At 62.0% G+C, this 56,711-nt stretch carries 52 protein-coding genes and 1 pseudogene (1 of these 53 running past the window's edge); 24 read left to right on the top strand and 29 right to left on the bottom strand.

The annotated features are described in order from the left end of the window. The 10 genes and pseudogenes from traA to pepT all read left to right on the top strand — a co-directional run. On the top strand, positions 1–1,596 hold the 3' end of the coding sequence (gene traA, locus U5G49_RS25170) for a Ti-type conjugative transfer relaxase TraA (RefSeq protein WP_322790943.1). The gene continues 3,042 nt to the left of window position 1, outside the view; 1,596 of the gene's 4,638 nt are visible here — the last part of the coding sequence; its start codon lies off the left edge, out of view; its stop codon occupies positions 1,594–1,596. 392 nt (positions 1,597–1,988) lie between these two features. Further along, a pseudogene (locus U5G49_RS25165) lies at positions 1,989–2,417 on the top strand (LysR family transcriptional regulator); the annotation flags it as partial. Between the two features lie 92 nt (positions 2,418–2,509). Continuing rightward, positions 2,510–3,232, top strand: coding sequence for a FadR/GntR family transcriptional regulator (locus U5G49_RS25160; RefSeq protein ID WP_193446870.1), 723 nt, complete (start codon positions 2,510–2,512; stop codon positions 3,230–3,232). Beyond that, positions 3,229–4,401 carry a PLP-dependent transferase gene (locus tag U5G49_RS25155; protein WP_193446871.1) on the top strand — a complete coding sequence of 391 codons (1,173 nt, stop codon included), beginning with the start codon at positions 3,229–3,231 and terminating at the stop codon, positions 4,399–4,401. Before U5G49_RS25160 ends, U5G49_RS25155 begins: the two co-directional genes overlap by 4 nt. A 35-nt stretch (positions 4,402–4,436) precedes the next feature. Further along, complete coding sequence (locus U5G49_RS25150; RefSeq protein ID WP_193446872.1) at positions 4,437–5,696, top strand: ABC transporter substrate-binding protein; 1,260 nt, start codon at positions 4,437–4,439, stop codon at positions 5,694–5,696. A gap of 99 nt (positions 5,697–5,795) precedes the next feature. Continuing rightward, positions 5,796–6,731 carry a carbohydrate ABC transporter permease gene (locus tag U5G49_RS25145; protein WP_193446873.1) on the top strand — a complete coding sequence of 312 codons (936 nt, stop codon included), beginning with the start codon at positions 5,796–5,798 and terminating at the stop codon, positions 6,729–6,731. Positions 6,732–6,735: 4 nt separating this feature from the next. Next, positions 6,736–7,566 (top strand): carbohydrate ABC transporter permease, encoded by an 831-nt coding sequence (locus tag U5G49_RS25140; protein WP_113544467.1) that lies wholly within the window; start codon positions 6,736–6,738, stop codon positions 7,564–7,566. A 4-nt stretch (positions 7,567–7,570) separates the two neighbouring features. Beyond that, positions 7,571–8,629: an ABC transporter ATP-binding protein gene (locus U5G49_RS25135; RefSeq protein ID WP_193446874.1), complete on the top strand. Its 1,059-nt coding sequence runs from the start codon at positions 7,571–7,573 to the stop codon at positions 8,627–8,629. Between the two features lie 70 nt (positions 8,630–8,699). Then, on the top strand, positions 8,700–9,452 hold the full coding sequence (locus U5G49_RS25130) for a metallophosphoesterase (RefSeq protein ID WP_193446875.1): 753 nt from the start codon (positions 8,700–8,702) through the stop codon (positions 9,450–9,452). Positions 9,453–9,559: 107 nt separating this feature from the next. Further along, positions 9,560–10,792, top strand: a complete 1,233-nt coding sequence (gene pepT / locus U5G49_RS25125) for a peptidase T (RefSeq protein ID WP_193446876.1) — start codon at positions 9,560–9,562, stop codon at positions 10,790–10,792. A gap of 37 nt (positions 10,793–10,829) precedes the next feature. Here the strand turns inward: pepT and U5G49_RS25120 are convergent, their stop codons facing one another. From U5G49_RS25120 to U5G49_RS25100, 5 genes are all read right to left on the bottom strand, one after another. Then, positions 10,830–11,666 (bottom strand): cell wall hydrolase, encoded by an 837-nt coding sequence (locus tag U5G49_RS25120; protein WP_113543521.1) that lies wholly within the window; start codon positions 11,664–11,666, stop codon positions 10,830–10,832. A 263-nt stretch (positions 11,667–11,929) separates the two neighbouring features. After that, positions 11,930–12,970 (bottom strand): sulfate/molybdate ABC transporter ATP-binding protein, encoded by a 1,041-nt coding sequence (locus U5G49_RS25115; RefSeq protein WP_193446877.1) that lies wholly within the window; start codon positions 12,968–12,970, stop codon positions 11,930–11,932. A gap of 10 nt (positions 12,971–12,980) precedes the next feature. After that, the gene (gene cysW / locus U5G49_RS25110; RefSeq protein ID WP_193446878.1) at positions 12,981–13,853 is read right to left on the bottom strand and encodes a sulfate ABC transporter permease subunit CysW; all 873 of its coding nucleotides are present in this window, start codon (positions 13,851–13,853) and stop codon (positions 12,981–12,983) included. Beyond that, positions 13,843–14,700 carry a sulfate ABC transporter permease subunit CysT gene (gene cysT, locus U5G49_RS25105; RefSeq protein WP_193446879.1) on the bottom strand — a complete coding sequence of 286 codons (858 nt, stop codon included), beginning with the start codon at positions 14,698–14,700 and terminating at the stop codon, positions 13,843–13,845. The genes cysW and cysT overlap by 11 nt, the downstream gene beginning before the upstream one ends. Positions 14,701–14,708: 8 nt before the next feature. Continuing rightward, entirely contained in the window at positions 14,709–15,734 is a 1,026-nt protein-coding gene (locus U5G49_RS25100; protein WP_193446880.1) for a sulfate ABC transporter substrate-binding protein, read from the bottom strand. 356 nt (positions 15,735–16,090) lie between these two features. Between U5G49_RS25100 and U5G49_RS25095 the strand changes: the two genes are divergently transcribed. Beyond that, the gene (locus tag U5G49_RS25095) at positions 16,091–17,107 is read left to right on the top strand and encodes a porin (protein WP_193446881.1); all 1,017 of its coding nucleotides are present in this window, start codon (positions 16,091–16,093) and stop codon (positions 17,105–17,107) included. A 58-nt stretch (positions 17,108–17,165) separates the two neighbouring features. Here U5G49_RS25095 and U5G49_RS25090 read toward each other — a convergent pair whose 3' ends face one another. From U5G49_RS25090 to U5G49_RS25060, 7 genes are all read right to left on the bottom strand, one after another. Beyond that, a complete protein-coding gene (locus U5G49_RS25090; RefSeq protein WP_193446882.1) occupies positions 17,166–17,621 on the bottom strand; it encodes a PTS sugar transporter subunit IIA in 456 nt (151 codons plus the stop codon). Between the two features lie 41 nt (positions 17,622–17,662). Further along, entirely contained in the window at positions 17,663–18,355 is a 693-nt protein-coding gene (locus tag U5G49_RS25085; RefSeq protein ID WP_193446883.1) for a response regulator transcription factor, read from the bottom strand. Further along, positions 18,352–21,060, bottom strand: coding sequence for a sensor histidine kinase (locus U5G49_RS25080; RefSeq protein WP_193446884.1), 2,709 nt, complete (start codon positions 21,058–21,060; stop codon positions 18,352–18,354). The genes U5G49_RS25085 and U5G49_RS25080 overlap by 4 nt, the downstream gene beginning before the upstream one ends. Before the next feature lie 112 nt (positions 21,061–21,172). Further along, on the bottom strand, positions 21,173–21,742 hold the full coding sequence (kdpC, locus tag U5G49_RS25075) for a potassium-transporting ATPase subunit KdpC (RefSeq protein WP_115156788.1): 570 nt from the start codon (positions 21,740–21,742) through the stop codon (positions 21,173–21,175). 36 nt (positions 21,743–21,778) lie between these two features. Continuing rightward, positions 21,779–23,839 (bottom strand): potassium-transporting ATPase subunit KdpB, encoded by a 2,061-nt coding sequence (kdpB, locus tag U5G49_RS25070; protein WP_193446885.1) that lies wholly within the window; start codon positions 23,837–23,839, stop codon positions 21,779–21,781. Between the two features lie 209 nt (positions 23,840–24,048). After that, positions 24,049–25,752 (bottom strand): potassium-transporting ATPase subunit KdpA, encoded by a 1,704-nt coding sequence (gene kdpA, locus U5G49_RS25065; RefSeq protein WP_193446886.1) that lies wholly within the window; start codon positions 25,750–25,752, stop codon positions 24,049–24,051. Positions 25,753–25,821: 69 nt separating this feature from the next. Beyond that, positions 25,822–25,911, bottom strand: coding sequence for a K(+)-transporting ATPase subunit F (locus U5G49_RS25060; protein ID WP_003547774.1), 90 nt, complete (start codon positions 25,909–25,911; stop codon positions 25,822–25,824). A 491-nt stretch (positions 25,912–26,402) separates the two neighbouring features. Here U5G49_RS25060 and U5G49_RS25055 point away from each other — a divergent pair, with 491 nt between their 5' ends. Further along, positions 26,403–27,446 carry an NAD(P)-dependent alcohol dehydrogenase gene (locus U5G49_RS25055; protein ID WP_193446887.1) on the top strand — a complete coding sequence of 348 codons (1,044 nt, stop codon included), beginning with the start codon at positions 26,403–26,405 and terminating at the stop codon, positions 27,444–27,446. Between the two features lie 15 nt (positions 27,447–27,461). On the opposite strand, the gene U5G49_RS25050 is transcribed toward U5G49_RS25055, so the two are convergent. The 4 genes from U5G49_RS25050 to U5G49_RS25035 form a co-directional block, all read right to left on the bottom strand. After that, positions 27,462–28,031: a DedA family protein gene (locus U5G49_RS25050; RefSeq protein ID WP_193446888.1), complete on the bottom strand. Its 570-nt coding sequence runs from the start codon at positions 28,029–28,031 to the stop codon at positions 27,462–27,464. Between the two features lie 31 nt (positions 28,032–28,062). Further along, positions 28,063–29,424, bottom strand: coding sequence for an FAD-containing oxidoreductase (locus U5G49_RS25045; protein ID WP_018246512.1), 1,362 nt, complete (start codon positions 29,422–29,424; stop codon positions 28,063–28,065). Further along, positions 29,421–29,879 (bottom strand): DUF4126 domain-containing protein, encoded by a 459-nt coding sequence (locus U5G49_RS25040; protein WP_193446889.1) that lies wholly within the window; start codon positions 29,877–29,879, stop codon positions 29,421–29,423. Before U5G49_RS25040 ends, U5G49_RS25045 begins: the two co-directional genes overlap by 4 nt. Before the next feature lie 90 nt (positions 29,880–29,969). Then, positions 29,970–31,157 (bottom strand): acyl-CoA dehydrogenase, encoded by a 1,188-nt coding sequence (locus U5G49_RS25035; protein WP_193446890.1) that lies wholly within the window; start codon positions 31,155–31,157, stop codon positions 29,970–29,972. A 174-nt stretch (positions 31,158–31,331) separates the two neighbouring features. Between U5G49_RS25035 and U5G49_RS25030 the strand changes: the two genes are divergently transcribed. Then, entirely contained in the window at positions 31,332–31,670 is a 339-nt protein-coding gene (locus U5G49_RS25030) for a cupin domain-containing protein (protein ID WP_138331347.1), read from the top strand. 54 nt (positions 31,671–31,724) lie between these two features. On the opposite strand, the gene U5G49_RS25025 is transcribed toward U5G49_RS25030, so the two are convergent. Further along, positions 31,725–32,678, bottom strand: coding sequence for a LysR family transcriptional regulator (locus tag U5G49_RS25025; RefSeq protein WP_018448538.1), 954 nt, complete (start codon positions 32,676–32,678; stop codon positions 31,725–31,727). Positions 32,679–32,852: 174 nt separating this feature from the next. On the opposite strand from U5G49_RS25025, the gene U5G49_RS25020 reads away from it, so the two are divergent. The 7 genes from U5G49_RS25020 to mmsB all read left to right on the top strand — a co-directional run bounded on the left by U5G49_RS25020 (position 32,853) and on the right by mmsB (position 40,051). Next, the gene (locus tag U5G49_RS25020; RefSeq protein WP_018246520.1) at positions 32,853–34,058 is read left to right on the top strand and encodes an ABC transporter substrate-binding protein; all 1,206 of its coding nucleotides are present in this window, start codon (positions 32,853–32,855) and stop codon (positions 34,056–34,058) included. Between the two features lie 5 nt (positions 34,059–34,063). Beyond that, positions 34,064–34,846: an ABC transporter ATP-binding protein gene (locus U5G49_RS25015; protein ID WP_018448539.1), complete on the top strand. Its 783-nt coding sequence runs from the start codon at positions 34,064–34,066 to the stop codon at positions 34,844–34,846. Further along, on the top strand, positions 34,846–35,547 hold the full coding sequence (locus U5G49_RS25010) for an ABC transporter ATP-binding protein (RefSeq protein ID WP_018448540.1): 702 nt from the start codon (positions 34,846–34,848) through the stop codon (positions 35,545–35,547). The genes U5G49_RS25015 and U5G49_RS25010 overlap by 1 nt, the downstream gene beginning before the upstream one ends. Before the next feature lie 4 nt (positions 35,548–35,551). Continuing rightward, on the top strand, positions 35,552–36,439 hold the full coding sequence (locus U5G49_RS25005; protein ID WP_003547797.1) for a branched-chain amino acid ABC transporter permease: 888 nt from the start codon (positions 35,552–35,554) through the stop codon (positions 36,437–36,439). Between the two features lies 1 nt (position 36,440). Next, positions 36,441–37,430, top strand: a complete 990-nt coding sequence (locus tag U5G49_RS25000) for a branched-chain amino acid ABC transporter permease (protein ID WP_018246524.1) — start codon at positions 36,441–36,443, stop codon at positions 37,428–37,430. Positions 37,431–37,564: 134 nt separating this feature from the next. Continuing rightward, on the top strand, positions 37,565–39,160 hold the full coding sequence (locus tag U5G49_RS24995) for a GMC family oxidoreductase (protein ID WP_193446891.1): 1,596 nt from the start codon (positions 37,565–37,567) through the stop codon (positions 39,158–39,160). Positions 39,161–39,169: 9 nt separating this feature from the next. Next, positions 39,170–40,051 carry a 3-hydroxyisobutyrate dehydrogenase gene (gene mmsB, locus U5G49_RS24990; RefSeq protein ID WP_193446892.1) on the top strand — a complete coding sequence of 294 codons (882 nt, stop codon included), beginning with the start codon at positions 39,170–39,172 and terminating at the stop codon, positions 40,049–40,051. Between the two features lie 16 nt (positions 40,052–40,067). Here the strand turns inward: mmsB and U5G49_RS24985 are convergent, their stop codons facing one another. The 8 genes from U5G49_RS24985 to U5G49_RS24950 form a co-directional block, all read right to left on the bottom strand. Then, complete coding sequence (locus U5G49_RS24985) at positions 40,068–40,823, bottom strand: fumarylacetoacetate hydrolase family protein (protein ID WP_193446893.1); 756 nt, start codon at positions 40,821–40,823, stop codon at positions 40,068–40,070. A 192-nt stretch (positions 40,824–41,015) separates the two neighbouring features. Continuing rightward, positions 41,016–42,395, bottom strand: a complete 1,380-nt coding sequence (locus U5G49_RS24980; RefSeq protein ID WP_193446894.1) for an FGGY-family carbohydrate kinase — start codon at positions 42,393–42,395, stop codon at positions 41,016–41,018. Next, positions 42,392–42,712: an L-rhamnose mutarotase gene (gene rhaM / locus U5G49_RS24975; RefSeq protein ID WP_193446895.1), complete on the bottom strand. Its 321-nt coding sequence runs from the start codon at positions 42,710–42,712 to the stop codon at positions 42,392–42,394. Before rhaM ends, U5G49_RS24980 begins: the two co-directional genes overlap by 4 nt. Further along, entirely contained in the window at positions 42,709–43,716 is a 1,008-nt protein-coding gene (locus tag U5G49_RS24970) for an ABC transporter permease (RefSeq protein ID WP_018246530.1), read from the bottom strand. The genes rhaM and U5G49_RS24970 overlap by 4 nt, the downstream gene beginning before the upstream one ends. Further along, positions 43,713–44,714: an ABC transporter permease gene (locus U5G49_RS24965; RefSeq protein ID WP_193446896.1), complete on the bottom strand. Its 1,002-nt coding sequence runs from the start codon at positions 44,712–44,714 to the stop codon at positions 43,713–43,715. The genes U5G49_RS24970 and U5G49_RS24965 overlap by 4 nt, the downstream gene beginning before the upstream one ends. Before the next feature lie 42 nt (positions 44,715–44,756). After that, complete coding sequence (locus tag U5G49_RS24960) at positions 44,757–46,292, bottom strand: sugar ABC transporter ATP-binding protein (RefSeq protein ID WP_130719059.1); 1,536 nt, start codon at positions 46,290–46,292, stop codon at positions 44,757–44,759. 72 nt (positions 46,293–46,364) lie between these two features. Then, a complete protein-coding gene (gene rhaS, locus U5G49_RS24955; protein ID WP_018448549.1) occupies positions 46,365–47,360 on the bottom strand; it encodes a rhamnose ABC transporter substrate-binding protein in 996 nt (331 codons plus the stop codon). Positions 47,361–47,408: 48 nt separating this feature from the next. Further along, positions 47,409–48,221 carry a DeoR/GlpR family DNA-binding transcription regulator gene (locus tag U5G49_RS24950; RefSeq protein ID WP_018246533.1) on the bottom strand — a complete coding sequence of 271 codons (813 nt, stop codon included), beginning with the start codon at positions 48,219–48,221 and terminating at the stop codon, positions 47,409–47,411. A 198-nt stretch (positions 48,222–48,419) separates the two neighbouring features. Here U5G49_RS24950 and U5G49_RS24945 point away from each other — a divergent pair, with 198 nt between their 5' ends. Beyond that, on the top strand, positions 48,420–50,516 hold the full coding sequence (locus U5G49_RS24945; RefSeq protein WP_193446897.1) for a bifunctional rhamnulose-1-phosphate aldolase/short-chain dehydrogenase: 2,097 nt from the start codon (positions 48,420–48,422) through the stop codon (positions 50,514–50,516). 196 nt (positions 50,517–50,712) lie between these two features. Beyond that, positions 50,713–52,005, top strand: a complete 1,293-nt coding sequence (gene rhaI, locus U5G49_RS24940; RefSeq protein WP_047617897.1) for an L-rhamnose catabolism isomerase — start codon at positions 50,713–50,715, stop codon at positions 52,003–52,005. A gap of 93 nt (positions 52,006–52,098) precedes the next feature. On the opposite strand, the gene U5G49_RS24935 is transcribed toward rhaI, so the two are convergent. Continuing rightward, positions 52,099–52,557 carry a carboxymuconolactone decarboxylase family protein gene (locus U5G49_RS24935; protein ID WP_018246536.1) on the bottom strand — a complete coding sequence of 153 codons (459 nt, stop codon included), beginning with the start codon at positions 52,555–52,557 and terminating at the stop codon, positions 52,099–52,101. Between the two features lie 111 nt (positions 52,558–52,668). Here U5G49_RS24935 and U5G49_RS24930 point away from each other — a divergent pair, with 111 nt between their 5' ends. Beyond that, positions 52,669–53,538 (top strand): sigma-70 family RNA polymerase sigma factor, encoded by an 870-nt coding sequence (locus U5G49_RS24930; protein ID WP_047617899.1) that lies wholly within the window; start codon positions 52,669–52,671, stop codon positions 53,536–53,538. A 276-nt stretch (positions 53,539–53,814) separates the two neighbouring features. Next, positions 53,815–55,023, top strand: a complete 1,209-nt coding sequence (locus U5G49_RS24925) for an amidohydrolase/deacetylase family metallohydrolase (protein WP_193446898.1) — start codon at positions 53,815–53,817, stop codon at positions 55,021–55,023. A 22-nt stretch (positions 55,024–55,045) separates the two neighbouring features. Here U5G49_RS24925 and U5G49_RS24920 read toward each other — a convergent pair whose 3' ends face one another. From U5G49_RS24920 to U5G49_RS24910, 3 genes are all read right to left on the bottom strand, one after another. After that, entirely contained in the window at positions 55,046–55,894 is an 849-nt protein-coding gene (locus U5G49_RS24920) for an IclR family transcriptional regulator (RefSeq protein WP_115156888.1), read from the bottom strand. A gap of 112 nt (positions 55,895–56,006) precedes the next feature. Next, positions 56,007–56,429 (bottom strand): type II toxin-antitoxin system VapC family toxin, encoded by a 423-nt coding sequence (locus tag U5G49_RS24915; RefSeq protein WP_193446899.1) that lies wholly within the window; start codon positions 56,427–56,429, stop codon positions 56,007–56,009. After that, on the bottom strand, positions 56,429–56,677 hold the full coding sequence (locus U5G49_RS24910; protein ID WP_018246541.1) for a type II toxin-antitoxin system Phd/YefM family antitoxin: 249 nt from the start codon (positions 56,675–56,677) through the stop codon (positions 56,429–56,431). The genes U5G49_RS24915 and U5G49_RS24910 overlap by 1 nt, the downstream gene beginning before the upstream one ends. Positions 56,678–56,711: the final 34 nt, after the last annotated feature.

Here is a 56,711-nt window from a genome sequence, read left to right as displayed (position 1 = left end):
CCGGATGTTGCTCGCGGCCGATATCTGATCCCACCCACCACGGGCTCTGCCAGGAGTGCCGAGGAAGATGCGCGGCTGGCACAACTTTCGTCACCTGCCTGGAAGGAACGGGAAGCCATCCTCCGGCCGCTGCTGGAGACGATCTATCGTGACCCGGATGCAGCTCTTGTCGCCCTGAACGCGCTTTCATCGGATACAAGCGTCGATCCGCGCAGGCTTGCCGATGATCTTGCCAAAGCACCCGAGCGGCTCGGCCGCCTGCGGGGTTCCGACCTGATCGTCGATGGTCGTGCGGCACGCGACGAACGAAATGCCGCGATCACTGCCTTGACGGACTTGCTGCCGCTCGTCCGCGCCCATGCCACCCAGTTCCGCCGGAATGCCGAACGCTTCGAAAGCCACGAGCAGCAACGCCGCGCCCAAATGGCATTGTCGATCCCGGCGCTCTCCGAAAAGGCGATGGCACGTCTTACCGAGATCGAGGCGGTGCGCAGGCAAGGTGGTGACGACGCCTACAAGGCCGCCTTTGCGCTTGCCACCGAAGACCGCACGATCGTCCAGGAGGTCAAGGCGGTCAGCGAGGCGCTGACCGCCCGCTTCGGCTGGAGCGCGTTTACCTCGAAGGCCGACGCGGTTGGCGAACGCAACATGGTCGAGCGTATGCCGGAGGACCTCGCCAGTATCAGAGGCGAGAAGCTGACCCGGCTGTTCGAGGCCGTGAAGCGCTTTGCCGACGAGCAGCATCTCGCCGAGCGACGGGATCGTTCGAAGAGTGTTGCCGGCGCCAGTGCCGATCAGGGGATGGAGACAGACAAGGAGAATGCCGCCGTGCTGCCCATGCTTGCCGCCGTCACCGAGTTCAAGACCCCGATCGACGAGGAGGCGAGGTCTCGTGCTCTGGCCACACCACTGTATCGCCACCAGCGCGCCGCGCTGGCGGCGGTGGCAATCGCGATCTGGCGCGATCCGGTCGGCGCCGTCGGCAAGATCGAAGATCTGCTTCAGAAAGGTTTTGCTGGCGAGCGCATCGCGGCCGCGGTGACCAACGATCCGGCCGCCTACGGCGCATTGCGCGGTTCCGATCGCCTGATGGACCGGATGCTGGCCGCCGGACGGGAGCGGAAACAGGCGGTGCAGGCCGTGCCTGAAGCCGCCGCCCGTTTGCGATCGCTCGGTTCGGCCTACGTCAATGTGCTCGATGCCGAACGCCAGGCTATTGCCGAAGAGCGACGGCGCATGGCGGTTGCCATTCCTGCTCTGTCGACGGCGGCGGAAGACGTGCTCCTGCGACTGACTGCCGAGGCGAAGAACAACGACCGCAAGCTGACGGCTTCCGCTGCCCCTCTCGATCCCAGCATTCGCCGGGAGTTCGCCGCCGTCAGCCGGGCACTCGACGAGCGCTTTGGTCGCAATGCCATCATTCGCGGCGAAAAGGATCTCATCAACCGTGTGCCACCAGCGCAGCGCAATGCTTTCGAGGCGATGCAGGACAGGTTGAAGGTCCTGCAGCGGACGGTGCGCATGGAAAGCAGCGAACTGATCATCTCGGAACGGCGCCAGCGGGCTGTCAGTCGTGGCCGTGGCATCGAACTCTGAGACCAACCGAGGAGGGCTCCATAAGCTTAGTCTTGCTTCTATTGCCTGTTCTTCTGAGGGCGCGACGGCAGTCAGGTTGCGTCGCGCCCTCAGAAGGGCATTCGCTCCTGAACTACAAGCGCAGGTTGTCTGATTGATGAGTAAATCTGGACGCGCGGCAGTAAACAGCTTGATCTGCTACCTCGGTTGTGGATTTCGCAGGAAATCACGGAGAAGGACGGGTCGTCAATCGTCGGCACTCGGCGGCTGAAACGTCACCAGCCGGATAACCGCCAATATGATCTCGAATATCCGCTTACGCATCGATATCGCTCCTTTGCGATCATATGCCGCCTCTCGCCTGGCGCCTTCAAATGAGCTTATCGTCGATCTCGAATGACTTGAGGTTATGGATGAAACGCGGACGCCTGCCATTGACGGCTTTGCGCACATTCGAGGTCGCCGGCCGTCTCGAAAGCTTCACGCTGGCGGCGCAGGAGCTGTTCATCTCGCAGGCGGCGGTCAGCCGGCAGATCCGCGAGCTGGAGACGTTGCTGGGCGAGGCGCTCTTCGAGCGCCGCCATCGCGGTGTCCATCTGACCGCTTCCGGCAACAAGTTGCTGGCGATCTTGACGTTATCCTTCGACCGGATCGACCAATGCCTGGAAGAAATCCGCAGCCGACCGGCGACGGCGGCGGTGACGATCAGCGTGGAACCTTCCTTCGCGGCGTGCTGGCTCGTTTCCCGCCTGCCGGAGTTTCGGGAACTGCATCCCGAGATCGACGTAACGATCGACTCCGATCCGCGCCTCGTCGAGTTTCGCAGCGGCCAGGCCGAGATATAAAGGCGACTTGACGTCTTTCGCTCATTGAGAAATGCTAAGATGTCAGACCAATTCCAAGGTCGGCTGCCTGAGAAGAAAAATAGGGAACCATGAAGGCAAATAGCAGCGACAGGCCGGTGATCCGGCCGCTTCCGGCCATGGACCGCGCGCGTCAGGTGACTGATGCGCTGGCGGATTATGTCGAGGAAGCCAGGTTGAGGGCGGGTGACCGGCTGCCGGCCGAGCGCGAGCTGATGGTAGCCCTTGCCGTTGGCCGCTCGACCATTCGCGAAGCGATCCGCCACTTCCAGGCGCTCGGCGTCATCGAGACGCGCAAGGGCAGCGGCACCTATCTGCTGAAGCCGGTTTCCAGGGCGACGATCCACATGCCGCTGTCGTTCGACACGGTTCATCTGCGCGACGTGCTGCTGCAGACGCTGGAGGTTCGCCGCGGCATCGAATGCGAAGCGGGCATGGTTGCGGCGCGGCGGCGCACGAACACGGATCTCGTCGTTATCGAGGAAAAGTTGAACGAGATGGAGCGGGTGCATATCGAGAAAGGCACCTCCGGGCCGGAGGATCTGGCCTTTCATCTCGCTGTCTACGATGCCACCCACAATCCGCTGTTTCGCCAGCTTCTCGAGCAGATGCGCGAGACCTTCGAGCGCTTCTGGGAGCATCCGTTCGACCGACAGGATTTCGCGCGCCGGTCCTTTCCCTTTCACCGCACCCTTTTCAACGCGATCGCTGCCGGGGATCCCGAGGCGGCGCGCGCGGAAACATTGAAAATTCTCGATATCGTCGAGGAAGACATCAAGGAAATGTCCAAATGAGCAACGGCGCAGAACCGTTCGATCTTGCTTCCCTCATCACGGCTCATGACGAAGGCAACTTCGCAGACGCCGTCGTGCCGCCGATTTTCCAGACCTCGCTTTTCACCTTTTCCGATTACGAAGACATGATCGCCTCCTATCGCGGCGAGAAGGTGCGGCCGATCTATACGCGCGGCCTGAACCCGACGGTGCGCGCTTTCGAGGAAATGCTGGCCAAGCTCGAAGGTGCCGAGGATGCACTGGGTTTTGCAAGCGGCATGGCGGCGATCTCGTCGGCGGTGCTGAGCTTCGTCGAGCCGGGCGACCGCATCGTCGCCGTCAAACATGTCTATCCCGATGCTTTCCGTCTGTTCGGCACGATCCTGAAGCGGATGAAGATCGAGGTGACCTATGTCGACGGGCGCGACGAGGAAGCGATTGCCCAGGCGTTGCCCGGCGCCAAGCTCTTCTACATGGAAAGCCCGACGAGCTGGGTGATGGAAGCGCATGATGTCGGTGCGCTCGCAGCGCTTGCCAGACAACACGGCGTCGTCTCGATGATCGACAACAGCTGGGCAAGCCCGTTCTTCCAGCGGCCGCTGACGCTCGGCGTCGACCTCGTCATCCATTCGGCCTCGAAATATCTCGGTGGCCACAGCGATGTGGTGGCCGGCGTCATCGCCGGCTCGAAGGTGATGATCGCGCGCGTCAAAGCCGAAGCCTATCCCTATCTCGGCGGCAAGCTTTCGCCGTTCGACGCCTGGCTCCTGATCCGCGGCCTGCGCACGCTGCCGCTGCGCATGAAAGCCCACGAGGCATCGGCGCTTGAAATCGCCAGGCGCCTGCAGAAGCTCGACGTGGTGGAGACGGTCTGCCATCCGGGGCTCGCCAACCGTCTGCCCGCCGGCCTCAACGGCACCTCGGGCCTGTTTTCCTTCATATTCCGCGACGGCGTCGATATCCGCGCCTTCGCCGATCACCTCAAGCTCTTCAAACTGGGCGTAAGCTGGGGTGGACATGAAAGCCTGATCGTACCGGGCGAGGTGGTGCTTCAGCAGAAGGCACAGCCGAATTCCGCACATGCCTTCGGCATCCATGCGCGATCCGTACGTCTCCATGTCGGCCTCGAAGGAACCGAGGCTCTGTGGAGAGACATCGAGGAGGCGCTCGCCGCCGCCTCACAATCCTGAAACCCGAGAGAAACCTAATAAGGGGGAACTGAGCCATGAAAAAACTAATAATCTCAACGCTCTTTGCTTCGATGATGGCGGGCACGGCCTTTGCCGATACGACGCTGAAGCTTGTCGAAGTCATCACCAGCCCGGAGCGCACCGAAACGCTGAAATCGATCGTCGGCAAGTTCGAAGCCGCCAATCCCGGCACCAAGGTCGACATCATCTCGCTGCCCTGGAACGAAGCGTTCCAGAAGTTCGCGACCATGGTATCGGCCGGCGACGTACCCGATGTGATGGAAATGCCCGATACCTGGCTGTCGCTCTATGCCAATAACGGCATGCTCGAGAGCTTAGAGCCCTACCTTGAAAAGTGGGAACACACCAAGGAACTGACGCCGCGCGCGCTCGAACTCGGCCGCGACGTCAAGAATACCGCCTATATGCTGCCCTACGGCTTCTATCTCAGGGCGATGTTCTACAACAAGAAGCTGCTTGCCGAAGCCGGCGTCGCCGCGCCGCCGAAGACGATGGAAGAGTTCACCGCCGCTTCGGAAAAGGTTTCCAAACTGTCCGGCAAATACGGCTACTGCATGCGCGGCGGACCGGGCGGCCTCAACGGCTGGATGATCTTTGCCGCCTCGATGGCCGGCTCGAACAAATACTTCAACGACGACGGCACCTCGACGATGAACAGCCCCGGCTGGGCCAAGGGCATCGAATGGATGGTCGATCTCTACAAGAAGGGCTATGCGCCGAAGGACAGCGTCAACTGGGGCTTCAACGAAGTCGTCGCCGGCTTTTATTCCGGCACCTGCGCTTTCCTCGACCAGGATCCGGATGCGCTGATCGCCATCGCCGAACGCATGAACAAGGACGATTTCGGCGTCATGCCGCTGCCGAAGGGTCCCGACGGCAAGTCCTTCCCGACAATCGGCTATGGTGGCTGGTCGATGTTCACGACCAGCGGCAACAAGGATCTCTCCTGGAAGCTGATCGCCACCCTCGAAGGGCCGGAAGGCAATATCGAGTGGAACAAGCGTATCGGCGCCCTGCCGGCCTATACGGCGGCCGAGAAGGATCCCTTCTATGCCGGTGACCAGTTCAAGGGCTGGTTCGAGGAGCTGGCGGACCCGAACACCGTACCAACAGTCATGCCGACCTATCTCGAGGAATTCGCCTTCTTCAAGGATTCGCTGGCGATCAAGACCTCGCAGCAGGCATTGCTCGGCGATATCTCGGCAAAGGATCTGGCCGACCAGTGGGCGGAATATCTCACCAAGGCACAGCAAAAGTTCCTCGCCAAGAAATAAGCAACGGACTGACGGCGGCGGCCTTTTGAGACGGGGCCGCCGCCGCTTTTTTGATGACACAGACGGCGCATGAACGCCGCCAATGGGAACTTCTGGCTGATGACAATTTCCGCCGATACGCTCGACATGCGTCGCGACCGCAGGCCATGGCTGCGTCGCGTTGCCGATGCTTCGGAGCCCTATCTCTACAGCGCGCCGTCGCTGATCCTGATCATTGCGGTGATGCTGGTGCCCCTGACGGTCGGCATTTCCTACGCCTTCCGCGATATCCAGCTGCTCAATCCGTTTTCCGGCGGCTTCATCGGCCTCGATCATTTCCGCGAGCTTGCCGGCGATGCCGCCTTCTACGGGGCGCTGAAGAACACGCTCTGGTGGACCGGCGCCTCCGTTGTCCTGCAGTTCGTCTTCGGGCTGATCCTGGCGCTGCTGCTTGACAAGCCGTTCAAGGGCAGGGCAATCGCGCAGGCGCTGGTTTTCCTGCCTTGGGCCGTGCCGTCCTTTCTCGCCGGCCTCAACTGGGCCTGGCTGTTCAACCCGGTCATCGGGCCGATCCCGCACTGGCTCTTCGCCCTCGGGCTGATGCATGAGCCGGGCAATATCCTTTCTGATCCCAATTATGCGATGTGGGGGCCGATTGTCGCCAATGTCTGGTGGGGCATTCCGTTCTTCGCCATTACGCTGCTTGCCGCCTTGCAGGCGATCCCGCGCGATCTCTATGAGGCGGCATCGATCGACGGCGCCGGTTGGTTCCAGCGCTTCCGCTCGATCACGCTGCCGTTTCTGGCGCCAACGATCGCCATCACCGTGCTGCTGCGTACCGTGTGGATTTCCAATTTCGCCGATCTCATCGTCGTCATGACCAATGGCGGGCCGGCGGACCGGACGCAGATCGTCGCCAGCTACATCTTCACGACAGCCTTCAGGCGGCTCGACTTCGGCTATGCCTCGGCGATCGCGCTGGTGCTGCTCGTGCTGCTGCTTGCCTATTCGATGCTGATCATCCTGCTCCGGCAGACGCTGCTGAACAAGGATTGAGGCCATGAGACGATCCGTCATTCCTACCATTGCACACCGTGCGGCGATCCTCTGCTACATCGCCTTTGCACTCTTTCCGCTGTTCTGGCTGCTCAAGGTCTCGGTGACGCCGAACGACCTGCTCTATAGCGAAGGCGTGCGGATGTGGCCGTCGCGCACGACATGGGATCACTATGCCTTCGTGCTGCGCCACAGCGCCTTTCCGACCTTCTTCAAGAACAGCCTGATCGTCTCGGCGTCGACGGCAGTGACTGTGACGATCTGCGCCTCGCTGTCCGGCTACGCGCTGTCGCGTTTCAATTTCCGGGCAAAATACTGGATCGTCGCTCTGATGCTGCTGACCCAGATGTTTCCGCTGGTCATGCTGGTCGCGCCGATCTTCAAGATCCTGTCGCCTTTGCATCTGACCAACAGCCTGACCGGGCTCGTCATCGTCTACACCGCCTTCAACGTGCCTTTCGCCACCTTCCTGATGCAGTCCTTCTTCGACGGCATCCCGAGGGATCTCGAAGAGGCGGCGAAGATCGACGGGGCGACGCAGTTCACAGCGTTTCGTCAGATCATCCTGCCGCTGACGCTGCCGGGGATCGCCGCCACCCTCGGCTTCGTCTTCACCGCCGCCTGGAGCGAGTTGCTCTTCGCGCTGATGCTGATCAACGGCAATGACGCGGCGACCTTCCCCGTCGGCCTTCTCACCTTCGTTTCGAAATTCTCGGTGGATTTCGGGCAGATGATGGCGGCGGGCGTCATGGCGCTCATTCCGGCCGGCCTCTTCTTCCTGCTTATCCAGCGCTATCTCGTTCAGGGCCTGACGGCCGGCGCGGTCAAGGGTTAAACACATGGCATCGATCGATATCCAGAATATCCGCAAAGCCTATGGCCATGTGCAGGTGCTGCACGGCGTCGACCTCGAAATCCATGACGGCGAATTCGTCGTGCTCGTTGGCCCGTCCGGCTGCGGCAAGTCCACACTGCTGCGCATGATCGCTGGGCTGGAGGAGGTCACATCAGGTGAGATCCGCATCGCCGGGGTCAGGGTGAACGAGCTGCATCCCAAGGACCGCGATATCGCCATGGTGTTCCAGTCCTATGCGCTTTACCCGCATATGAACGTCGCAGGCAATATGAGCTACAGCCTCAGGCTCCGGAAGGTGGCGAAGGAGAAGATTGCAAGCGCGGTCGCCGCGGCCGCCGCCAAGCTCGGCCTCGATCCACTGCTCGAACGAAGGCCGAAGGCACTTTCCGGCGGCCAGCGACAGCGCGTCGCCATGGGCCGCGCCATCGTGCGCCAGCCGAAGGCCTTCCTGTTCGACGAACCGCTTTCGAACCTAGATGCGCGCCTGCGCGAACAGATGCGCGCCGAAATCAAGAAACTGCATGGCGACCTGAAGGCGACCTCCATCTACGTGACCCACGACCAGATCGAGGCAATGACGCTGGCGGACCGGATCGTCGCCATGCATGGTGGGGTGGTCCAGCAGGTCGGCAGTCCCCTGGAACTCTATGACCGCCCCGCAAATCTCTTCGTTGCCGGCTTCATCGGCTCGCCGGGGATGAATTTCCTCGAGGCCAGCTATGATGCCGGCGGCGTGAGGCTGAAGGACGGCACGATCGTGCTGCTTGCAAAGCCTTTGCCGCTTGTCGACGGCTCAAAGGTGACGCTCGGCATCCGGCCGGAGCATGTGTTGATGAGTGACGGCGGGGCGGGGCTTGCCGCGGACGTGGAACTCGTCGAACCGACAGGCTTCGGCATCATCCTGCACCTTGCCCTGCATGGGCTGCCGTTCAAGATCTTCACGCTGAACCGCGACGCGCTGAAGGCAGGTCCGAAGGTCAATGTGGCCTTCCCGGCCCAGTATCTGCATGTGTTCGACGCCGAGGGAAAACGCGTCGATTGAACAGCAGAGCCGGTGGCCCGTTGCTGTCGGTTTTGGCATACTCTCTTCGGCGGGGGCGGGGAGGCATAACATGCTCGTTGCGCAGATATCCGATATCCATGCCGGGCCGGACCTTTCGTCGCTCCAGACGCTGGAGCTGGCGATAGGCTGGCTGAAGACGTTCCGCCCGGATACGCTTGTTCTCACGGGAGATCTGGTGGACGACGGATGGCGGCAAGGCTATCGCCTGGTCGCCGAAAGCCTGCAGTCGCTGGACTGCCCTGTCCACCTGTTGCCGGGCAACGGTGACGATGTGCAATTGATGCGCTCCGAACTTGCCGCCGTCGGCACATGGATCAATGCGACGGGACCGATGCATTTCCGGACAGCCGTCGATGGGCTGACCCTCCTCGGTGTCGATGTGACCGTCGCCGGTCAGAGCTACGGTGACGTCCTGCCGCATCTGCCGTGGCTGATGAGCGCGCTTGGCGACCTGACGACGCCCGCCCTTCTGTTCATGCATCAGCCGCCATTCAGGATCGGCATCGAGGCGCTGGACCAGGTCGGATGCCGGAACGACAGTGCGCTTCTGAGCACCCTAGAGACGATGCATAGGCTGCCGTTGGCGATTCTCTGCGGCCATGTCCACCGACCTGCATTTGGTCGGCTGGGAATGATCCCTGTCCAGACCTGCGGCTCCCTCTGCCCACCCAATCCGCTTCTGTTGGAAGGACGGGCCGATCTTCCGGTGATCGACGCTCCGTCCTTCCTCGTGCACCAAGTTAGCGACGGCGGTCTGGTTTCCCATGTGGTATCGATTCCGGCATCCGATGGCGGCGCATGAAATGGATTGAATGGGAAACCCTCCCGAACTGCGAGCGGAAAAATCTTTTGTCGCATCGCCCATGAGGGCTATATCCTCTGCGTGATCTTGCTGCTGGAATGGATGCTATGACCGACACTGTTCTCGACCGCTTTCTCCGTTATGTCGTTATCGATACGCAATCCGACCCTGCCTCGTCGACGCAGCCGACCACCGGCAAGCAGAAGGATCTCGGACGGGTTCTGGTCGATGAACTGCTGAAGATCGGTCTTGCGGACGCGCATCTCGATGAACACGGCTATGTCTACGCGACCATTCCGGCCAATAGCGACAAGACGGTGCCGGTCATCTGTTTCTGCTCGCACATGGATACGGCGCCCGATTTCAGCGGCACGAATGTCAAGCCGCAGATCGTCGGGAATTATGCCGGCGGGGATATCAAGCTTGCCGGCGACACGGGCCGGGTGATCCGCATCAGCGATCATCCTGAACTGCAGAACCAGATCGGCAACGATATCGTCACGACCGATGGAACGACATTGCTCGGCGCCGACGACAAGGCGGGACTGGCTGAGATCATGACCGCGGCCCAAATCCTCGTCGACAATCCTGATATCAGGCATGGGACGATCAAGATCCTGTTCACGCCCGATGAGGAAGTCGGGCGCGGCGTCAACAAGGTCGACCTGAAGAAACTCGGTGCCGACTTCGCCTATACAATGGACGGCGAGACGGCCGGCCATATCGAGGACGAGACTTTCTCGGCCGACGGCGTCGAGATCAGCATTTCAGGTGTGGCAATCCATCCTGGCTTCGCCAAGGACCGCATGGAAAACGCCGTCAAGATCGCAGGCGCCATCATCGACCGGCTGCCGAGGGATATTGCCCCCGAGACCACGGAAGGCCAGCAGGGTTTCATCCATCCCACCGGCGTGACAAGCTCGATGGAGAAGGCGTCGCTGAGCTTCATCATCCGTGACTTCACCGAAAAGGGGCTCACGGAAAAGGAGATCATGCTCGAAGCCATCGTCAAGGACGTGATATCTGCCTATCCCGGCTCGACCTATCATTTCCAGGTGAAGGAACAGTATCGCAACATGAAGGTGGTGCTCGATCGTCACCCGGAGATCGTCGAGAACGCTATCGAGGCGGTGCGCCGGGCCGGCATGACGCCGGTGCGCGGCAGCATTCGCGGCGGCACGGATGGCTCGCGCCTTTCCTTCATGGGACTGCCGTGCCCGAACATCTTCGCAGGCGGCCATGCCTTCCACTCGCCGCTCGAATGGGTGAGCCGCCAGGACATGGAAAAGGCGGTCAAAACGATCGTGGAACTGGCAAAGGTCTGGGAAGAGCGCGCCTAGGCGCGCTCCCACCTAACTCTTAAACCGAAAGGGCGGTTTAACCGCCGTTCGCCGGAAGGCTTTCACGCAGCATCACGCTGTCATAGGCGGGGCGGGGAATAGGGATCGCAATGGGCATTCCCGGCTCGGGCTCGACCGATGTTACCGGCAATGTTTCCGGCGCGGTCACCGGCGCAGTTATCCGCATCTGCCCCGTGCTCGCCGTCGCCATGGGGTCCGGCGCCGGCAGAGGAACGGGAACCGCCGAGGGAATCAGTGCCTCGAATTGCGGCGGCAGCATGCTTTCGCCGGGCACATAGTTCATCGCCACTTCGTAGGAGGGCAGCGGCGGCGGCGTTTCAAGCGTGCCGTTGGCGTCGCGCTTCTCGTAGAAGGCGTTGCCGCCCGCGACCGTCACATAGTGCATGTTGTCGTAAGGGAATTTCAGCCCATCGGTGTGGAAGAACATCGCGTCCTTCACCGCGGGATGGCGTGCGCCCTTGATAAGGATGGCATCGGCCGCGCTAGCTAGCTCAGTTTCCGCCTGCGGCTTTACTTCGCGCGTCATCACGCCGGGCGCGAACTGCCTTTTCTGGGCCACAACGCCGCAGATCGACGGGGGATAGGCGCCGGAGGTGAGCCGGTTCATGACAACGGTCCCGACCGCCATGTAACCGTCCTCGTCCGAATGCTGCGATTCGAAATACATCGCGCGCTGCAGGCATTCGCGATCCTTGGCGGTATAATTGAACGTGACTTTCGTCGCTTGGCCCTGCTTCGTCTTGGTGTTTGCCGCCGTTGCCGCCGGTTTCGATGTCGTCGTGCAGCTTGCCGCTGCCAGTCCTACGAACAAAATCCCGATCAGGGATTTTCCAAAGGAAATCTCCGCCCTCAACGCCAGGTGCCTCCTATGGGATTAGTCCAGCCCTTAATGATTAAGCGAAAACGTTTTACTCGTCATATGACTGAAATACAAACAACCTTAGATAACAAAAACCTTAACGGACTCTCGCCAAATACGATTCCGGCGATGAGCTATTGCGTTATTCCTGAGGTCGGAATCGATTCCAGCATAAAATTATGAAGAAATTCAATGTGTTGCAGGGTCGCGCTTTTGAAAAGACGCGCGACTCTACGGGCGGCAGACCTCAATCTCCATCAGCTGCGGAACAGTTTCCAGCGGGTCGGCTTGAAGGCTACCCGGTTGCGGTCAAGCCTGTCGGCCTCGCTCGGCGGCAATTCGATCTCGATATTCGGGCGATCATTGCCGATATCCAACTCGATATGGCGGGTGCCGGCCACGCGGCGGCTTGAGACCGGCTGGCCGGCAATGCAGTTTTCGGCTGATTCGCAGAGCCTGACGTCGTGCGGGCGGAAATAGAGCTGCGCCGTGCCATCTGGCTCGCCCTCGGCATTGAGGCCGAGCGAGCGCCCTTCGAAGCGAATGTCGCCGTCAGTAATCTCGACCTGCAGGCAGTTCGACTGGCCGATGAAGCCGAAGACGAAGGGAGAATTCGGATTGTCGTAGACCTGGTCCGGCGTGCCGACCTGTTCGATCGCGCCCTGGCTCATGACCACGACGCGGTCGGCAAGCTCCAGCGCCTCGTCCTGGTCGTGGGTGACGAAGACGGTGGTATGTCCGGTGCGATCGTGGATATCGCGCAGCCATTTGCGCAGGTCCTTGCGCACCTGGGCGTCGAGCGCGCCGAAGGGTTCGTCGAGCAACAGCACGTTCGGCTCGACGGCCATCGCACGGGCGAGCGCCACACGCTGGCGCTGGCCGCCCGAAAGCTGGGCCGGGTAGCGTTTTTCGAGACCGGAAAGCTGGACGAGCTCGAGCAGTTCGAGCGCCCGCCTGCGGATGTCGGCCTTAGGCGGCCGCCGCGCGCTGTTTCTGACCTTGAGGCCGAAGGAGACGTTTTCGAGCACCGTCATGTAGCGGAAGAGAGCATAGTGCTGGAAGACGAAGCCGATATTGCGCTGCTGCACTGATTTCTTCGAGGCATCCTCGTCGCCGAAGAAGATCAGCCCCTCCGTCGGGCTTTCGAGGCCGGCGATCAGTCGCAGCAATGTCGTCTTGCCGGAGCCCGAAGGGCCGAGCAGTGCGATCAGCTCGCCGGAGCGGATGTCGAGCGAGACATCGTGCAGTGCCGGAAAACGATCGAATTCCTTGCGAATGTTTTGAACGCGTACTTCCATTCCAAATCCTTCAGTGCCGCCGGCTGGCGGCGATTTCCGCGCTATAGCGCATTTCCAGCAGCGTCTTCAAAACAAGAGTCAGGAGCGCAAGCAAGGCCAAAAGCGTGGCGACGGCAAAAGCGCCGGTGAAATTATACTCGTTATAGAGAATTTCCACCTGCAGGGGCATGGTGTTCGTTTGGCCGCGGATGTGGCCAGAGACCACCGAGACGGCGCCGAATTCACCCATGGCGCGAGCGTTGCAGAGCAGCACACCGTAGAGCAGACCCCATTTGATGTTCGGCAGCGTCACGTACCAGAAGGTCTGCCAGCCGCTGGCGCCGAGCGAAAGGGCTGCCTCCTCGTCGGCGGTTCCCTGTTCCTGCATCAGCGGGATCAGCTCGCGGGCGACGAAGGGGAAGGTGACGAACATGGTGGCGAGGATCAACCCCGGCACGGCGAACAGGATCTTGATGTCGTGAGCGCTGAACCACTGGCCGAGCCAGGTACTGGAGCCGAACAGCAGAACGAAGACCAGGCCCGATATGACGGGTGAGACCGAGAAGGGCAGGTCGATCAGTGTCGTCAGGAAGGCCTTGCCCTTGAACTCGAACTTGGCGATCGCCCAGGCGGCGGTGACCCCAAAGACGAGGTTGAGAGGCACGCTGACGCCGGCGACGATCAGCGTCAGGCGGATCGCCGACAAGGTCTCGGCGTCGGCGAGCGCCGCGAGGAAGGGGGCAGGCCCTTTGCGGAAGGCCTCGACGAAAACGGCTGCAAGCGGCAGAAGCAGGATCAGCAGCAGGAAGACGAGCGAAAGAATGATCAGCGTGAAGCGCGCGATCCTGTTTTCGGTGGTCACCGAACGCAGCTTCACCGGTTGAACGGTCGCATCAAGCGCCATAGCCGTACCTCCGCCTGCTCCAGCTCTGGATGAGATTGATAACGAGCAGCATGGCGAACGAGATGACCAGCATGATCGCCGCAATACCGGTCGCTGCCGCATAATTATACTCTTCGAGTTTAATGATGATCAGCAGCGGCGCGATCTCCGATTTGAACGGCAGGTTGCCGGCGATGAAGATGACCGAGCCGTATTCGCCGACGCCGCGGGCAAAGGCGAGCGCAAAGCCGGTGAGCACGGCGGGCGCCAGCCCTGGCAGCAGCACGCGGAAAATCGTCTGGAAGCGATTGGCGCCGAGCGTTGCCGCAGCCTCCTCCACTTCCTTGTCGATTTCTTCCATGACGGGCTGCACGGTGCGCACCACGAAGGGTAGGCCGACGAAGATCAGCGCAACGACGATACCGGCTGGCGTAAAGGCGATCTTGATGCCGAGCGGCGTCAGGAACTGGCCGATCCAGCCGTTCGGCGCATAGAGCGTCGTCAGCGCGATGCCGGCAACGGCAGTCGGCAGCGCGAAAGGCAGGTCGACCATGGCATCGATGACACGCTTGCCGGGAAAGCGGTAACGCACCAGCACCCAGGCGAGGATGATGCCGAAGACAGCATTGACGATCGCAGCGATGAAGGCGCTGCCGAAGCTGATGCGCAGCGCGTTCAGCGTGCGCGGATCGAGTGCGATCGACCAGAATGTTTCCCAGCCAAGCGCGCTCGACCGGACGGCGAGGCCCGAGAGCGGGATGAGGATCAGAAGGGTGAGCCAGGTCAAGGTAAGGCCGAGCGTCATTCCGAAACCCGGAATGACACTCGGCCGCTTGAACCGCCACCGCGTGGGGCTATGTGCTTTCATGAAGTCTATTATTGGGCCGGCTTGTAGATTTGGTCAAATACCCCGCCGTCACCGAAGAATTTCGGCTGTGCGTCCTTCCAGCCGCCGAAGTCGTCGATGGTCGCGAGCGTCAGCTTCGGGAAGCGGGCGATGTCAGCCGGATCGGCGACTTCCGGCTTGATCGGCCGATAGTAGTGCTTGGCGGCGATCTTCTGGCCCTCGTCCGAATAGAGGTAGTTGAGATAGGCTTCGGCGACCTTGCGCGTGCCCTTCTTGTCGACATTGCCGTCGACGACGGCGACCGGCGGGTCGGCGCGGATGGAGAAGGCCGGCGTTACGATCTCGAACTGATCGGGACCGAGCTCTTCAAGCGAAAGATAGGCTTCGTTTTCCCAGGCAAGCAACACGTCGCCGAGGCCGCGCTGGACGAAGGTGGTCGTGGCGCCGCGCGCGCCTGTATCGAGAACCGGAACGTGCTGCAGCAGTTTCGTCACGTAATCCTGCGCCTTGGCTTCGTCGCCGCCATTCGCCTGCTTGGCCCATGCCCAGGCGGCCAGGAAGTTCCAGCGGGCACCGCCCGAGGTCTTCGGGTTCGGCGTGATGACCTGCACGTCGTCCTTGACCAGGTCGCCCCAATCCTTGATGCCCTTCGGGTTGCCCTTACGGACCAGGAAGACGATCGTCGACGTATAGGGTGTCGAATTGTTGGGGAACTTGGTCTTCCAGTCGGCCGGGATCTTGCCGGTCTTCTTGGCGATGGCGTCGATATCACCTTCGAGCGCTAGCGTGACGACGTCGGCGTCAAGACCGTCGATGACGGAGCGGGCCTGCGCACCGGAGCCGCCATGCGACGCCTGGATCGTTACGGTTTCACCGGTGTCCTTCTGCCACTTGGCGGCAAAAGCAGCGTTGAAATCCTTATACAATTCGCGAGTCGGATCGTAGGAAACGTTAAGAAGCGTCTGATCCGCGAATGCAGGAGCGATGCCCCCGATTGCGAAGCTGCCTGCCATGACCGCGGCTGCGATGAGCCGGGTGAGCCGTTGTGTCTGCATTGGGGAACCCTCCGTGTTTGTGCCTAAACACTATCAAGTTAGTCGTATAATGAAACAAAGGTTCTTCCGGTTCCGGCGCTACCCTTAGAATGTCATTCCATTTAAGGGGTAATTTGGAAATCGAAGTTGGCCGCGGCCAATTGGTCGCATGGGCGCTGCTGCCGTAGGGCCGTGTTTTTTCGGCCACAGTTCCTCCACGAAAACGACATGGTGATGCAGATTTTTGCCAAGATTTTGCCGCGATGGCGCTTGCGGATTCCTATATGGCCTCCGTTGCGGCCGTATTCGCCGACCGCAACGCGGGGGCAACCCTTGAAGTGCGCCTCGCATTCCAAACCTGTTTAGGGCCATTCAAAATGAATATCAGAACTATCCTTTTTGCCTCCGTTGCCGCCCTTGCCGCGGCCTCCGGAGCCCGCGCAGCCGACGCCATCGTGGCGGCGGAACCCGAGCCCGTAGAATATGTTCGCGTTTGCGACGCCTACGGTACCGGCTATTTTTATATTCCGGGGACGGAAACATGCCTTTCGATCGGCGGTTACATCCGTACCGAAGTGCGTTTCGGTGACCATATTTCGGGCGACTCCGACGTAAACTTCTGGACTCGCGGTCAGGTCACCTTCCAGGCCAAGAATGACACCGAGTACGGCACGCTCACCGGCGTCATCACGCTGCGTTACAATGTCGACAATGCTTCCGACCAGGAAGCATTGCTCGATGAAGGCTACATCGATATCGCCGGTTTCCGCGTCGGTAAGCTGTATAGCTGGTGGGATGACGACATGAGCGGCGAGACCGATACCCTTGCCAGCAACGAGACGACCCACAACTCGATCCGTTATCAGTACGAGAATGGCGCTTTCGCAGCCGGCATTTCGGTCGACGAGCTTGAAGAAGACTACGCCACCAAGCCGGGCGACGGCCCGAACAACTTTGGTGTCGCAGGCCAGGTCTCCTACAAGGCCGGCGCCATCAGCGCTTACCTGCTTGCCGGTTATGACACCGACACCAGCGAAGTCGCTGTCCGCGGCATCGTCTATGCCGACATCGGCCCGGGCACGCTCGGCATTGCCGGCGTATGGGCAAGCGGCGCCAACTACTACTACGAAGAGTCCGAATGGACGATCGCAGCAGAGTACGCCTTGAAGATCAACGACAAGTGGTCGGTCACCCCCGGCTTCCAGTACTTCGAAAACATCGCTCTCGAGGCTGACGGTAACGGCTTCACCGGCGGCAGCGCCTACACGACCGGTGTCACCATCGACTACCGTATCGTCGAGGATCTGCGTACGAAGCTCAGCGTGCAATATCACGATGAGGACGAAGGCGACGACGAAGTGTTCGGCTTCCTGCGCTTCCAGCGCGATTTCTAAGATCGTCTCTTTGCAGACGAATGGGGCGCGACCTTCGGGCCGCGCCTTTTTCATGCGATCATACCCGTGAATCGGCGATGAAATCGGAATAAAACTCGTCAACCGTCCTTGCCTTGCGCATGGCGGCGAGCGCGCCATCCGTTTGCAGCCGCCTGGCAATGGCAGAAAGCACGTTCAGATATTCGCCACGATTATTTTCTCCGAAGAGCAGCACGAAGGCTATGTCGGTCGGGATATCGTCGATCGCCTCGAAATCCAGCGGCTGGGCGAAGCGGATGAGAAGGCCGCGCGGGCTGGTCATGCCGTCGATCGCCGCATGCGGGATGGCGATACCATTGCCGATGCCGGTCGAGCCGAGCTTCTCACGCGCTTCGAGCGCCTTCAGGATGGTCTGGCCATCGACGGAGAAAGCCTTCGCGGCCTTGTCGGCTATGGTCTGCAGCGCGCGCCATTTGGTCGGCGCCGACACGCCGATGAAGGTGTGTTCCGGCCGGATGATGTTGGTAAGGTCCATGTCATTCTCGATACTGTTCGGGCAGCGGGAGGGAAGGGATGTCAATCCGGTTCCCTGAGCCGGTAGCCAACGCCGGTCTCGGTGGTGATATAGTGCGGCTGGTCCGGAATCTGCTCAACCTTTTGCCGCAGTTGCCGGACGTAGACGCGCAGATACTGCACATCCGCCGCCGGCCCCCATACCTGCTTTAGAAGAAACTGGTGTGTCAGCACCTTGCCGGCATGCTGGGCGAGCACGCGCAGGATGTCATATTCCTTCGGCGACAGTTTTATTTCCTGGCCGTCGACCTTGACGATGCGCTTGACGAGATCGATCGACAGCCCGCCGGTCTGGAAGATTGCCTTTTCGCCGTGTTGCTGCAGGCGGTGGCGCAGCGCCACGCGGATGCGGGCGCCGAGCTCGTTGATGCCGAAGGGCTTGGTGACGTAATCGTCGGCGCCGCTTTCCAGCGCCTTGACGATACCGGCCTCGTCGGTGCGGCTGGACAGAATGACGACCGGCATGGAAAGCCCTTCGTCGCGCCACGCCTGTAGCAGGTCATGGCCGGGGGTGTCGGGGAGGCCGAGGTCGAGCACGATGAGATCGGGCATGTCATCGGCGACCGACTGCCGGGCGGCGCTGGCGTTTGGCGCCTCACGCACCTCGTAGCCCTGCGCGGTCAGGCCGACGCGGAGCAGCTTGCGGATCGGAGGCTCGTCGTCGACGACGAGGATTTTAACGGCTGAACCGGTCATCGGAGTTCATCCAGTTTCGGAATGTCGTTGGGTTTCGGCAGGCGGATGGTGAAGACTGCGCCCGGACGGCCCGTCCGGTTGCCGGCGGTGATCGTGCCACCCATCGCCTCAATGAAGCCGCGGCAGATGGAAAGGCCAAGCCCGGTGCCGGCGCGCACCTGATCGCCCTTGCGCACGCGGTAGAAGGTATCGAAGACGCGGTTAAGATCGGCCGGCGGAATGCCTGGGCCTTCGTCCGAAATCTGCACGACGACGTTGTCGGCATCGGCCCAGCCCTCGATATGGATCACCGATCCCTCGGGCGCGTATTTCGCGGCATTGTCGAGCAGGTTGAAGATCACCTGCTCGAACAGGACAGGATCGACGCGCACCATCGGCAGGTCGGCGGGAATGTTCATCTCGGTCTTGTGGCCGTCGAGGATCTTGGCGGCACGGCGCAGCGCGCTGCCGACGATATCGCCGGCATAATGCAGCGCATAGTTCGGCTCCATCGCACCGGATTCGATCTTGGTCATGTCGAGCAGGTTGGCGATGAAGCGGTTGAGGCGTTCGGATTCGTCGACGACGGTCGACAGCAGGTCGCTGCGGTCCTCCTCCGGCATCGAGGCGAAATAGTCGCGCAGCGTGCCGGCGGCGCCGAGGATGGCGGCAAGCGGTGTCTTCAGGTCGTGGGAAATCGAGGTCAGTAGGGCCGAGCGCAGCCGGTCTGCTTCGGCCCCAAGTCTTGCCCGGTCGACATCAGCGACGAGCTGGACGCGTTCGATGGCAAGGGCCGCCTGGTCGGCCAGCGCATCGAGCAGCCGCTGCTGTTCGGGCGTCAGCAACGGTCCGTCGCGGCGATCACTGTCGAGGCCGATGACACCGACGGCAGTGCGCCCGGTTCTCAGCGGCACATAGAGGCGCTTGGCGCCGGGCAGGGTATCGGCTCCGCGGCCGGCGGCGTGATTGTGCTCCCAGGCCCAGCGGGCGGCGGCGATATCGGCGTCGTCGAGCGTGTCGTCGGGCGGATAACCGGCCTTGACGGCGATGGTACCGTCTTCCGGCAGCAGCAGCACGACGCGGACCTTCAGCATCGAGGCGAGCTGGAAGGCGGTCGCCCAGAGCACGTCGTCGAGCGTGCCGGTGCCGGCGAGCTTTTTCGAGAAGAGATAGAGATCTTCCGTCGTCCGCGCCCGCTGTCGGGCAGCGGCGGCTTGGCGCTGCACGGTCGCGGTCAGATTGCTGGCGATGATGGCGACGCCCAGGAAGAAGAAGAGCGCAAGCACGCTTTCCGGATCGTTGATCGTCAGCGTGTAGCGCGGCGGCAGGAAGAAGAAATTGAAGGACAGCGCGCTGAGGATGCAGCTGTAAAGGGCCGGCCGCAGGCCGTGGAGGACGGCTGAGGTCAGCACCGCCATCAGAAAGACGAGGGCGAGGTTGCGTACGTCGAGCACCTGGTCGAGTACGACGCTGACGCCGAGCGCGATGGCAACATAAAAGGTTGCCAGCAGGTAGGCCCTGAAATCCAGTTGCGGCGGGGTGGCCGCCGCCCTGACGCCCCGCGCGGTGGTGCCGTCCTTCTCACTGCCTGAAATCACATGGACGCTGATCTCGCCGGTCTTGCGGATCAGCTCGTCGGTGATCGAGCGGCTCCACCAGTCGCGCCATGTCGGCTTCTTCGGGGCGCCGATGACGATATGGGTGACGTTGTTGGCGGTGGCGTGGCGGACAAGCTCTTCGGCGACTTCGCGGCCGGGAAGGGTGATCGCTTCGCCGCCGAGCTGCTCGGCAAGTCGCAGCGTGGCGGCGACGGTATCGCGCTCGGCTTCGTTCAGATTGATCGATCGGTTGGTCTCGATATAGACGGCAGCCCAGGGCGCGCGCAGCCGCGAGGCCATACGGGCAGCATAACGCACCAGCGAGGCGGAGCGCGGATGGTGGTCGACCGAGACGAGAACGCGTTCGCCCGCCGCCCAGGGGCCTGAGATGGCATGGGCCTGCATATGCGTGAGCAACTGGTCGTCGACGCGCTGTGCGGTCTTACGCAGCGCAAGTTCTCTGAGCGCCGTCAGGTTGCCCGGGGTGAAATAGTTGGTCAGCGCCCGCTCGGCCGTGCGCGGCATGTAGACCTTGCCGTCATGGAGGCGCTTGATCAGATCATCCGGCGTCAGGTCGATGATCTCGATGTCGTCGGCGAGGTCGATGATCGAGTCCGGCACTGTCTCGCGCACACGGATGCGGGTGATCTGCGAGACGACGTCGTTCAGGCTCTCGACATGCTGGATGTTCAGCGTTGTATAGACATCGATGCCGCGATCGAGCAATTCCTTGACGTCGAGATAGCGCTTCGGATGACGGCTGCCCTCGGCGTTGGTGTGGGCGAGTTCGTCGACCAGCACCAGATCAGGCCGGCGGGCGAGGATGCCGTCGAGATCCATTTCCTCGAGCGGCCGGCCCTTGTAGCTGATTTCGACGCGGGGGATGATCTCGAAGCCGGCAAGGAGCGCCTCGGTCTCCTTGCGGCCGTGGGTCTCGACGACGCCGATGACGACATCGAGACCGTCGGCGATCTTGGCACGGCCGGAGACGAGCATCTCGTAGGTCTTGCCGACGCCGGGCGCGGCACCCAGAAAGATCTTCAGACGGCCGCGTGTCTCCGCCCGGGCTTTTTCGAGAAGCGCATCGGGCGAGGGCCTGCCGGCCTGATCGCGATTGTCGTCTGGCATGCGTATGGTCTTTCTGCAGATGGCTGGCGAGGACGGGCTACATCACCCTATCCCTCGCCCCTGTGACGAGCGCAGGGATGAGGGAAGGAAAAGGGCGCCCAGCCTGCCAGGGTCACTGAGTCATAGAAGCATCAAGGCTCTGGTTCAACGCCAGAACATTGACTGTGGGTTCGCCGAGAATGCCGAGTTCGCGGCCTTGAACGGCACCGTCGACCAGCGCCTTGACCTTGGCCTCGTCGATAGCACGCGCTTTGGCGACGCGCTGCACCTGGAAGTAAGCGGCCTCCGGGGAGATATGGGGATCGAGGCCGCTGCCCGAAGCGGTGACGAGGTCGGCGGGCACCTCCGCATTCGGGTTAGCCGCCTTGGCCGCGTCGTAGTCGCCCTTGACGCGGTCGATCAGCTTCTGGCTGGTCGGGCCGAGGTTTGAGCCGCTGGAGGCGGCCGCATTGTAGCCGTCGCCGGCGGCCGAGGGACGGCCGTGGAAATACTTGTCGCTGGTGAAGGCCTGGCCGATCAGCGTCGAGCCGATCACCTGGCCGTTCTTCTCGATCAGGCTGCCGTTCGCCTGGGTCGGGAAGAGGGCCTGGGCGGCACCCGTCATGGCGAGCGGGTAGAGTAGGCCGGTGATGGCGGTGGTGGCGACGATCATGACGACCGCTGGACGAAGTTCTTTCAACATTGTTCTTACTCCTTGGAGCGTTTCAGGCCAATTTTGTTAGGCCAGGCCGAGGGCTGCGACGGCCATGTCGATCGCCTTGATGCCGATGAAGGGGACGATGATGCCGCCGGCGCCGTAGATCAGCAGGTTGCGCGACAGCAGCGCGCCGGCGCCGATCGGACGGTAGCGGACACCCTTCAGCGATAGCGGGATCAGCGCGATGATGATCAGCGCGTTGAAGATGATTGCCGAGAGGATGGCGCTCTGCGGCGTCGAAAGCCCCATGATGTTCAGGATGCCGAGCTGCGGGTAAAAGGTCAGGAACATCGCCGGGATGATGGCGAAGTACTTGGCGATGTCATTGGCGATCGAGAAGGTCGTCAGCGCGCCGCGCGTCATCAACAGCTGCTTGCCGATTTCGACGATCTCGATGAGCTTCGTCGGGTCGCTGTCGAGGTCGACCATGTTGCCGGCCTCGCGGGCGGCGACCGTGCCGGTGTTCATGGCGACGCCGACATCGGCCTGGGCGAGCGCCGGCGCATCGTTGGTGCCGTCGCCGCACATGGCGACGAGCTTGCCCTTCGACTGTTCCTCGCGCATCAGCGCCAGCTTCATCTCCGGCGTTGCCTGGGCGAGGAAGTCGTCGACGCCGGCTTCCGCTGCGATGGCGGCTGCCGTCAGCGGGTTGTCGCCGGTGATCATCACGGTACGGATGCCCATGCGGCGAAGCTCGGTGAAGCGCTCGCGGATGCCGCCCTTGACGATATCCTTCAGCTGGATGACGCCGAGCAGCTTGCCGTCGCGGGCAACGGCCAGCGGCGTGCCGCCAGCCTTGGCGACCTCGTCTGATATCGACTGCAGTTCGCGCACGACCTCGCTGCCGTTCTTCGAGGATGCGTCGCCGTTGACATAGGCCAGCACGGCATCGACTGCGCCTTTGCGGATCGAAGCGCCTTCGAGATCGACGCCGCTCATGCGGGTCTGGGCCGTGAAGGGCACGAAGGTCGCCTTGAGGCTTGCCATATCGCGGCCGCGGATCGCATATTTTTCCTTGGCGAGCACGACGATGGAGCGGCCTTCCGGGGTTTCGTCGGCAAGCGAGGCGAGCTGGGCGGCGTCGGCGAGATCCTGTTCGGAAACGTCGCGAACCGGGCGGAAGGTCGTCGCCTGGCGATTGCCGAGGGTGATCGTGCCGGTCTTGTCGAGCAGCAGCGTATCGACGTCGCCGGCGGCTTCGACCGCACGGCCGGACATGGCGAGCACGTTGAAGCGGACGAGGCGGTCCATGCCGGCAATGCCGATCGCCGACAGCAGCGCACCGATCGTCGTCGGGATCAGCGTCACGAAGAGGGCGACGAGCACGATGATCGGGATCGAGCCGCCGGCATAGATGGCAAAGCTCGGGATCGTCGCGGTGGCGAGCACGAAGATCAGCGTCATACCGGCAAGCAGGATGTTGAGCGCAATCTCGTTCGGAGTCTTCTGGCGTTCGGCACCTTCGACGAGCGCAATCATCCGGTCGAGGAAGGTTGAGCCGGCAGCGGCGGTGATGCGGACGCGGATCCAGTCGGACAGCACCTGCGTGCCGCCTGTTACCGCGGAGCGGTCGCCGCCGGATTCGCGGATGACCGGCGCGGATTCGCCTGTGATCGCCGCTTCGTTGACGGAGGCCACACCTTCGATGACTTCGCCGTCCGACGGGATGATGTCGCCGGCCTCGACGAGCACGAGGTCGCCGACCTTGAGGCTGGTGCCCGGCACCATGCGGTAGCCGCTGCCATTATTGGCGGTCAGCAGCTTCGCCTGGGTTTCGGTGCGCGCCTTGCGCAGCGAATCCGCCTGCGCCTTGCCGCGACCTTCGGCAACGGCCTCGGCGAAATTGGCAAACAGCACGGTGAACCAGAGCCAAAGATTGATCTGGAACGAGAAGCCGAGGTCGCCGTTGCCCGCCACGAGATCGCGCAGGAAGAGGATGGTGGTCAGCACCGAGACCGTGGCCACGACGAACATGACCGGGTTTCTGGCGAGTGCCCGGGGGTTGAGCTTCTTGAAAGCGGCACCCACGGCCGGAATGAGGATGCGAGAATCCATGATGCTCGCGGATTTTGCCTGGCTCATAAGAGACTCCAGCTTTGAAACGAGGATGGCGAACCGGAAGCCGGTCAGCCCTGTAAGATTTTGAATATGGCGGCGATGACGAGGAGGCCTGCCATCATCACCAGGATGATGTCGGAGGCTTGGGGTCTCGGGACATTCCCACGTCCCGGCGCACCGGGACGTGAGTGGAAGGCGTTGCGAAGCCTGTTACGGAGGATCATGGCATGACCTCAAAAGGTCTGGCCGGCGATCATGACCAGGTGCTCGACGACGGGGCCAAGGGCCAACGCCGGGAAGAAGGTCAGGCCGCCGACGATCAGGATCGTGCCGACGAGCAGGCCGGCGAAGAGCGGACCGTCCGTCGGGAAGGTGCCCGCCGAGGCCGGAACCGACTTCTTGGCGATCAGCGAACCGGCGATTGCAAGCGCCGGAATGATGACCAGGAAGCGGCCCATCAGCATACCGAGGCCAAGGGTTATGTTGTACCAGGGCGTATTGCCCGTCAGACCGCCGAAAGCCGAGCCGTTGTTCGCTGCCGCCGATGTATAGGCATAGAGGATTTCCGAGAAGCCGTGCGGCCCGGCGGTCCCGACCGATGCAACCGCACTCGGAAGGACGCTTGCGATTGCGGTGAAGACCAGCATGGCGAGCGGCAGGCAGAGAATGGCGAGAACGGCCATCTTCATTTCCTTCGCCTCGATCTTCTTGCCGAGATATTCCGGCGTGCGGCCGACCATCAGGCCGGCGACGAAGACGGCGACGATGATAAAGAGCAGGATGCCGTAAAAGCCAGCGCCGACACCGCCGACAATGACTTCGCCGAGCTGCATGTTGATCAGTGGAACGAGGCCACCGAGTGCCGTGAAGCTGCCATGCATGGCATTGACCGCGCCGCAGGAGGCCGCCGTGGTGATGACCGCAAAGAGCGAGGATAGGGCGACGCCGAAGCGGACTTCCTTGCCTTCCATGTTGCCGCCGCCAAGACCGAAGGCATGCATCAGCGGATTGCCGGCGGCTTCCGCCCAATAGGTGACGATGACGCCGGCGACGAACAGGACGCCCATCGTGGCGAGGATCGCCCAGCCCTGGCGCTGATTGCCGACCATGCGGCCGAACACGTTGGTCAGAGCCGCGCCGATCGCGAAGATCGACACCATCTGGATGAGGTTGGAGATCGCATCGGGGTTTTCGAACGGATGGGCGGAGTTGGCGTTGAAGAAGCCGCCGCCGTTGGTGCCAAGCATCTTGATGGCAAGCTGCGAGGCGACGGGGCCGACGGCGATCGTCTGCTGTGCGCCTTCGAGCGTCGTCGCATTGACGTAGGAGCCGAGCGTCTGCGGCACGCCGAGATAGACAAAGACCAGCGTCAGCACGATGCAGATCGGCAAGAGCACATAGAAAGTGGCCCTCGTCATATCGACCCAGAAATTGCCAATCGCCTTGCCCGAGGCGCGCGAGAAGGCGCGGATGAAGGCGAGCGCGATGGCAATGCCGGTCGCCGCCGAGACGAAGTTCTGGACGGTGAAACCGGCCATCTGCGTCAGATACGACATCGTGCTTTCGCCGCCGTAGTTCTGCCAGTTGGTGTTGCTGACGAAGCTGACGGCCGTGTTGAAGGAAAGCTCCGGCGGGATGGCTGCCATGCCGGTCGGATTATAGGGAAGACCGGCCTGCAGGCGCTGCAGCGCGTAAAGCACGATGACGCCGAGCAGGTTGAACATTAGCATGGCGAAGGCATAGGAGGTCCAATGCTGTTCCTCGCGTTCGCTGGTGCCGGCAATGCGGTAAAGTCCCCGTTCGATCGGAACGAGGACCGGTGACAGGAAAGTGCGCTCGCCGCTGAAGACACGCGTCATATAGCCGCCGAGCGGTTTGACGAGCACGAGGACGATCCCGCAGTAAAGCAGGATCTGAAGCCATCCGTTGAGGGTCATGGAGGTAAACTTTCAATACCCGGCTGCTTCTGGGCCGCGCATGCGCGACCTCAGAAGCGCCAGTTCTCTTTAAAAGCGTTCTGGGCGAAGGAGCGCGTAGGTGAGGTAAACGGTGAGAAACACGGTTACGGCACCGCTCAAGACATAATCGAGGGTCATCGTCGCTTCTCCTGTCAAAGCCTGTCGCAGGCTCGGGTGTAGGCAAAGCACAGCGCGAAGAATATGATCGCTGCGCCGAGTAGAATGATATCCATCATGATCGTGACTCCTGTTGTTCTTCTCGGAGTCAGACAAGACAAAGGGCGCTGGGAGGCCGCCTTTCATGCTTTCTGGCGTGGAGATGATCTTTTCGATCTCTCGGACATCGATATGGAGCCGAAGCGCATAAAGGTTCGAGACGGACGACAGGCCATCTATATAAAAATCTTATAAATGCCCTTCCGAGGCCGCTCGCCATCGGACCAGGCTGGCGCAGTTTTCCGACGGGCCGCAGCCGGTACTGAGCCTCGGAAGGTCCGAGTGAGCATTTTTTCATTTGTTGAGCAAAAGCCTTCGCAATCTGGTTGAATTGGGAAGGCTTCGGGCCTTATAGTCGCCTTCGACGCTGCCCGATGGAGCCATGGGCAAGCCATTAGGGAAGGAAACCGACGATGACCAAAGTCCGCGCGCTTGTCCTCGAACGCCAGCATGAGCTTGCGCTTCGCGATATCGATCTGCCGCTTGAAACTCGCCCCGGCGAGGTGAAGATCAGGATCCACACCGTCGGCGTCTGCGGTTCGGACGTGCATTATTACACCCATGGCAAGATCGGCCCCTTCGTCGTCAACGCGCCGATGGTGCTCGGCCATGAGGCGGCGGGCACGGTGGTCGAGGTCGGCGCTGGCGTCACGCATCTGAAAGTCGGCGACCGCGTCTGCATGGAGCCCGGCATCCCCGATCCGAATTCCAAGGCAAGCCGGCTTGGCCTGTACAATATCGACCCGGCCGTGACCTTCTGGGCGACCCCGCCGATCCACGGTGTGCTGACGCCAGAGGTCGTGCATCCCGCCAATTACACCTTCAAGCTACCCGACAATGTCAGCTTTGCCGAAGGCGCCATGGTCGAGCCCTTCGCCGTCGGCATGCAGGCGGCCGCCAAGGCGAAGATTACGCCGGGCGACACTGCCGTCGTCCTCGGCGCCGGGCCGATCGGCACGATGGTGGCGATCGCGGCCCTTGCCGGCGGCTGCGCCCGCGCCATCGTCGCCGATCTCGCCCAGCCGAAGCTCGATATCGCCGCGCAGTACCAGGGTGTCATTCCGGTCAATATTCGCGAGAAGAACCTGGTCGAAGAGGTCGGCCGGCTGACCGACGGCTGGGGCGCCGATGTCGTCTTCGAATGCTCCGGTTCGCCGAAGGCCTGGGAGACGATCATGGCGCTGCCGCGCCCGGGTGGCGTCATTGTCGTCGTCGGCCTACCGGTCAACCCGATCGGCTTCGACGTCTCGACGGCATCCACCAAGGAAATCCGCATCGAGACGGTGTTCCGCTACGCGCACCAGTATGAGCGGTCGATCGCGCTGCTCGGCTCGGGACGAGTGGATCTGAAGCCGCTGATATCAGAGACCTTCACATTCGAAGAATCGATCAAGGCGTTTGATCGCGCCGTCGAGGCGCGGCCCAGCGACGTGAAGCTGCAAATCGTGATGGAATAGGGCGCAACAACGCTTCTATGAGTGCCTGGCGCTCAGTTTCATCTTGCGAAAGGCAAGAGCCGCGCCTGCAACGACAGCCGCGGCTCCGACTGCGATCAGCAGATGGCGATGAAGCGGAAGGTGGCCCAACGTCTGTTGGATGCCGTGCCCGAACACGTAACCGAGCGCCGTGAAAAGCTGCCCCCACACCAGCGCGGCCACAGCATTCAGGATGATGAATTTACCGGTCGCTATGCGTGTTGTCCCGATGACGATCGGGCTGATCGTCCGCAACCCCACCAGAAAACGAAACGCAAGGATGAAGCCGGTGGGATATCTTTCCAGAAGCCGGGTTGCGCGCGCCAGCGCCGGTCTTTCCATCAGCCGGCGGACGAGACCCCATCGAGCCGCATAACGGCCGGCGAAGAACCAGAACTGATCGCCGGCGAAGGATCCTGCCGTTGCGGCAAGCGACGCCGACCAATAGGTCAGCAGCCCGCGGTGGGAAATCACGCCGCCTAGGAAGGCGGCTGTTTCGCCTTCGAAGGCTGCACCCAGAAATATCGCCAATAGGCCGTAGTGCTCGATCAGCAGTTCGATAGACACGTAGCTGTCCTCGGCCCCAGGGTTTCTACAGCTAAACCGGCTTCAAATCCCCAAGCACCGTCGGGATCAGCTCCGACACCGTCGGATGGATCGGCACCGACCATTGCAATGCGGGATAGGTCGTTCCTGCATTCATCGCGTCTATGATGCCGTGGATCACCTCGTCACCTTCGATGCCCAGGATCGCCGCGCCGAGGATTTTTTTAGTCTCGGCGTCGGCGATCACCTTCATGAAGCCCTTGGTCTCGCCGCGCTCGTTGGCGCGGCCGACGCGGCTCATCGGCCGGGTCGAGATCATGATCTTGCGTCCCGAGGCGCGTGCCTGCTTCTCCGTCATGCCGACACGGCCAAGCGGCGGGTCGATATAAAGAGCATAGGCCAGGATGCGGCTCGAGAGCTTGCGATCGGCGCCGTCGAGAAGATTGGCGGCGGCGATCTCGAAATCATTGTAGGACGTGTGGGTGAAGGCGCCGTGGCCGTTGCAATCGCCGAGCGCCCAGATGCCGTCGACATTGGTGGCAAGCCTGTCGTCGACGGTGATGTAGCCGTGCTTGTCGCTGATGACGCCGGCGGCATCGAGGCCGAGATCGTCTGTGTTCGGCTTGCGGCCGGTGGCGATCAGCACATGGCTCGCATCGATCCTCGCTGAATCGGTGGCGACCGTTATTCCGTCGCTGCTCCTGGCGAAGGCGATGTCGCTGACACCGGTATGAATGTCGATGCCCTCCGAGCGCAGGACATCGGCGATCGCGTCGGATATATCCTCGTCCTCGCGCGACGCGAGCTTCGGGCCATGCTCGATGACGCTGACTTCGGCGCCGAAGCGGCGATACATCTGCGCGAATTCCAGCCCGATATAACTGCCGCCGATCACGGCCAGATGCCGTGGCAGCGTGTCGAGATGGATGATCGAGGTGCTGGTGAGATAGTCGATATCGTTGATGCCGGGCAGGTCGGGGATCACCGGCCGCGCGCCGACATTGAGGAAGATGCGCGGTGCGGTCAGCGTCTCGCCGTTGACGCTGACGGTCTTTGGGTCCTCGAAACGGGCATGGCCGTAGATCACGGTCATGCCGTCCATCCCGGCGAACCAGCCGATCAGGCCGTTGCGGGCATTCATGGTCACGGTTTCGGCACGGGCCCTGACCACCTTCATGTCGATGGCGATCTCGCCCGGAATATTGACGCCGTAAACGGCGCTATTTCTCGCGACATAGGCGGCGCGGGCGCTAGCGACCAGCGTCTTCGTCGGCATGCAGCCGGCATTGACGCAGGTGCCGCCGAGGAATTTGCGCTCGATCAGCGCCACCTTCATGCCCTTTTCGACCATGCGGGCGGCGAGGAAGGGGCCGGCCTGGCCGCCCCCGATAACGATGGCGTCGAAGCTCTTCATGACACGGCCACGATCAGCAGCGCGCCGATGACGGCGACGGCATCTTCAATGAGAGCGGCCGGCAGATCCTTACCGAAGGAGGCGGCAAGCCTGCCGCGGACGGCGGCGCCACTATATGTGCCGATGACGGCGCCGATCACCCCGGCAATCAGCCCGCCGAAGAGCAGGCCGCTGGCGGCACCGATCGTGGCGCCGGCCAGCGCGCCCATGACGATGCGGGCGCCGAACTGCACGGGCACCTTGCGCGACGGCGTGGACGGCAGCTGATCGGTGATCAGTTCGACGACGGCGAGAAGCGTGAAGATCCAGGGCGTCCACTTGTAACCCATGAAGGCAAGCGGTGTCTGCGAGACATCGAACCCGCCGAGTGCCGCGCCCCAGGCGACGGCGGCCGGCGCGGTCATGGCGCGAAGCCCTGATATGACACCAATCAGCAATGCAAGAAGCAGAAACATGCATGATCCCCCTTTTTGCCGGCTCTTGCCGTCGTCAGGAAGGTTGCACATTGTCAGGCGCGTGGCAATTCGCCTTCCCCGGCAGCCGGCCTAGTTTGCAAAGGCGGCAATGCCGGTAATCGCCCGGCCGATGATCAGCGCGTGGATGTCGTGTGTGCCTTCATAGGTGTTGACCACTTCGAGGTTGACGAGGTGACGGGCGATGCCGAATTCGTCGGAGATGCCGTTGCCGCCGAGCATGTCGCGGGCCGCCCGCGCAATCTCCAGCGCCTTGCCGCAGCTGTTGCGCTTGAGGATCGAGGTCAGCTCCACCGGCGGATGGCCTTCCTCCTTCATGCGGCCAAGTCGCAGGCAACCCTGAAGACCGAGCGAGATTTCCGCCGTCATGTCGGCGAGCTTCTTCTGGATCAACTGGTTGGCGGCGAGCGGCCGGCTGAACTGCTTGCGCTCGAGCGTATATTGCCGTGCTCTCGCATAACAATCCTCGGCGGCACCGAGCGCGCCCCAGGCGATGCCGAAACGGGCCGAGTTGAGGCAGGTGAACGGTCCCTTGAGGCCGGTCACATCAGGCAGAAGGTTTTCCTCAGGCACGAAGACCCCGTCCATCACCACTTCGCCGGTGATCGAGGCGCGCAGTCCCACCTTGCCGTGGATGGCGGGAGCCGAAAGCCCTTTCCAGCCCTTTTCGAGGATGAAGCCGCGGATGAGGCCATCCTCGGTCTTTGCCCAGACGACGAAGACATCGGCGATCGGCGCGTTGGAGATCCAGGTCTTCGAGCCGGTCAGGCTGTAGCCGCCGTCGACCTTCTTGGCGCGTGTCGCCATCGAGCCGGGGTCGGAGCCGTGATCGGGTTCGGTCAGGCCGAAGCAGCCGATCCATTCGCCGGTGGCGAGTTTCGGCAGGTATTTCAGCTTCTGCGCCTCGGAGCCGAAGGTTTCGATCGGCACCATCACGAGTGAGGACTGCACGCTCATCATCGAGCGGTAACCGCTGTCGACCCGTTCGACCTCGCGGGCGATCAGCCCGTAGGCGACATAACCGAGGCCGGCGCCGCCATAATCCGGCGAGATCGTCGGGCCGAGCAGGCCGAGTTCGCCCATTTCGCGGAAGATCTCAGGATCGGTCTTTTCATTGCGGAAGGCGTCGAGAACGCGAGGCGCAAGCTTTTCCTGCGCATAGGCGTGGGCGGTGTCCTGCACCATGCGCTCTTCGCTGGTCAGCTGCTCCACCAGCCGGAACGGATCGGCCCAGTCGAAAACTTCGCGCGTATGCTGCATGGCCGCGTCTCCTCATCCCGGTTCTGGCTTGCCTCGCTTAAGTTGGCCATAGACCCGCCAGCCGACCACGTCAACAGAAGGCGGCAGTCTCGAAAAGACCGGCCGCGCCATCTTTTCAAAAGCGGCGGCATGATCCACTTTGCCCGCGATCGATTCTGGAATGAGGAGGCGGAAATGTCGTCAAGCGATCTGTTCGTATCGGCCGAAGGCGCCGAATGGGTCAATCCCGAGCCCGGCGTCGTCAGGCGCATCATGACCTATCTGCCCGAGATGATGCTGGTGGAAGTGGCCTTCGAAAGCGGTGCCGTGGGTGCTGCCCATTCGCATCCGCATATCCAGGCAAGTTATGTCGCCGAAGGCAGTTTCGAAGTGACGATCGATGGCCGGACCGAGGTGCTCAAGCAGGGCGGCAGTTTCATCGTGCCCCCCAACCTCGTCCACGGCGTCAAGGCGCTGGAAAAGGGCCGGCTGATCGATGCATTCACCCCCCACCGGGCCGAATTCCTGAAGTAACCAGAGCATGATGCCGAAAACTGGCAGCGGTTTTCGGACGACATCATGCTCTAATTAGACATCGGCTCTTGTCCGGCGCGCCGGGCCGGCGGCGGTGACATAGGGTGGCACGAAGCGCGCATCCTCGCCGCGCACCGCCTCGCGCAGGAAATCGATAACGGCGCGCACGCGCGGCGCCTGTTTCAGGTCGCGATGACAGGTGATCCAGTAATGGCGCTTGAGGTCGATCTCCTCGGGCAGTACGCGGACCAGTTCGGGATAACGGCTGGCGAAGAAATAGGGCAGGATGCAGAGGCCGAGGCCGTTTCTCGTGGCGGTCAGCTGCGCGAAGATGCTGGAGCTCTGGAACTGCGGCTTGATGCGCGGGTGCACATCGCCCAGATAGTCCAAGCCCGGCGCGAAGATCATTTCCTCGATATAGCTGACGAAGGGATGCTCAAGCAGGTCTTCACGGCAGGTGATGGCAGGCGCCTTTGCCAGATAGTCACGCGAGCCGTAGATCTGCAGATGATAGTCGGTCAGCTTCTCAGCGAAATAGGGGCCGCCCTTCGGTTCATCGAGCACGACGGAGAGATCGGCCTCTTTGCGCGACAGCGACATGATCTGCTGGATCGTCACCAGTTCGAGCGCCAGATGCGGATGCTGGGCGGCAAACTGCGGCAAGACGGTTGCGAAGAAGAAATTGGCAAAACCCTCCGGCGCGCTGAGCCGCACCAGGCCGCGTTGCGCCATCGAGCCGTCAGCGAGGTCGGCGCGCAGCCGCTCGGTCTCCTGCTCCATCCTTTCGGCGGTCTCGACGAAGCGCGTGCCCATGGCAGTCAGCACGTAGCCGCGCGGATTGCGCTCGAACAGCTTGACCTTGAGGGTGAACTCCAGCCGGTCGATGCGGCGCGAGACGGTGGCATGGCTGGAGCGCAGCTGGCGCGCTGCCGTCGATAGCTGTCCAGTGCGGGCGACGGCTAGAAAAAACTGCAGATCGTCCCAAGTAAACTGCGGTGGATTGTTCATCGCGATCCCCTCTGTTCAAAAACGAACAGATACTGTTTGGAATTAGTTGTAAATCACCCGTTGCCTCAGGGCGGAATTTCCGTGATCGTAAGGTGAGGGTCCGTCGTTCTGAGGAGTGCGGCTGGCCAAATTTGAACAGATCCGCAATCTGGCCAATCTCTGGGAGGAGATCATATGCGAAAGAATCTCATTGCATCAGTTGCATTTCTGCTTGCAAGCAGCACAGCGGTGCTCGCGCAGAGCGCGACCGACGGCAAGGTCAAGATCGGCATCCTGAACGACCAGTCGGGTGTCTATGCCGATTTTGGCGGCAAGTCCTCCGTCGAAGCCGCCAAGATGGCGGTCGAGGATTTCGGCGGTAAGGTCCTGGGTGTTCCAGTCGAGATCGTCGATGCCGACCACCAGAACAAGCCTGATATCGCCTCCAACATCGCTCGCCAGTGGTACGACACCGAGCAGGTGGATGCGATCATGGAACTGACGACCTCGTCGGTGGCGCTCGCCGTACAGGCGATCGGCAAGGAAAAGAAGAAGATCGACATCGTCACCGGTGCGGCGACGACGGATCTCACCGGCAAGGCCTGCTCGCCTTATGGCTTCCATTGGGCCTACGATACGCATGCATTGGCCGTCGGTACCGGCGGCGCGCTCGTCAAGCAGGGCGGCGACAGCTGGTTCTTCCTGACCGCCGACTATGCCTTCGGCTATTCGCTGGAGCAGCAGACCAGCGATTATGTCAAGGCAAGCGGCGGCAAGGTTGTCGGCGCTGTCCGCCATCCGCTGTCGACCCAGGACTTCTCGTCCTTCCTGCTGCAGGCGCAATCGTCCGGCGCCAAGGTGATCGGCCTTGCCAATGCCGGCCTCGACACCTCGAACGCCATCAAGCAGGCGGCCGAATTCGGTATCACCCAGGGCGGCCAGCATCTGGCGGCGCTGCTCTTCACGCTCGCCGAAGTCCACGGCCTCGGCCTCGAAGCGGCTCAAGGGTTGACCCTGACGGAAGGTTTTTACTGGAATCGCGACGACGAAAGCCGCGCCTTCGCCAAGAAGTTCTTCGCCCGCACCGGCAAGATGCCGAACATGATCCACACCGGCACCTATTCGGCAGTGACGCAATATTTGAAGGCGGTGGAGAAGGCCGGCACCGACGAGACGGAAGCCGTCGCCAAGCAGCTGCATGAAATGCCGGTCGATGACGTCTTCGGCCGCGGCGGCACGGTCGGCGCCAATGGCCGCATGATCCATGACATGTACCTGCTGCAGGTCAAGAAGCCTTCCGAAAGCAAGGAGCCGTGGGATTATTTCAACGTGCTCGCCACCATTCCCGGCAAGGAAGCCTATATCGACCCCGCCAAGAGCGGCTGCGATCTGGTGAAGTAAGCACGATGGCGGTTTCCGCAATTGAAACTCAGGAAAAACCGCGGGTGGTCTTGTCCGCCCGCGGCCTGCGCCGCGATTTCGGCGGCTTCACCGCCGTCAAGAACGTCGATCTCGACGTGCATGACGCAAGCGTGCATGCGCTGATAGGCCCGAACGGCGCCGGCAAGACGACGGTCTTCAACCTGCTGACCAAGTTCCTGCAGCCGACATCAGGCACGATCACCCTGATGGGCGTTGACATCACGAAGACGCCACCCGACAAGGTGGCGCGCATGGGACTGGTACGCTCTTTCCAAATCTCCGCGGTCTTCCCGCACCTGAGCGTTCTCGACAATGTGCGTGTGGCGCTGCAGCGGCCGAACAATCTTTCCACGCAGTTCTGGCGGCCGATTTCGGCGCTCGACCGGCTGAACGAGCGCGCCGAGCAACTGCTGGCCAGCGTCGGGCTTTCCAAGGAGCGCGATCATATCGCCGCCGATCTTTCGTATGGCCGCAAGCGGGTGCTGGAGATCGCCACCACGCTGGCGCTTGATCCCAAGGTGCTGCTGCTCGACGAGCCGATGGCCGGCATGGGGCAGGAGGATGTCGGCGTCGTCTCATCCATCATCCGCGAGGTCGCCCGCGAGCGGGCGGTGCTCATGGTCGAGCACAATCTCTCCGTCGTCGCCAATATCTGCCAGCATGTCACGGTGCTGCAGCGTGGCGAGATCCTCGCCGAGGGCGATTATGCGACCGTCAGCCAGGACGAGCGCGTACGCGTCGCCTATATGGGTACGGAGGAGCATTGATGGCCGCTCTCCTCGAGGTCCAGGGGCTCAATGCCTGGTACGGCGAAAGCCATGTCCTGCACGGCGTCGATATGCGCGTCGGAGAAGGCGAGACGATCACCATTCTCGGACGTAATGGGGTCGGCAAGACGACGACGCTGCGCACCATCACCGGCATCGTGCGGTCCCGGAAGGGCAAGATCAGCTTTGCCGGCAGCGACATGATGCAGGTGCCGCTGCACAAGACGGCGCATCGGGGCATCGGCTTCGTGCCGGAGGAGCGCGGCATCTTCTCGACGCTAACCGTTTCGGAAAACCTGCTGCTGCCGCCTGTCGTGGCAGCAGGTGGGATGACACTCGACGAGATCTACGAGCTCTTTCCCAATCTCTACGAGCGCCGCGGTAGCCCGGGCACCAAGCTTTCCGGCGGCGAACAGCAGATGTTGGCGATCGCTCGAATCCTACGCACCGGCGTCAGGCTGCTCATTCTCGACGAACCGACGGAAGGGCTTGCCCCCGTGATCGTCCAGCGCATCGGGGAGGTGCTGAAGACGCTGAAGGAGCGCGGCATGACGATCCTGCTCGTCGAGCAGAATTTCCGTTTCGCCAGCCGTATTGCCGATCGCTTCTATCTGATGGATCATGGGCAGATGGTGTCGGAATTCCCGGTCGGTGAACTGCCGCAGCGCATGGACACGCTGCACAAAGTTCTGGGAGTGTGACCAGATGACAATGATCTTCGGCATTCCCCTGCAGGCGCTGTTCGGCCAGCTGCTGATCGGCCTGATCAACGGTTCGTTCTATGCGCTGCTCAGCCTCGGCCTCGCCATCATCTTCGGCCTGCTCCGGGTGATCAACTTCGCCCATGGCGCGCAATATATGCTCGGCGCCTTCGTCGCCTACCTGCTGCTGACCTATGCCGGCATCGGCTACTGGCCGTCGCTGATCCTGGCGCCCGTGATCGTCGGCCTTGCCGGCGCTATCATCGAGCGGCTGTTCCTGCGCCGGCTCTACGATCTCGATCCGCTCTACGGCCTGCTCTTCACCTTCGGCCTGGCGCTCGCGGTCGAGGGCACCTTCCGCTATCTCTACGGCTCTTCCGGCCAGCCCTATGCGACGCCGGCTGCGCTTGCCGGCGGCGCCAACCTCGGCTTCATGTTCCTGCCGATCTATCGCGGCTGGGTGGTCGTCGTCTCGCTCGTCGTCTGCCTTGGCACATGGCTGCTGATCGAGAAGACCAAGCTCGGCGCTTATCTGCGCGCCGCCACGGAAAACGCCGTGCTGGTGCAGGTCTTCGGCGTCAACGTGCCGGTGCTCTTGACGCTCACTTACGCGCTCGGGGCGGGTCTCGCCGCCTTTGCCGGCGTGCTGGCGGCGCCGATCTACCAGGTCTCGCCGCTGATGGGCTCGAACATGATCATCGTCGTCTTCGCCGTGGTCGTCGTCGGCGGCATGGGATCGATCATGGGCGCGATCATCACTGGTTATGTGCTCGGCATCGCCGAGGGCCTGACCAAGGTCTTCTATCCCGAGGCTTCCAACATCGTGATCTTCGTCATCATGGCGATCGTGCTTCTTATCAGGCCCGCGGGCCTCTTCGGACGGGATGCGTGACATGGCTGACATCACCGAAACCATCCAAACGGAAAAAAGCCGAACCGCCCTTTCGGTACAGGCGGGTTTTCTGCTGGCGGGGCTGCTGCTCCTGCTGCTGGCGCCGTTTTTCTTCTATCCGATCTTCCTGATGAAGCTGCTTTGCTTCGCGCTCTTTGCCTGCGCCTTCAACCTGCTGCTCGGCTATACCGGCTTGCTGTCCTTCGGTCATGCCACCTTCTTCGGGGGAGCGGCCTATTTCACCGCCTATACGGTGAAGGCATGGGGCCTGCCGCCGGAACTCGGCATCCTGATTGGGGTGGTGGGCGCGGCGTTTCTCGGCCTCGTCATGGGATTCTTCGCGATCCGCCGTCAGGGCATCTATTTCGCGATGATCACGCTGGCGCTGTCGCAGATGTTCTTCTTCTTCTGCCTGCAGGCGGAGTTCACCGAAGGCGAGGACGGCATCCAGTCGGTGCCGCGCGGCCATCTCTTCGGCTTTATCGATCTGAACAGCTCGACCAATATGTATTATTTCGTGCTGGCTGTTTTCATCATCGGCGTGCTGATCATCTGGCGCTTCATCAATTCGCCCTTCGGCATGATCCTGAAATCGATCCGCGAAAACGAGCAACGGGCGATTTCGCTCGGCTATTCCGTGGCACGCTATAAGCTCGGCGCCTTCGTCATGTCGGCCGCGCTTGCCGGGCTCGCGGGTGCTGTGAAATCGATCGTCTTCCAGTTTGCGACGCTGACCGACGTCGCCTGGCAGATGTCGGGCGAAGTGATCCTGATGACGCTGCTCGGCGGCATCGGCACGCTGATCGGCCCGCTCTTCGGAGCCGGGCTGGTGGTGGCGCTGGAAAACTACCTCGCCACCTCGGAATTCCCGGTGACGATCATCACCGGCATCGTCTTCATGGTCTGCGTACTGATCTTCCGCCGGGGCATCATCGGCGAATTCTACGCCTCGCGGCTGGGGCGGAAACTGGGCTTCGTCTATCGCCGCTGAACGGGCGGACCTCTCTCTTTCCGGAAAGAATCCCTCTTTCCCGGGAAAAGAGACGGGCGGCGGCGCTGCGACTCTTCCTCTCCCCGTGCTGCGGGGAGAGGGAAGCGGCAAGCATCTGGAGTCTCGTGCGGGGCATGGATCGTTACGACTACATCATCATCGGGGCAGGCAGCGCCGGCTGCGTGCTTGCCAACCGGCTGTCCGCCGATGGCAGGAGCCGCGTGCTGCTGCTCGAGGCTGGCGGCAGCGACAATTATCACTGGATCCATATTCCGGTCGGTTATCTCTATTGCATCAACAATCCGCGCACCGACTGGTGCTTCACCACGGCGCCGGAAGCGGGATTGAACGGCCGGGCGTTGAGCTATCCGCGCGGCAAGGTGCTTGGCGGCTGTTCGTCGATCAACGGCATGATCTACATGCGCGGCCAGGCGCGCGATTACGACCTCTGGCGGCAGATGGGCTGCACCGGCTGGGGTTGGGACGATGTTCTGCCCTTCTTCCGCAAGTCCGAGGATTTTTATCGCGGCGAAGACGAGATGCATGGTGCCGGCGGCGAATGGCGCATCGAGAAGGCGCGTGTGCGCTGGGCCGTGCTCGATGCCTTTCAGCAGGCGGCCAGGGAAGCAGGCATCCCTGAGACCGCGGATTTCAACCGCGGCAGCAACGAAGGTTCCGGCTATTTCGACGTCAACCAGCGTTCCGGCATTCGCTGGAACACCTCGAAGGCCTTCCTGCGCCCGGCGATGAAGCGCTCCAACATGACCGTCCTGACCAAAGCGCAGGTCCGGCGGCTGCTGGTGGAGGAGGGCGCCGTTGCCGGCGTCGAATTCCAGCATGGTGGCGTGGCGAAACGCGCCTATGCTGCGAAAGAAACCATCCTTTCGGCCGGTTCGATCGGCTCGCCGCATATCCTGGAACTGTCAGGCATCGGCAGGGGCGAGGTTCTCCAGCGGGCGGGTGTCGATGTCGTCACCGAGGTGAAGGGTGTCGGCGAGAACCTGCAGGACCATCTGCAGCTGCGTCTGGCCTATAAGGTCACAGGCGTTCCGACGCTGAACGAGAAGGCGACGAAGCTGATCGGCAAGGCGGCGATCGGGCTCGAATATCTCGTCCGCCGCTCCGGGCCGATGGCAATGGCGCCGAGCCAGCTCGGCATCTTCACCCGCTCAGGCCCGGACCGGGAAACGCCTGATCTGCAATATCACGTGCAGCCGGTATCGCTGGAGAAGTTCGGCGATCCCGTCCATCCTTTCCCGGCGATCACGGCGAGCGTCTGCAATCTCAGGCCGGAAAGCCGGGGTTCGGTGCACCTTTCGAGCCCGGATTTTGCCGCCCAGCCGACGATCAGCCCGAAATACCTCTCGACGCAGCGCGATCGTGACATAGCTGTCCGTTCAATACGATTGACGCGCAAGATCGTCGCGCAGCCTTCCTTTGCCCGTTTCAAGCCGGAGGAATTCAAGCCGGGACCCGCCTATCAGACGGAGGCCGATCTGGAGCGGGTGGCGGGCGATATCGGCACGACGATCTTCCATCCCGTCGGCACCTGCCGCATGGGCGCCGACAGGGACAGCGTCGTCGATCCCAGGCTGAGATTCCGGGCGCTCGGCAAGCTGAGGATCGCCGACGCCTCGGTGATGCCGTTGATCACCTCGGGCAACACCAATTCGCCGACGATCATGATCGCCGAAAAGGCGGCAGCAATGATCCTCGAAGACAATCGATAGGAGAAGACCATGGCAAGGATCGCATTCATCGGGCTTGGCAACATGGGCGGGCCGATGGCAGCCAATCTGGTCAAATCAGGTCATGAAGTCTTTGGCTTCGATCTCGCGGCTTCGGTGCTGAAGGCGGCCGAGGAGAGCGGCGTCAAACCGGCAAGCCATGCCAGCCAGGCGGTCAAGGACGCGGAGATCATCATCACCATGCTGCCGCAGGGCAGGCACGTGCTGACGGCCTGGACCGATATCCTGCAGTCGGCCGCGCAAGGCACGCTGGTCATCGATTGTTCGACCATCGATGTCGACAGCAGCCGCAAGGCGCATGAGATGGCCAAGGCAGCGAGCTGCCTGTCGCTCGACGCCCCCGTCTCCGGCGGCACGGGCGGGGCGACCGCGGGCACGCTGACCTTCATGGCCGGCGGCTCGGAAGAGGCCTTCGTCAAGGCAAAACCGATCCTCGAGGCGATGGGAAAGAAGATCGTCCATTGCGGCGAGGCCGGCGCCGGCCAGGCGGCGAAGATCTGCAACAACATGATCCTCGGCATTTCGATGATCGGCGTCTGCGAGGCCTTCGTACTCGCCGAGAAACTTGGGCTCTCGCATCAGGCACTGTTCGACGTTGCCTCGACCTCGTCGGGCCAGTGCTGGTCGATCAATACCTATTGCCCGGTGCCCGGACCGGTGCCGACTTCGCCTGCGAATAATGACTACAGGCCGGGCTTTGCCGCAGCCCTGATGCTGAAGGATCTCAGGCTTTCGCAGGAGGCGGCGCTGGCGAGTGGCGCGTCCACGCCGCTCGGCGCGGAAGCAGCGCAGCTTTTCGCGCTCTTCGAGAAGCAGGGTAATGGCGGAAGGGACTTTTCCGCCATCATCGAGATGTTCCGCGAGAAGGCTTAAGCGCCACGGGGTCAAGTCAACCCTTCGATACCGAGAAGCTGAGCCTGCTATTGCCGAGTTCGATGTCGATCTCGCCGGGTTCGGTCAGTTCGATCGCGCCGCTCAACGTGCCTGTGGTGATGAGCGCACCCGTCTTCAGCGATGTCTCGGGGCGCAAGCCATCATTGGCGTAATCGACGAGCCAGGTGAGAACGTCGCCCTTCGGATGCTGTGCCGGACCATCAAAGATCGTGCGGCCGGCATGAGTGACCTTGAGCGGCGTTCCCCCGACGGTGTCGACAACGCTTTTTTCGAGCTTCGGACCGAGCACATAGCCGCTATTGCCGAGGCGGTCGGCGACGAACAGCAGAAAGGAAACGCTGCCGCTTTCCCTAACCGCGCTCACCAGCAGCTCGGCGCCGAGATGGACAGCGGAGATCGCCTCGACCACGTCGGCGCGGCTATATGGAACGGTGCGGACCGGCAGGTCCCTGCCGAGCCGCACGGCGATCTCGGTTTCGAATTTCAGGCCCGGATACCAGGGAATGTCAGCGCCCGAGACGGCTTCGGCATAGGGATGCAGCGGAGCGGTGACCGCCTGGCCCTGCGGCGAGACCGTCACCTTCCAGGCGTTGCTGGCAATACCGTCTGTCGCCGCGAGCAAATTCTGCGCCTCCATCGCCTGATGGAGATCGGCTGGCAGCGGGAAAGTGTCCGTTGCCTCCTGCCTGCCGGCCTGGCGCAGGCCGTGAAGCCTGGCTGCAACCCTACGCGGATCGAATGTCTCTGTCATGCTATCTCCTCGACCTGATTTTCGAGGTGCCACACTAGAGCATGATGCCGAAAAGTGTGAGCGGTTTTCGGACGACATCATGCTCTAACTATATAATGTAGAACAGGATTCAGATTTTAGGCCGACCCGGCCTAAAATCATCCTGTTCTAGCGAGAAGGCAGGGACGAACAAGGCCGCTTTTGGAAAGACTCCTATTCCATCGCCGCGTACCAGCGGGTGCGATAGGTGGTCAGTCCGGGGATATCGGTCGGCGGAACATGCGTCTCGGCACCCGACACTGGCCGGATGCCGGTGAGAAGGGCGGCACCCTGGCTGGTGCCGGTTGTGCCAGGAAGGGCCATGACCTCGCGGCCGGTTAGGGCGGCCAGCAGCGTGAGATAGGTCCCATTCAGGGCAAACGGGCCTTCGACGATAACAGGGCCTTTGGCGCCGATCAGTCCGAGGCAGGCATCGGTCATCAAGGCGAGATAGAGGCAGGCAGCGGCAGAGCGCTCCTCGCGGTTTGCTTCTTCGGCACCGATCCAGCGGCTTGCCTTTCCCGGAAAGGGCCCGGAACCCGGGGCGACGTTCGGCAGGAGCATCATGCCTTTGTCGATGACCGAGCCGATTGCCGCCTGGGCGGCTTTTTCGTCGACAGGGCCGATCTCGGCCGAAAGGCTCTCGAATTCCCGGCCGCCCATGAAACGCGAGGAGGGGACGGCCCGGCCATAGGCATCGACATTGGCGAGCGTATCGCGTTTCGGGTCGAGGTGATCGAGATCGCCGCCGACGCCGAAATTGATGACCCATGTGCCGGTGGAGACGACGGCAAAGGGCGCTTCGCGACGCACCAGATGCGGCAGCAGCGAGGCATTGGAATCATGAATGCCGCAATAGACCGGAACGGGTGCTGAAAGGCCGAGCTCAGCGGCGATTTCAGGCAGAACCGGGCCGAGCGCATCGAAGGCGGAGCGGATCGGCGCCATGAGGTCGCGAATGCCAAGCCTGTCGACGAGCGAGGAATAGCTGGCGGCCCTCGGGTTCCAGAGGTCGGTGTGACAGCCGAGCGAGGTCAGCTCATTGGCGGCGACACCGGTCAGCCGTGCCGTCCAATATTGCGCATAGGTGAGGATGGTGGCAACCTCGGCGAATTCCTCGGGAAAGGCGGTCTTCTGGTAGTGCAGTTGGGCGCCGACGTTGAGGCCCATCGCGAGGTGCGGCGAGAAGGTTTCGTCGAAGGAGGGGCGCAGCCGCGTATAGGCGTCGCGGATTTTCTGCGGATATTCGTGTTCATAGTCGATGACAGGCATGGCAAGCGCGCCGTCTCGGCCAAGCAGTGCTGCGGATGCGCCATGAGTGGTGATCGAAATGGCGTCGAAGCCGGGCTCGCGCGCAAGGCTTTTCAGCGCATCGAGCGCAAAGGACCAGAGAGCCTCTACGTCGTAATGCGGATAGAGACCGGTTTTGATCGCGATATTCGGCCGTTTCAGGACGGCGACCTCGGCGCCCGTCTCGCTGTCGAGCACGACGACCTTGGCATTGGTCTTGCCGATGTCGAGGACGGCGATGCGGCGATAAGAGGTGGCGTTCATGGCATATGGAAGACGGTGACCAGGTCGCTCTGGACCGGCGAATTATCGGGATTGGTCGCCATGATATCAGCCATGTGCGCCCACCATTTTTTCATGACCGGATGGTCCGGCAGGCTTGCCATCCTATGGTCGGCGGGCCGCGTCAACACGCCGAACAGCGTGTTGGTCTCGCGGTCGAGATGGATGGAATAGTCGCTGGCGCCTGACTTGTGCAGGAGATCGACCAGTTCCGGCCAGATCTCGTCATGCCGCTTGCGGTATTCGGCTTCCATGCCCGGATTGAGCCGCATTTTGAAGGCGTGTTTTTCTAAAGTCATCGGGAGCTCATGACCTTGATGCGGCGGGCGATGATCGGGATGGCGATGGTGATGATCAGAAGCAGGCCGATGAAGATCGACATGACGATGCCTGGCACGTTCAGCAGGCCGAGGCCGAAGGTGACGAGACCCATGACGAAGGCGGCGATGACGACGCCGACGATGGTGCCGGAGCCACCGAGGATCGAGATGCCGCCGAGCACGACCATGGTGACGACCTCAAGTTCCCAGCCCTGGGCGATTGACGGCCGGGTCGAGCCGAGGCGTGAGGTCAAGCAGACGGCGGCAACGCCGCTCATGACGCCGGTCAACAGGAAGAGGATGAATTTGACGCGCTCGACCGGAATGCCGGAGAAGCGGGCGGCGAAGTCGTTGTTGCCGATCGCATAGACCTGCCGGCCGAAATTCGTCGCATGCAGGAGGATGGCGAAGAGGATCGCCAGCACGATGAAGAGCACGAATTCGAAGGAGAATACCCAGACGACATAGCCCTGGCCGAAATAGGCGAAATCAGCCGGGTATTTGCCATAGGCCTGATCACCGAGGACGATATAGGAAATGCCGCGGAAAAGGCTCATCGTGCCGATGGTGACGACGATCGACGGCAGTTTCAGCACCGAGACCAGAACGCCGTTGAAGATGCCGCAGGCAAGGCCGGTGCCGATGCCGATCGCGACCAGGCCCGGTGTGCCGATGCCGACCTGCGCTGCCGCGCCCATTGCCGTCGAGGCGAGCGCGATGATCGCGGCGACCGAGAGGTCGATCTCGCCTGATATGACGAGCAGCGCCATGGCGAAGGCGATCATTGCCTTTTCGGTGAAGTTGAAGGTGGCGTCCGAGAGATTCCAGGCATCGAGGAAATATGGCGAGGCGAGCGAATTGAAGATGAAGATCAGGACGGCGACGGCAAAGAGCAGTACTTCCCAGCTCGCGAGGATGCGGCGGAAGGGTGTGCCGAGGCGGTCGGGAATGACCCGCTTTTCGTGTGTAGACACGGTGCTCATGCTACGGCCTCCGTTCTGATCTCGGCCGCGGCGCGGTCGCGCAGGATGATGCGGCCGCGGTTGCGCTCGCGCCTGGCGTTGAAGGCGACGGCGAGAATGATGACGGTTCCGGAGATTGCCATCTGCGTGAAGGGTGAAATGCCGATCACCGGCAATGCATTCTTGATGACGCCGAGGAAGAGCGCGCCGAGCACGGTGCCGGCGACCGAGCCGACGCCGCCGGCAATCGAGATGCCGCCGATAACGCAGGCCGCGACGCTGTCGAGCTCGAAGCCGTTGGCGATATCGACATAGGCAACAGCATAACGCGACACCCAGAGATAGCTCGCAAGGCCGGCGAGCGCCCCCGACAGAACGAAGGCCAGGAATTTCGTCCAGCCCGTATCGATGCCGGCATAGACGGCCGCGGTCGGATTGCCGCCCGTGGCATAGGCCGAGCGGCCGAACTGGGTGTACCTGAGCAGGACATACATCAAGAGCACGATAACGATCCCCACCCAGCCGAGAACGGGCAGGCCGAGGATCGGCGTGCGCGGCACCGACAGGAAGATCGGCGTCATCTGGTGGGCGTTGACCCACGCCCCGCCCGACAGCACGAAGGCCATGCCGCGATAGATGGTGAGCGTGCCGAGTGTCACGACGATCGGCGGGATTTCGAGCGCCCAGACGAGAAGGCCGTTGATGGCGCCGAGGCAGGCGCCGATGACGATCGCGGCAAGGATGAGCACGACGAGCGGCAGGTCGGGATAGGCGGCATTCATCATCGCGATCGCCATGCCGGTGAAGGCGAGGTTGGCAGCAACCGACAGGTCGATCGATTTCGTCAGAATGACCGTCATCTGCGCGAGCGCCAGGATGATCAGGATGGAGGTATCGTTGAAAATGCCGGCGAGATTCTCCGGCGTTGCGAAATCGGCAGCGCGCGTCGAAAAGATCGCGATCATCACGACGATGATGAGGAATAGCAGGGTTTCGCGTTTTCTGATCAGTCTTGCCATGCTCTTACCTTATGAATTGCTGGACCTTATGCATTGCGGGCCTCATGCATTGCCGGTGGCGGCGCGCACCAGCGCTTCCGGCGACAGCTCGGCGCGGTCGAAAATTCCGGCGGCGAGACCTTCCTTCATCACCAGGACGCGGTCCGACATGCCGATGATCTCGGGCAGTTCGGACGAGACCATGATGATCGACAGGCCCTCGGCGGCGAGTTCGCTGATGAAGCCGTGCACGGCCGCCTTCGAACCGATGTCGATGCCCTTTGTGGGTTCATCGAGGATGATGACCTTCGGCGCCGTCGCCAGCCATTTGCCGATGACGACCTTCTGCTGGTTGCCGCCGGAGAGCGTGCCGACCGGGACGGAAAGGGCAGCGGCGCGTAAGTCCAGCCGCTCGGCATATTTGCGGGCGAGCGCGAATTCGTTGGCCGCCCTGAGGAAGCCCCGGCGCGAGGTGCGGGCGAGCGAGGGCAGCGTCATGTTCTGGAAGATCGGCATCGGCAGCGCCAGCCCGTGGCGGCCGCGTTCCTCCGGCACATAGACGATGCCGGCCCGGATCGCATCCTGCGGCGAATGGATGGTGATCTCGCGGCCTTCGAGCATCATGGTGCCGGAGAGCGGCCTGGTGATGCCGAAGAGCGATTGGGACAGTTCCGAGCGCCCGGCGCCGATCAGGCCGTAAATGCCGAGAATCTCGCCCTGGCGCAGGGTGAAGGAGATGTCACGGAATTCGGTGCGGTGGCTATAGTTGCGGATCTCGAGAACCGGGCCGCCGATGGCGACATCGACCTTCGGAAAGGCATTCTCGACGTCGCGGCCGACCATCATGCGGACGATCTCGTCCTGCGGCGTTTCCTTGAGCCGGCCCTGGCCGACGGCGCGGCCGTCGCGGAAGACGACGAAATCGTCGGCGATCTCGTATACCTCGTCGAACTTGTGGCTGATGAAGAGGATCGCCTTGCCCTTTTCCTTCAGGCCCCGGACGATGCGGAAGAGATCGTCGATCTCCTTGCGGGAAAGGGCTGCCGTCGGTTCGTCCATGATGACGATGCGGGCCTCGATCGACAGAGCGCGCGCAATCGCCACCAGATGGCGCTGCGCGATCGAGAGGTCCTTCAGCCGGATCGTCGGATCGATATTGCTTTCGAGCGCGGTCAGCAGCGCCTTCGCGCGGCTGTTCATCGCCTGCCAGTCGATGGTGCGCAAACGCGTGCGCGGCGCATGGCCGAGGAAAATGTTTTCGGCAACCGTCAGTTCGTCGAACAGCACGGTTTCCTGATGGATGGCGGTGACGCCGGCATCGATTGCGGCTTGGGCGCTGGCAAAGGTCACCGGTTGGCCGTCGACCAGGATCTCGCCTTCATTCGGCCTGTAAATGCCGGTCAGGATCTTGACCAGCGTCGATTTGCCGGCGCCGTTTTCGCCAATCAGCGCGGTCACCGTGCCTGGATGCAGTGCGATGCTGACATTGTCGAGCGCTTTCACGCCCGGAAAGATCTGGGAGATGCCGCGCATTTCCAAAATGGCGGGCGCATCACCGGTTTTGCTGTCCGTGGCGGTTTGTTGAAAGGCAGCGTTCATCGAGCTTCTACCAGTGTCGAATGAGAATCCCGGCGGCCATCAGGCCGCCGGGCTTTTATGCGTCGGCTTGGATCAGAAGACCTTGGAGAACTGGTCGATGTTCGTAGCGTTGTAGACGAAGGGATCGGCCATGGCGGCTTCGCCGTTGTCGCCGACCTTGATCTTGCCCATGCGGCCGGCCTCGATCTCGCTGCCCGGCTTGCCGTCGGTCTCGCCCTTGACGAGGCGATAGGCGATCTGCGTTGCGGAGTAGCCGAGATCGATCGGGTTCCAGATGGCGAATTCCTTCGTCGCGCCCGACTTGATCGCGCCGGCCATTTCGGACGGCAGGCCAAGGCCGGTGACGTAGACCTTGCCGACAAGGCCCTTGTCTTCGACGACCTTCGACGCGGCGAGAACGCCGACCGTCGTCGGAGCGACGATGACCTTGATGTTCGGGTTCGCCTTCAAGAGGCCCTCGGCTTCACGATAGGACTTGTCCGAGAGGTCGTCGCCATAGACCGTGGTGACGAGGTTGAGGCCTGGGAAATCCTTGAGCTGCTTCTTCATCTGGTCGATCCAGATGTTCTGGTTGGTCGAGGTGGTCGTTGCCGACAGGATGGCGAAGTCACCCTTGCCGCCGTCGAGATGGTCCTTGACGAGGGTCAGGCACATCTTGCCGATCAACTCGTTGGACGACGGGTTGAGCTGAAGGATACGGCCTTCAGGCGCGACGCCGGAATCCCAGGAGATGACCTTGATGCCGCGCTGTGTAGCCTTCTTCAGCGCCGGAACGAGCGCGTCGGGATCGTTGGCCGAAACCGCGATGGCGCTGACGCCTTGGGCGATCAGCGAGTTGATGACTTCAATCTGGCCTTCGGCCGTCGTCGTGGTCGGACCGGTATAGATGACCTCGACGCCGCCGAGTTCCTTGGCCGCTTCCTGCGCGCCCTTGTTGGCAGCATCGAAGAAGCCGTTGCCGAGCGACTTGACGACGAGACCGATCTTGATGTCGGCAGCACTTGCCGTGCCGGCCATCATGGCGACGGCAAATGCCACGCCGATTGCGAGTTTCTTTGCGAGTTTCATGCTTTCATCCTCCCACTTGATTGACACTCTTCACACCTGGCCGGCGCCTTATGCGACCGACGAGGAATCCTCCTTGATTGCCTGGGCGACCGGGCTCGCGACAATGAGCCTGATGCCGGCATTCTCGATCATCCTGACGGCTTCCTCGGGAATGCCGTCATCGGTGATGATCGTAGACACACGCTCGAGCGGGCACAGAATGAGGCTCGACCGGCGATGGAACTTGCTGGAATCGGCCATGACGACCAGTTCGTCGGCCTGATGCATCAGCTTCTGCTCGCTCTGGATGATCAGCGCGTCGGCTTCCATGATGCCGAGCGGGCCGACGCCCTGCGCGCCGATGAAGAAGCGGCGAGCGTAGAAATTGCGGATCGCGTCATTGTCGAAAGGCGAGAGGATCAGGCTCTGCTCGCGATAGATCGCTCCGCCCGGCACCGTCACCGTGTTCTTCGAATGCTTGACCAGATGTTCGGCGATCGCGAAAGAATTGGTCATTACCTGCAGGCGGTGCGCCGCCATGAAATGCACCATCTGGAAGGTGGTCGTGCCACCGTTGATGATGATCGCGTCGCCAGGATCGCAAAGCTCGACTGCCTGGCGGGCGATTGCGCGTTTCTTATCGATGTTGACCGATTCCGATACCCGGAAGGGGCGCCCGGCGAGATTGCCGAGCTGCGGCGGATGCACGGCCTCGGCGCCGCCGCGCACGCGCCGGATCTTGCCCTGAACATGAAGAGCCGCGATGTCGCGCCGGATCGTCGCCTCGGAAGCCTCGGTCAGTTCGGAAATGTCCTGAACCGTCACGACGGACTTTTCCTGAACGGCGCTCAGAATGATGCGATGGCGTTCGCGTTCGTGCATGGGGCTCCTCCTTCAATCGTTTATTTCGCACATATGACAATGTGTCAATCAAAAACGATCATAAATTTTCATATTGCGCTGCACAATAATCGAATTTGATCGTTTTCGATTGACAAGCTGCGTTTTGATGAGCGATACCGTCAGCGAAAAGGGCGCTGAACTTTGCGTCCCGATGATGATTTCATATGGGAGGATGACATGGCGGCGAACGTCCGGCTTCTGGAAAACCGGTGGGATGATGCTTACGCGGCAGGCCTCGATGAGCCTGGCAAGCTGCTCTATCGCTCCAACCTGCTCGGCGCCGACAAGCGCATCACTAATTATGGCGGCGGCAACACCTCGGCGAAGGTGCTGGAAACCGATCCGCTGACCGGAGGCAAGGTCAAGGTACTCTGGGTCAAGGGATCGGGCGGCGATGTCGGCACGATCAAGCTCGACGGTTTCGCGACGCTCTACCAGGACAAGCTGGAATCGCTGAAGAGCATCTACAAGGGCGTCGAGGACGAGGACCGCATGGTCGGCTTCCTGCCGCACTGCACCTTCAACCTGAACGCCCGCGCAGCCTCGATCGATACGCCGCTGCACGGTTTCGTGCCTTTCACCCATGTTGACCACATGCATCCTGATGCGATCATCGCGATCGCCGCGTCGAAGAATTCGAAGGAATTGACGCAGCAGATCTTCGGCGACGAGATCGGCTGGCTGCCCTGGCGTCGTCCGGGCTTCCAGCTCGGCCTCGACCTCGGTGCTTTCGTCGCCGCAAACCCGAATGCCAAGGGTGTCGTGCTCGAAAGCCACGGCCTCTTTACCTGGGCTGATGACGCCAAGGCCTGCTACGAGCTGACGCTCGATATCATCAACAAGGCGATCGTCTGGTTTGCCGAAAAGACCGAGGGAAAGACGATTTTCGGCGGTGCGCTCACTGAGAGCCTGGCCGTTGCCGAACGCCGGGCCATCGCCGCTCGGCTGATGCCGGAGATCCGCGGCCGCATCGGCAAGCAGGAGCGCAAGCTCGGGCATTTCGACGATCAGGACTCCGTGCTCGAATTCGTCAATTCCCGGGATCTGCGTCCGCTCGGCGCACTCGGCACCAGCTGCCCGGATCATTTCCTGCGCACGAAGATCCGCCCGCTGATCGTCGATTTCGACCCGGCCAAGCCGGATGTCGACGCGATCGTTGCTGGTCTCGACAAGGCGCTGGAGGATTACCGCGCCGATTACGCCCGCTATTACAACGACTGCAAGCATGACAATTCGCCCGCCATCCGCGATGCCAATCCCGTCATCTTCCTCGTTCCTGGCGTCGGCATGCTGTCCTTTGCCCGCGACAAGGCGACGGCTCGTATTGCCAGCGAATTCTACGTCAACGCCATCAACGTCATGCGCGGCGCCTCGACGGTCTCGGAATATCAGGGCCTGCCCGAGCAGGAAGCCTTCGACATCGAATACTGGCTGCTCGAAGAGGCCAAGCTGCAGCGCATGCCGAAGCCGAAGAGCCTTGCTGGCCGCGTCGCCTTCGTCACCGGCGGCGCCGGTGGTATTGGCCGGGCGACGGCCGCGCGCCTCGTCGGCGAAGGCGCCTGCGTGGTGCTTGCCGATATCGACCAGGCAGCACTCGAGGGCACCGAAGCCGATTTCGTCAAGAAATATGGCGCCGACGCTGTGCGCAGCGTCCGGCTTGACGTCACCAAGGAAGATGCGGTGATCGCCTCCTTCGCGGAAGCCTGCGTCGAATTCGGCGGCATCGATATCCTCGTCTCGAATGCCGGCATTGCCTCGTCCGCGCCGATCGAAGCCACCGAGCTGTCGACGTGGAACCGCAATATCGATATTCTGGCGACCGGCTATTTCCTCGTCTCGCGCGAAGCGTTCCGGCTGTTCCGCCGTCAGGCGCTCGGCGGCAACGTCATCTTTGTCGCGTCGAAGAACGGTCTTGCCGCCTCGCCGAATGCATCTGCCTATTGCACGGCAAAGGCTGCCGAAATCCATCTCGCCCGCTGCCTGGCGCTGGAAGGCGCGGATGCCGGCATCCGCGTCAACACCGTCAATCCGGATGCCGTCCTGCGCGGCTCGAAGATCTGGAGCGGCGAATGGCGCGAGCAGCGCGCTGCGTCGTCCAAGATCGAGGTGGACGATCTCGAGGAACATTACCGCAAGCGTTCGATGCTGAAACTCAACGTGTTTCCGGAAGATATCGCCGAGGCGATCTATTTCCTCGCATCGGACCTTTCGGCAAAATCGACCGGCAACATCATCAACGTCGATGCCGGCAACGTGCAGAGTTTTACGCGGTAAGAGGGACGCTCTTCTCCCCGGCGGGGAGAAGATGCCGGCAGGCAGATGAAGGGGGACGCAGAGCGAAGCGATGCGTGTTCTGGGCGGGGCAGCGAAGGACCATTAATGCCCTACCCGGCCGCCCCCTCATCCGACCCTTCGGGCCACCTTCTCCCCGCTGGGGAGAAGGGAAGAAAGAAACAATCGGGAGGAAGAAATGGCCGAATTCAGGATCGCGCAGGATCTGGTTGCGACGGATAACGACAAGCGGGCAACAGCGCTGAAAGCCGATTACGAGGCACTGGGCGCGACGCTTGCCCGTCGCGGCGTCGATATCGAAGCAGTCACCCGGAAGGTTGCGGAATTCTTCGTCGCCGTTCCCTCTTGGGGCGTCGGCACCGGCGGCACGCGTTTTGCCCGTTTCCCCGGCACCGGCGAGCCGCGCGGCATCTTCGACAAGCTCGACGATTGCGCCGTCATCAACCAACTGACGCAGGCGACGCCGAATGTCTCGCTGCATATTCCCTGGGACAAGGCCGACGCCAGGGAGTTGAAGGCCAAGGGTGATGCGCTCGGCCTCGGCTTCGATGCGATGAATTCCAACACCTTTTCCGATGCGCCCGGCCAGGCCCATTCCTATAAATACGGCTCGCTCAGCCACACCGATGCGGCAACACGGGCGCAAGCGGTCGAGCACAATCTCGAATGCATCGAAATCGGCAAGGCGCTCGGCTCCAAGGCATTGACGGTCTGGATCGGCGACGGCTCGAACTTCCCCGGCCAGAGCCATTTCACCAAGGCTTTCGAGCGTTACCTCGCCTCGATGGCGGATATCTACAAGGCACTGCCTGATGATTGGAAGCTGTTCTCCGAGCACAAGATGTACGAGCCGGCCTTCTATTCCACCATCGTGCAGGATTGGGGCACCAACTATCTGATCGCTCAGACGCTCGGCCCCAAGGCCTATTGCCTCGTCGATCTCGGTCACCATGCGCCGAACACCAATATCGAGATGATCGTCGCCCGTCTGATCCAGTTCGGCAAGCTCGGCGGTTTCCACTTCAATGATTCGAAGTATGGCGACGACGATCTCGACGCCGGCGCGATCGATCCCTACCGGCTGTTCCTCGTCTTCAACGAACTGGTCGATGCCGAGCAGCGCGGCGTCAATGACTTCAACCCGGCCCATATGATCGACCAGTCGCACAATGTCACCGACCCGATCGAAAGCCTGATCAACAGCGCCAACGAAATCCGCCGTGCCTATGCACAGGCGCTGCTCGTCGACCGCAAGGCGCTCTCCGGTTACCAGGACGACAACGACGCGCTGATGGCATCGGAAACGTTGAAGCGCGCCTATCGCGCCGATGTCGAGCCGATCCTCGCCGAAGCCCGACGCAGAGCCGGCGGCGCGATCGACCCGATCGCCGTCTATCGCGCCAGCGGCTATCGCAAAAAGGTGGCGGCCGAGCGCCCGGCGTCCGCTGCCGGCGGCGGCGGCATCATCTGAACGACCGATGGTTTCGCATGGCCTGAAGCCATGCTGATTAGGGATGATGGTTGCCGGCAGCGCAGGGGTGACGCGCTGCCGGCGTCCCGCCGTTTACGGCTTCCAGGCCCCGGCGATCTGGCGGGTGGCGATGTTCAGCCGGTTCCAGACATTGATGTTGGCGATGGCGATGACGAGTGCCGCAAGGCTCCTGCCGTCATAATGCCGGGTCGCTTCGTCCCAGACATCGTCCGGCACAGGGTCGGCGCGGTCGCTGACACGGGTGACTGCCTCGGTCAGCGCAAGGGCTGCGCGTTCGGCGTCGCTGAAATAGGGCGAGTCGCGCCAGGCGCCGATGGCGAATAGCCTTTCGTCGGTTTCGCCGAGCTTCTTTGCAATACGAGGATGACCGTCGACACAGACGCTGCAGCCGTTGATCTGGCTGGCGCGCAGGTTGACGAGTTCGAGCAGCTTGGGCGAAAGGCCGGTTTCGACCGGCACCTTGCTGAGCGCATTGAGCGCCTGCATGGCCGCGGGAAGGACGAGGGCGGGGTTTCCCATTCTCTCCTGCATGGTATGTCTCCTTGATGCGTTTACTGTTGTTCGACGATCCGCCGGCGCTGTCACATCGGCCGGGTTTCATTCGTCATGGCTTTGACGGAACGCAGCGGAGGAATGTGACAAATGGACGAGAAAAAATGGCTGGCCGATGAGTTTGAGGCGAACAGAGCGCATCTGAGGGCCGCAGCCTATCGCATGCTCGGCTCACGCAGCGAGGCTGATGATGCCGTTCAGGAGGCCTGGCTGCGGCTCAGCCGCACGGATACGACAGGGGTCGGCAATCTCGGCGGCTGGCTGACGACGGTGGTGGCGCGCATCTGCCTCGACATGCTGCGCGCCCGCAAGACCCGGCGCGAGGAACCGCTGGAGGTGCCCGTCCATGGCGGGATCGCCGATCCGACGGACGATCCCGAGCGCGAAGCCGCCTTTGCCGATTCGGTCGGTCTGGCACTGCTCGTCGTGCTGCAGACGCTGGCGCCCGCCGAACGCGTCGCCTTCGTGCTGCACGACATGTTCGACCTGCCCTTCGACGAGATCGCGCCGATCATCGGCCGCTCGTCCGCGGCCGCCCGCCAGCTCGCGAGCCGCGCCCGCCGCCGGGTGCAGGGTTTGGACGAGGCACCTGATGTCGATCTCGGCCGCAAGCGGACGATCGCCGAGGCCTTTCTGACGGCGTCGCGCAACGGCGATCTGGAGGCGTTAATCGCGGTGCTTGCCCCCGACGTCGTCTTCCGGCCCGATGCGACGGCGGCCCGCTTCGGCACCATTGGCGAAATGCGCGGCGCAGCTCACGTGGCCGAAGCCTTCAAGGGTCGGGCGCAGGCGGCAGAAATCGCCATTGTCGACGGTGAGCTCGGATTCGTCGTGGAGATCCAGGGCCAGCTCCGCGTCGTGGTGGCGCTGACGATCGCCGATGGCAGGATCGCCGCGATCGACGCCATCGCCGATCCGGATCACCTGGAACGGCTTGACTATTCGATCCTTCGAGATTGAAAACAAACGCGAATTTATCGGATCTTCGAAACGGGCGCGCTTCGAAAGGAGCGCACCGCTTACGTTTCCTCAGTGGTGACGGCCACGTCATTTTTCTTGACAGCGGCGTCCTCAGCTTTATTCTATTATAAAGACTTATATAGCATAATTATGGAATTATGACGATGCGGTGCCCTGAGGCGTCATCTCTAGCTTCCTCATTACTCTTCCAGAGCAACCCGCAGACGGATGGCCGAGGAGCGATCCCGGTCCGAAACTTCGAAAGGAATGCATGTCATGCCCGGCGACCAGGCGAAGAAGCCGCTTCTCCTCACCAATGTCAAACCGATCGCTTTCGGTGCGGGCACATCCGAGGGGACAATCGACATTCTCGTCAATGCCGGCGGCAGGATCGCCGAGATCGGTCCGTCGCTTTCAGTTTCGCAAGATGTGACGCGCATCGACGGCAAGGGCGCCTTCATTTCGCCCGGCTGGGTCGACCTGCACGTGCATATCTGGCATGGCGGCACTGATATTTCCATCCGTCCGTCCGAATGCGGCGTCGAGCGCGGCGTCACCACGCTGGTCGATGCCGGTTCGGCCGGTGAGGCAAATTTTCATGGCTTCCGCGAATATATCATCGAGCCCTCGCGCGAGCGCATCAAGGCCTTCCTCAATCTCGGCTCGATCGGTCTTGTGGCCTGCAACCGCGTTGCGGAATTGCGGGATATCCGCGATATCGATCTCGACCGCATTCTCGAAGTTTATGCCGAAAACAGCGAGCACATCGTCGGCATCAAGGTGCGCGCCAGCCATGTCATCACCGGGTCGTGGGGCGTCACGCCGGTCAAGCTTGGCAAGAAGATCGCCAAGATTTTGAAAGTGCCGATGATGGTGCATGTCGGCGAGCCGCCGGCGCTCTATGACGAAGTGCTCGAGATCCTCGGCCCCGGCGACGTCGTCACGCACTGCTTCAACGGCAAGGCCGGGTCGAGCATCATGGAAGACGAGGACCTCTTCAATCTCGCCGAGCGCTGCGCCTCCGAGGGCATCCGTCTCGACATCGGCCATGGCGGCGCCTCCTTCTCCTTCAAGGTCGCCGAGGCGGCGATTGCGCGCGGGCTTCTGCCGTTCTCGATCTCGACCGACCTGCACGGCCATTCGATGAACTTCCCGGTCTGGGACCTGGCGACGACGATGTCGAAGCTGCTCAGCGTCGGCATGCCTTTCGACAAGGTGGTGGAAGCCGTCACCCATGCGCCGGCATCCGTCATCAAGCTGTCGATGGAGAACCGGCTTTCGGTCGGCTCGCAGGCGGAATTCACCGTTTTCGATCTGGTCGATTCCGATCTCGAGGCGACGGATTCCAACGGCGACGTCTCGGTCCTCACCAAGCTGTTCGAGCCGCGCTATGCCGTGATGGGCGCCGATGCCTTTGCCGCCAGCCGCTATGTGCCGCGGGCGCGCAAGCTGGTGCGCCACAGCCACGGCTATTCCTACAGGTAGGATCCGCTGAAAAGCGCAATGCTCAGCGGTTGCGCCAGCCCATCAGCTTTTCGATCCGTTCCGCTGAACTACGCACATGGGCCGTATAGTGGTTCTCGTCGGAAAAGGCCTTCTGTTCCGGCAGCACGATGGAAATGGTGGCGACGCACTGGCCATCGCGATCGCAGATCGGCGAGGCGATGCAGGCAACCGCATAATCGGATTCCCCCGCCTGGATCGACAAGCGCGACTCGAAGGCTTTGCCGGCGGCTTCCGACAGCGTACCCGGATCGATCTCGGCGCGGCCGGTCGGTGAAGAGCGGGCGCAGCGCTTGAACAGTTCGATGCGCTCCTGCTCGGGCAGGTGGCCGACGAGCAGGCGGCCGGAGGCCGTCCAGTTGAGCGGCACCCGGGTGCCAACGCGGGACGCGACCTGGAAGTGGCTCGGGCCGTCGGCCATGGCGAGCACCAGCATATAGTCGCCGTCGCGACCGCAGACCTGCACGGTTTCGCCGGCCTGGCGGCAGAGATCGTGCATTTCGTGGGTGGCGATGCTCATGAAATCCAATGAACGTGCGTAGGCAAGGCCGTAGTGGTAGAGCCGCGCGCCGAGCCAGATCGAGCCGTCCGTCTGCCGCGTCAGCATGTTCTTCTCGACGAGATCGTCGACGATGACGTAAACGGTCGAAAGCGGCGCCTTCACAGCCTTGGCGATCGCATAGACGCCGGCGGGCGATCCGGTCTCATAAAGATGATCGATCACCTGAAGCGCCCGGTCGATGCCGCTGACACGCGCGCGGCGTGCCCCCTTGCGATCGGCCTCGCTGGCAACGCCCTCATCTTCGGAGTAAACTGCGGATGATGTTTTTCCGTCCAATTCCACGCACCTCATGAAAACTGCGATCATGTTACATTACTATGGCATAGTTGTCGCTGTGGCAAATCGCAACATTTTGCAGGTTGATCGTATGGGAGGCTGAGTGATACCCACGATATCGTCCACTTCATAACAGCCGATAATGCGCACCGACGATGCTGCAAGCTTTTGCCAGCCCCTTGTCCAGCGTGACGAGCGTGGCGTCGCTGCCGATCGCGACAGCGAGATGCAGAGCATCACCGGCGCGAAGACCGATATTAAATTGATCTGGCATTCGTGCCGCTTCGATGAAGTGCGACCGCGATATGGGCAGGAGCTCGAAGGACGTCGAACATTGCTCCTTGAACAGCGCCAAAGCCTTGCTGCGATCGTCCGGATCGAGCTGTCCGTTTCTCGCCTTAAGCGCGATGGCACTCGAAAATTCGGTAATCGTCCAGCCGCTGACCGCGATCTCCTCGGATTGACGCGCTGCCAGCCATTGCTGCACGTCGTCCGTGCGGGTTTCTATCGTCCAGGCGGCGACGAGGACTGATGTGTCGATATAAAGCATCAGTAGCGATCATTGTCGCGCATGTCGCGGATGAAGGTCGCGGAATCGACCGGCTTGGCCGGCGGCTTCATCGAGGCGGTCAATGCCTTCAGCCGCGCGACATCGACCGGTTTTTTGCGCGTCTTGACGGGCACGAGCTGCGCCACCGGCTTGCCATGGCGCAAAATCTCGACGGTTTCGCCGGCTTCGACGCGATTGAGCAATTCGCTGAGATGGGCCTTGGCTTCCGCTAAATTAACACTCGCCATGACACCCTCTTGATGACCAATTTTCTAGTCATTT

This window comes from Rhizobium indigoferae, assembly GCF_034554815.1.
GTDB classification, from domain to species: Bacteria; Pseudomonadota; Alphaproteobacteria; order Rhizobiales; family Rhizobiaceae; genus Rhizobium; species Rhizobium leguminosarum.
This window is presented reverse-complemented; position numbering and strand designations above follow the sequence as displayed.

What these genes read in the sequence shown, in the direction of transcription:
- U5G49_RS25160 (WP_193446870.1), top strand. Translation starts at nt 2,510, where the DNA reads ATGAAGGCAAATAGCAGCGACAGGCCGGTGATCCGGCCGCTTCCGGCC.
- U5G49_RS25155 (WP_193446871.1), top strand. Translation starts at nt 3,229, where the DNA reads ATGAGCAACGGCGCAGAACCGTTCGATCTTGCTTCCCTCATCACGGCT.
- U5G49_RS25150 (WP_193446872.1), top strand. Translation starts at nt 4,437, where the DNA reads ATGAAAAAACTAATAATCTCAACGCTCTTTGCTTCGATGATGGCGGGC.
- U5G49_RS25145 (WP_193446873.1), top strand. Translation starts at nt 5,796, where the DNA reads ATGACAATTTCCGCCGATACGCTCGACATGCGTCGCGACCGCAGGCCA.
- U5G49_RS25140 (WP_113544467.1), top strand. Translation starts at nt 6,736, where the DNA reads ATGAGACGATCCGTCATTCCTACCATTGCACACCGTGCGGCGATCCTC.
- U5G49_RS25135 (WP_193446874.1), top strand. Translation starts at nt 7,571, where the DNA reads ATGGCATCGATCGATATCCAGAATATCCGCAAAGCCTATGGCCATGTG.
- U5G49_RS25130 (WP_193446875.1), top strand. Translation starts at nt 8,700, where the DNA reads ATGCTCGTTGCGCAGATATCCGATATCCATGCCGGGCCGGACCTTTCG.
- pepT (WP_193446876.1), top strand. Translation starts at nt 9,560, where the DNA reads ATGACCGACACTGTTCTCGACCGCTTTCTCCGTTATGTCGTTATCGAT.
- U5G49_RS25115 (WP_193446877.1), bottom strand. Translation starts at nt 12,970, where the DNA reads ATGGAAGTACGCGTTCAAAACATTCGCAAGGAATTCGATCGTTTTCCG.
- cysW (WP_193446878.1), bottom strand. Translation starts at nt 13,853, where the DNA reads ATGGCGCTTGATGCGACCGTTCAACCGGTGAAGCTGCGTTCGGTGACC.
- cysT (WP_193446879.1), bottom strand. Translation starts at nt 14,700, where the DNA reads ATGAAAGCACATAGCCCCACGCGGTGGCGGTTCAAGCGGCCGAGTGTC.
- U5G49_RS25100 (WP_193446880.1), bottom strand. Translation starts at nt 15,734, where the DNA reads ATGCAGACACAACGGCTCACCCGGCTCATCGCAGCCGCGGTCATGGCA.
- U5G49_RS25095 (WP_193446881.1), top strand. Translation starts at nt 16,091, where the DNA reads ATGAATATCAGAACTATCCTTTTTGCCTCCGTTGCCGCCCTTGCCGCG.
- U5G49_RS25090 (WP_193446882.1), bottom strand. Translation starts at nt 17,621, where the DNA reads ATGGACCTTACCAACATCATCCGGCCGGAACACACCTTCATCGGCGTG.
- U5G49_RS25085 (WP_193446883.1), bottom strand. Translation starts at nt 18,355, where the DNA reads ATGACCGGTTCAGCCGTTAAAATCCTCGTCGTCGACGACGAGCCTCCG.
- U5G49_RS25080 (WP_193446884.1), bottom strand. Translation starts at nt 21,060, where the DNA reads ATGCCAGACGACAATCGCGATCAGGCCGGCAGGCCCTCGCCCGATGCG.
- kdpC (WP_115156788.1), bottom strand. Translation starts at nt 21,742, where the DNA reads ATGTTGAAAGAACTTCGTCCAGCGGTCGTCATGATCGTCGCCACCACC.
- kdpB (WP_193446885.1), bottom strand. Translation starts at nt 23,839, where the DNA reads ATGAGCCAGGCAAAATCCGCGAGCATCATGGATTCTCGCATCCTCATT.
- kdpA (WP_193446886.1), bottom strand. Translation starts at nt 25,752, where the DNA reads ATGACCCTCAACGGATGGCTTCAGATCCTGCTTTACTGCGGGATCGTC.
- U5G49_RS25060 (WP_003547774.1), bottom strand. Translation starts at nt 25,911, where the DNA reads ATGACCCTCGATTATGTCTTGAGCGGTGCCGTAACCGTGTTTCTCACC.
- U5G49_RS25055 (WP_193446887.1), top strand. Translation starts at nt 26,403, where the DNA reads ATGACCAAAGTCCGCGCGCTTGTCCTCGAACGCCAGCATGAGCTTGCG.
- U5G49_RS25045 (WP_018246512.1), bottom strand. Translation starts at nt 29,424, where the DNA reads ATGAAGAGCTTCGACGCCATCGTTATCGGGGGCGGCCAGGCCGGCCCC.
- U5G49_RS25040 (WP_193446889.1), bottom strand. Translation starts at nt 29,879, where the DNA reads ATGTTTCTGCTTCTTGCATTGCTGATTGGTGTCATATCAGGGCTTCGC.
- U5G49_RS25035 (WP_193446890.1), bottom strand. Translation starts at nt 31,157, where the DNA reads ATGCAGCATACGCGCGAAGTTTTCGACTGGGCCGATCCGTTCCGGCTG.
- U5G49_RS25030 (WP_138331347.1), top strand. Translation starts at nt 31,332, where the DNA reads ATGTCGTCAAGCGATCTGTTCGTATCGGCCGAAGGCGCCGAATGGGTC.
- U5G49_RS25025 (WP_018448538.1), bottom strand. Translation starts at nt 32,678, where the DNA reads ATGAACAATCCACCGCAGTTTACTTGGGACGATCTGCAGTTTTTTCTA.
- U5G49_RS25020 (WP_018246520.1), top strand. Translation starts at nt 32,853, where the DNA reads ATGCGAAAGAATCTCATTGCATCAGTTGCATTTCTGCTTGCAAGCAGC.
- U5G49_RS25015 (WP_018448539.1), top strand. Translation starts at nt 34,064, where the DNA reads ATGGCGGTTTCCGCAATTGAAACTCAGGAAAAACCGCGGGTGGTCTTG.
- U5G49_RS25010 (WP_018448540.1), top strand. Translation starts at nt 34,846, where the DNA reads ATGGCCGCTCTCCTCGAGGTCCAGGGGCTCAATGCCTGGTACGGCGAA.
- U5G49_RS25005 (WP_003547797.1), top strand. Translation starts at nt 35,552, where the DNA reads ATGACAATGATCTTCGGCATTCCCCTGCAGGCGCTGTTCGGCCAGCTG.
- U5G49_RS25000 (WP_018246524.1), top strand. Translation starts at nt 36,441, where the DNA reads ATGGCTGACATCACCGAAACCATCCAAACGGAAAAAAGCCGAACCGCC.
- U5G49_RS24995 (WP_193446891.1), top strand. Translation starts at nt 37,565, where the DNA reads ATGGATCGTTACGACTACATCATCATCGGGGCAGGCAGCGCCGGCTGC.
- mmsB (WP_193446892.1), top strand. Translation starts at nt 39,170, where the DNA reads ATGGCAAGGATCGCATTCATCGGGCTTGGCAACATGGGCGGGCCGATG.
- U5G49_RS24985 (WP_193446893.1), bottom strand. Translation starts at nt 40,823, where the DNA reads ATGACAGAGACATTCGATCCGCGTAGGGTTGCAGCCAGGCTTCACGGC.
- U5G49_RS24980 (WP_193446894.1), bottom strand. Translation starts at nt 42,395, where the DNA reads ATGAACGCCACCTCTTATCGCCGCATCGCCGTCCTCGACATCGGCAAG.
- rhaM (WP_193446895.1), bottom strand. Translation starts at nt 42,712, where the DNA reads ATGACTTTAGAAAAACACGCCTTCAAAATGCGGCTCAATCCGGGCATG.
- U5G49_RS24970 (WP_018246530.1), bottom strand. Translation starts at nt 43,716, where the DNA reads ATGAGCACCGTGTCTACACACGAAAAGCGGGTCATTCCCGACCGCCTC.
- U5G49_RS24965 (WP_193446896.1), bottom strand. Translation starts at nt 44,714, where the DNA reads ATGGCAAGACTGATCAGAAAACGCGAAACCCTGCTATTCCTCATCATC.
- U5G49_RS24960 (WP_130719059.1), bottom strand. Translation starts at nt 46,292, where the DNA reads ATGAACGCTGCCTTTCAACAAACCGCCACGGACAGCAAAACCGGTGAT.
- rhaS (WP_018448549.1), bottom strand. Translation starts at nt 47,360, where the DNA reads ATGAAACTCGCAAAGAAACTCGCAATCGGCGTGGCATTTGCCGTCGCC.
- U5G49_RS24950 (WP_018246533.1), bottom strand. Translation starts at nt 48,221, where the DNA reads ATGCACGAACGCGAACGCCATCGCATCATTCTGAGCGCCGTTCAGGAA.
- U5G49_RS24945 (WP_193446897.1), top strand. Translation starts at nt 48,420, where the DNA reads ATGGCGGCGAACGTCCGGCTTCTGGAAAACCGGTGGGATGATGCTTAC.
- rhaI (WP_047617897.1), top strand. Translation starts at nt 50,713, where the DNA reads ATGGCCGAATTCAGGATCGCGCAGGATCTGGTTGCGACGGATAACGAC.
- U5G49_RS24935 (WP_018246536.1), bottom strand. Translation starts at nt 52,557, where the DNA reads ATGCAGGAGAGAATGGGAAACCCCGCCCTCGTCCTTCCCGCGGCCATG.
- U5G49_RS24930 (WP_047617899.1), top strand. Translation starts at nt 52,669, where the DNA reads ATGGACGAGAAAAAATGGCTGGCCGATGAGTTTGAGGCGAACAGAGCG.
- U5G49_RS24925 (WP_193446898.1), top strand. Translation starts at nt 53,815, where the DNA reads ATGCCCGGCGACCAGGCGAAGAAGCCGCTTCTCCTCACCAATGTCAAA.
- U5G49_RS24920 (WP_115156888.1), bottom strand. Translation starts at nt 55,894, where the DNA reads ATGAGGTGCGTGGAATTGGACGGAAAAACATCATCCGCAGTTTACTCC.
- U5G49_RS24915 (WP_193446899.1), bottom strand. Translation starts at nt 56,429, where the DNA reads ATGCTTTATATCGACACATCAGTCCTCGTCGCCGCCTGGACGATAGAA.
- U5G49_RS24910 (WP_018246541.1), bottom strand. Translation starts at nt 56,677, where the DNA reads ATGGCGAGTGTTAATTTAGCGGAAGCCAAGGCCCATCTCAGCGAATTG.